This window comes from Psychrobacter sp. PSi21 (assembly GCF_054960615.1).
On record NZ_JBHNYR010000023.1, the window covers coordinates 1 to 49,697 of the forward strand.

43 protein-coding genes and 3 tRNA genes are annotated in these 49,697 nt (G+C 46.3%); 30 read left to right on the forward strand and 16 right to left on the reverse strand.

The window, feature by feature from the left end; translation table 11 throughout:
* Positions 1 to 262: 262 nt before the first annotated feature.
* From ACFI32_RS13285 to ACFI32_RS13300, 4 genes are all read right to left on the reverse strand, one after another.
* Positions 263 to 904 (reverse strand): DUF6714 family protein, encoded by a 642-nt coding sequence (locus tag ACFI32_RS13285; protein WP_462627081.1) that lies wholly within the window; start codon positions 902 to 904, stop codon positions 263 to 265.
* 525 nt (positions 905 to 1,429) lie between these two features.
* Entirely contained in the window at positions 1,430 to 1,627 is a 198-nt protein-coding gene (locus tag ACFI32_RS13290) for a hypothetical protein (protein ID WP_462627082.1), read from the reverse strand.
* A 370-nt stretch (positions 1,628 to 1,997) separates the two neighbouring features.
* The gene (locus ACFI32_RS13295; RefSeq protein WP_462627084.1) at positions 1,998 to 2,393 is read right to left on the reverse strand and encodes a hypothetical protein; all 396 of its coding nucleotides are present in this window, start codon (positions 2,391 to 2,393) and stop codon (positions 1,998 to 2,000) included.
* Between the two features lie 308 nt (positions 2,394 to 2,701).
* Positions 2,702 to 2,872: a hypothetical protein gene (locus ACFI32_RS13300; protein WP_462627086.1), complete on the reverse strand. Its 171-nt coding sequence runs from the start codon at positions 2,870 to 2,872 to the stop codon at positions 2,702 to 2,704.
* 542 nt (positions 2,873 to 3,414) lie between these two features.
* Here ACFI32_RS13300 and ACFI32_RS13305 point away from each other — a divergent pair.
* Positions 3,415 to 3,741: a hypothetical protein gene (locus ACFI32_RS13305; RefSeq protein ID WP_462627087.1), complete on the forward strand. Its 327-nt coding sequence runs from the start codon at positions 3,415 to 3,417 to the stop codon at positions 3,739 to 3,741.
* On the opposite strand, the gene ACFI32_RS13310 is transcribed toward ACFI32_RS13305, so the two are convergent.
* On the reverse strand, positions 3,730 to 4,545 hold the full coding sequence (locus tag ACFI32_RS13310; RefSeq protein ID WP_462627088.1) for an IS3 family transposase: 816 nt from the start codon (positions 4,543 to 4,545) through the stop codon (positions 3,730 to 3,732). The genes ACFI32_RS13305 and ACFI32_RS13310 overlap by 12 nt on opposite strands.
* A 46-nt stretch (positions 4,546 to 4,591) precedes the next feature.
* Positions 4,592 to 4,903 (reverse strand): transposase, encoded by a 312-nt coding sequence (locus ACFI32_RS13315; protein ID WP_462627089.1) that lies wholly within the window; start codon positions 4,901 to 4,903, stop codon positions 4,592 to 4,594.
* A 107-nt stretch (positions 4,904 to 5,010) separates the two neighbouring features.
* Between ACFI32_RS13315 and ACFI32_RS13320 the strand changes: the two genes are divergently transcribed.
* From ACFI32_RS13320 to ACFI32_RS13330, 3 genes are all read left to right on the forward strand, one after another.
* On the forward strand, positions 5,011 to 5,454 hold the full coding sequence (locus ACFI32_RS13320) for a hypothetical protein (protein ID WP_462627090.1): 444 nt from the start codon (positions 5,011 to 5,013) through the stop codon (positions 5,452 to 5,454).
* A 158-nt stretch (positions 5,455 to 5,612) separates the two neighbouring features.
* Entirely contained in the window at positions 5,613 to 6,305 is a 693-nt protein-coding gene (locus ACFI32_RS13325) for a hypothetical protein (RefSeq protein ID WP_462627091.1), read from the forward strand.
* Complete coding sequence (locus ACFI32_RS13330; protein WP_462627092.1) at positions 6,305 to 7,111, forward strand: hypothetical protein; 807 nt, start codon at positions 6,305 to 6,307, stop codon at positions 7,109 to 7,111. Before ACFI32_RS13325 ends, ACFI32_RS13330 begins: the two co-directional genes overlap by 1 nt.
* A 19-nt stretch (positions 7,112 to 7,130) precedes the next feature.
* Here the strand turns inward: ACFI32_RS13330 and ACFI32_RS13335 are convergent, their stop codons facing one another.
* From ACFI32_RS13335 to ACFI32_RS13345, 3 genes are all read right to left on the reverse strand, one after another.
* The gene (locus ACFI32_RS13335) at positions 7,131 to 7,319 is read right to left on the reverse strand and encodes a hypothetical protein (RefSeq protein WP_462627094.1); all 189 of its coding nucleotides are present in this window, start codon (positions 7,317 to 7,319) and stop codon (positions 7,131 to 7,133) included.
* Between the two features lie 914 nt (positions 7,320 to 8,233).
* Positions 8,234 to 8,310, reverse strand: a tRNA-Asp gene (locus ACFI32_RS13340).
* Between the two features lie 36 nt (positions 8,311 to 8,346).
* Positions 8,347 to 8,422 (reverse strand) — tRNA-Val (locus ACFI32_RS13345).
* Positions 8,423 to 8,864: 442 nt separating this feature from the next.
* On the opposite strand from ACFI32_RS13345, the gene ACFI32_RS13350 reads away from it, so the two are divergent.
* The 7 genes from ACFI32_RS13350 to ACFI32_RS13380 all read left to right on the forward strand — a co-directional run bounded on the left by ACFI32_RS13350 (position 8,865) and on the right by ACFI32_RS13380 (position 19,216).
* Entirely contained in the window at positions 8,865 to 10,463 is a 1,599-nt protein-coding gene (locus ACFI32_RS13350; RefSeq protein WP_462627095.1) for a cardiolipin synthase, read from the forward strand.
* A 189-nt stretch (positions 10,464 to 10,652) separates the two neighbouring features.
* Positions 10,653 to 12,113, forward strand: coding sequence for a tetratricopeptide repeat protein (locus ACFI32_RS13355; RefSeq protein ID WP_462627096.1), 1,461 nt, complete (start codon positions 10,653 to 10,655; stop codon positions 12,111 to 12,113).
* A gap of 203 nt (positions 12,114 to 12,316) precedes the next feature.
* On the forward strand, positions 12,317 to 13,819 hold the full coding sequence (locus ACFI32_RS13360) for a 3-deoxy-D-manno-octulosonic acid transferase (RefSeq protein WP_462627097.1): 1,503 nt from the start codon (positions 12,317 to 12,319) through the stop codon (positions 13,817 to 13,819).
* A 75-nt stretch (positions 13,820 to 13,894) separates the two neighbouring features.
* Positions 13,895 to 14,641: a 16S rRNA (uracil(1498)-N(3))-methyltransferase gene (locus ACFI32_RS13365; RefSeq protein ID WP_462627098.1), complete on the forward strand. Its 747-nt coding sequence runs from the start codon at positions 13,895 to 13,897 to the stop codon at positions 14,639 to 14,641.
* 174 nt (positions 14,642 to 14,815) lie between these two features.
* The gene (locus ACFI32_RS13370; protein ID WP_462627100.1) at positions 14,816 to 15,946 is read left to right on the forward strand and encodes a Fe(3+) ABC transporter substrate-binding protein; all 1,131 of its coding nucleotides are present in this window, start codon (positions 14,816 to 14,818) and stop codon (positions 15,944 to 15,946) included.
* A gap of 143 nt (positions 15,947 to 16,089) precedes the next feature.
* Positions 16,090 to 17,763 (forward strand): ABC transporter permease, encoded by a 1,674-nt coding sequence (locus tag ACFI32_RS13375; RefSeq protein ID WP_462627127.1) that lies wholly within the window; start codon positions 16,090 to 16,092, stop codon positions 17,761 to 17,763.
* Between the two features lie 301 nt (positions 17,764 to 18,064).
* Positions 18,065 to 19,216, forward strand: coding sequence for an ABC transporter ATP-binding protein (locus ACFI32_RS13380; RefSeq protein ID WP_462627128.1), 1,152 nt, complete (start codon positions 18,065 to 18,067; stop codon positions 19,214 to 19,216).
* On the opposite strand, the gene ACFI32_RS13385 is transcribed toward ACFI32_RS13380, so the two are convergent.
* From ACFI32_RS13385 to ACFI32_RS13395, 3 genes are all read right to left on the reverse strand, one after another.
* The gene (locus ACFI32_RS13385) at positions 19,190 to 20,005 is read right to left on the reverse strand and encodes a methyltransferase domain-containing protein (protein WP_462627129.1); all 816 of its coding nucleotides are present in this window, start codon (positions 20,003 to 20,005) and stop codon (positions 19,190 to 19,192) included. The genes ACFI32_RS13380 and ACFI32_RS13385 overlap by 27 nt on opposite strands.
* Before the next feature lie 159 nt (positions 20,006 to 20,164).
* The gene (locus tag ACFI32_RS13390; RefSeq protein WP_462627101.1) at positions 20,165 to 20,512 is read right to left on the reverse strand and encodes a DMT family transporter; all 348 of its coding nucleotides are present in this window, start codon (positions 20,510 to 20,512) and stop codon (positions 20,165 to 20,167) included.
* A 110-nt stretch (positions 20,513 to 20,622) separates the two neighbouring features.
* Positions 20,623 to 20,907, reverse strand: coding sequence for a hypothetical protein (locus ACFI32_RS13395; RefSeq protein WP_462627102.1), 285 nt, complete (start codon positions 20,905 to 20,907; stop codon positions 20,623 to 20,625).
* Between the two features lie 377 nt (positions 20,908 to 21,284).
* Here ACFI32_RS13395 and ACFI32_RS13400 point away from each other — a divergent pair, with 377 nt between their 5' ends.
* From ACFI32_RS13400 to ACFI32_RS13420, 5 genes are all read left to right on the forward strand, one after another.
* Entirely contained in the window at positions 21,285 to 23,021 is a 1,737-nt protein-coding gene (locus ACFI32_RS13400; protein ID WP_462627104.1) for an alpha/beta hydrolase family protein, read from the forward strand.
* 491 nt (positions 23,022 to 23,512) lie between these two features.
* The gene (gyrA, locus tag ACFI32_RS13405; protein ID WP_462627105.1) at positions 23,513 to 26,209 is read left to right on the forward strand and encodes a DNA gyrase subunit A; all 2,697 of its coding nucleotides are present in this window, start codon (positions 23,513 to 23,515) and stop codon (positions 26,207 to 26,209) included.
* Positions 26,210 to 26,600: 391 nt separating this feature from the next.
* On the forward strand, positions 26,601 to 27,269 hold the full coding sequence (locus tag ACFI32_RS13410) for a glutathione S-transferase family protein (protein WP_462627106.1): 669 nt from the start codon (positions 26,601 to 26,603) through the stop codon (positions 27,267 to 27,269).
* A 62-nt stretch (positions 27,270 to 27,331) separates the two neighbouring features.
* Positions 27,332 to 27,580, forward strand: coding sequence for a hypothetical protein (locus ACFI32_RS13415; protein ID WP_462627107.1), 249 nt, complete (start codon positions 27,332 to 27,334; stop codon positions 27,578 to 27,580).
* Positions 27,580 to 28,677 carry an MBL fold metallo-hydrolase gene (locus ACFI32_RS13420; protein WP_462627108.1) on the forward strand — a complete coding sequence of 366 codons (1,098 nt, stop codon included), beginning with the start codon at positions 27,580 to 27,582 and terminating at the stop codon, positions 28,675 to 28,677. Before ACFI32_RS13415 ends, ACFI32_RS13420 begins: the two co-directional genes overlap by 1 nt.
* A 25-nt stretch (positions 28,678 to 28,702) precedes the next feature.
* On the opposite strand, the gene ACFI32_RS13425 is transcribed toward ACFI32_RS13420, so the two are convergent.
* Positions 28,703 to 29,653, reverse strand: a complete 951-nt coding sequence (locus ACFI32_RS13425; protein ID WP_462627110.1) for an ATP-binding protein — start codon at positions 29,651 to 29,653, stop codon at positions 28,703 to 28,705.
* Between the two features lie 91 nt (positions 29,654 to 29,744).
* Between ACFI32_RS13425 and ACFI32_RS13430 the strand changes: the two genes are divergently transcribed.
* The gene (locus ACFI32_RS13430) at positions 29,745 to 30,803 is read left to right on the forward strand and encodes a serine/threonine-protein kinase (RefSeq protein ID WP_462627111.1); all 1,059 of its coding nucleotides are present in this window, start codon (positions 29,745 to 29,747) and stop codon (positions 30,801 to 30,803) included.
* 79 nt (positions 30,804 to 30,882) lie between these two features.
* On the opposite strand, the gene ACFI32_RS13435 is transcribed toward ACFI32_RS13430, so the two are convergent.
* The 3 genes from ACFI32_RS13435 to ACFI32_RS13445 form a co-directional block, all read right to left on the reverse strand.
* Positions 30,883 to 30,967 (reverse strand) — tRNA-Leu (locus ACFI32_RS13435).
* Between the two features lie 205 nt (positions 30,968 to 31,172).
* Positions 31,173 to 32,903, reverse strand: coding sequence for a sigma 54-interacting transcriptional regulator (locus ACFI32_RS13440; protein WP_462627130.1), 1,731 nt, complete (start codon positions 32,901 to 32,903; stop codon positions 31,173 to 31,175).
* 63 nt (positions 32,904 to 32,966) lie between these two features.
* Positions 32,967 to 34,262, reverse strand: coding sequence for a two-component system sensor histidine kinase NtrB (locus ACFI32_RS13445; protein WP_462627112.1), 1,296 nt, complete (start codon positions 34,260 to 34,262; stop codon positions 32,967 to 32,969).
* A gap of 271 nt (positions 34,263 to 34,533) precedes the next feature.
* On the opposite strand from ACFI32_RS13445, the gene rimO reads away from it, so the two are divergent.
* From rimO to ACFI32_RS13510, 13 genes are all read left to right on the forward strand, one after another.
* Complete coding sequence (gene rimO / locus ACFI32_RS13450) at positions 34,534 to 36,114, forward strand: 30S ribosomal protein S12 methylthiotransferase RimO (protein WP_462627113.1); 1,581 nt, start codon at positions 34,534 to 34,536, stop codon at positions 36,112 to 36,114.
* Positions 36,115 to 36,257: 143 nt separating this feature from the next.
* Positions 36,258 to 36,983: a UMP kinase gene (pyrH, locus tag ACFI32_RS13455; protein WP_462627114.1), complete on the forward strand. Its 726-nt coding sequence runs from the start codon at positions 36,258 to 36,260 to the stop codon at positions 36,981 to 36,983.
* A gap of 113 nt (positions 36,984 to 37,096) precedes the next feature.
* On the forward strand, positions 37,097 to 37,651 hold the full coding sequence (gene frr, locus ACFI32_RS13460) for a ribosome recycling factor (RefSeq protein WP_462627115.1): 555 nt from the start codon (positions 37,097 to 37,099) through the stop codon (positions 37,649 to 37,651).
* A 249-nt stretch (positions 37,652 to 37,900) separates the two neighbouring features.
* The gene (gene uppS / locus ACFI32_RS13465; RefSeq protein ID WP_462627116.1) at positions 37,901 to 38,662 is read left to right on the forward strand and encodes a polyprenyl diphosphate synthase; all 762 of its coding nucleotides are present in this window, start codon (positions 37,901 to 37,903) and stop codon (positions 38,660 to 38,662) included.
* 132 nt (positions 38,663 to 38,794) lie between these two features.
* On the forward strand, positions 38,795 to 39,607 hold the full coding sequence (locus tag ACFI32_RS13470) for a phosphatidate cytidylyltransferase (protein ID WP_462627118.1): 813 nt from the start codon (positions 38,795 to 38,797) through the stop codon (positions 39,605 to 39,607).
* A 106-nt stretch (positions 39,608 to 39,713) separates the two neighbouring features.
* On the forward strand, positions 39,714 to 40,916 hold the full coding sequence (gene ispC / locus ACFI32_RS13475; protein ID WP_462627119.1) for a 1-deoxy-D-xylulose-5-phosphate reductoisomerase: 1,203 nt from the start codon (positions 39,714 to 39,716) through the stop codon (positions 40,914 to 40,916).
* 18 nt (positions 40,917 to 40,934) lie between these two features.
* Positions 40,935 to 42,305, forward strand: coding sequence for an RIP metalloprotease RseP (gene rseP / locus ACFI32_RS13480; protein ID WP_462627120.1), 1,371 nt, complete (start codon positions 40,935 to 40,937; stop codon positions 42,303 to 42,305).
* A 264-nt stretch (positions 42,306 to 42,569) separates the two neighbouring features.
* The gene (gene bamA / locus ACFI32_RS13485; protein WP_462627122.1) at positions 42,570 to 44,993 is read left to right on the forward strand and encodes an outer membrane protein assembly factor BamA; all 2,424 of its coding nucleotides are present in this window, start codon (positions 42,570 to 42,572) and stop codon (positions 44,991 to 44,993) included.
* Between the two features lie 118 nt (positions 44,994 to 45,111).
* On the forward strand, positions 45,112 to 46,128 hold the full coding sequence (lpxD, locus tag ACFI32_RS13490; protein WP_462627123.1) for a UDP-3-O-(3-hydroxymyristoyl)glucosamine N-acyltransferase: 1,017 nt from the start codon (positions 45,112 to 45,114) through the stop codon (positions 46,126 to 46,128).
* Between the two features lie 100 nt (positions 46,129 to 46,228).
* On the forward strand, positions 46,229 to 46,753 hold the full coding sequence (fabZ, locus tag ACFI32_RS13495; protein WP_462627124.1) for a 3-hydroxyacyl-ACP dehydratase FabZ: 525 nt from the start codon (positions 46,229 to 46,231) through the stop codon (positions 46,751 to 46,753).
* Between the two features lie 215 nt (positions 46,754 to 46,968).
* A complete protein-coding gene (gene lpxA, locus ACFI32_RS13500) occupies positions 46,969 to 47,748 on the forward strand; it encodes an acyl-ACP--UDP-N-acetylglucosamine O-acyltransferase (RefSeq protein WP_462627125.1) in 780 nt (259 codons plus the stop codon).
* A 271-nt stretch (positions 47,749 to 48,019) separates the two neighbouring features.
* Positions 48,020 to 49,537: a sodium-dependent transporter gene (locus tag ACFI32_RS13505; protein WP_462627126.1), complete on the forward strand. Its 1,518-nt coding sequence runs from the start codon at positions 48,020 to 48,022 to the stop codon at positions 49,535 to 49,537.
* A gap of 29 nt (positions 49,538 to 49,566) precedes the next feature.
* On the forward strand, positions 49,567 to 49,697 hold a 131-nt coding region (locus ACFI32_RS13510), incomplete at its 3' end, for a methionine/alanine import family NSS transporter small subunit (protein ID WP_462627131.1).

Below are 49,697 nucleotides of genomic sequence, written 5' to 3' on the forward strand. Positions count from 1 at the left end.
TACCTTACCATGAGAAATAGTCCAAATATGTATGATAAGCCCATATAAAGAAGAAAATAAACTGATAAGAAAGACAGGAACTAAGAATATTTTAAATACCTCAAATTTAGAACTGAGGAAAACAATGAGTAAGTATGTAATAGGAGTTAGTAGTATTAAGTAATCCATAGGAATTAATCTTTAGTTTGATTGTATTTATTTGACTATTGTTAATAGTTACTGTCTAAAAATTAGGGTATGATCAAATAATTTATTGGGTATATCAAAGCGCTGGTAACCAATAAAAGTTATATGAAGCATTATCATCTTCATTAGTGTTTTCTAATGCATTCGTAAAGCCAGTGTTTATATCATAGTCTAAGTCCACACGACCCATATCTAAATCATAGGCTAAGAATAAAGCCGTCGCTTCCTTCTGCTGAGCACTCAAACCATCAAATGGCCAGTACGTAAAGTCTTTAATAGGAGTTTCAGGCGGCAACAGTAGGTCGAACCAGTTATCAAGGGATGCTGCGTATTTACAGTATTTGATGGTTTCAAAATTCTCATTGATAAACAGTGTCATAAATTGTGGTAAGTAGTAATAGAGCCTATCTTTAGAGATTTCTAATAAACCAGATAGGCTGTATTGCTCTATATACCATGCTGGTATTTCTTGCCATGTTCTGAAAGGCTCACGAAATGTGCCATCAATCATATTGTCTTCAATAAAGTTCAGTTTTTCATAAAATTTATCATGACTAGCAAACTTCAATCCATTTTTTAGTTTTCTCAAACTATTTTCATTCAGTGGGCAGTGTGCCCACTCTTTGAAGTCAGCTTCTAGTAGCGTTTCTGAGCTTATTGGATTTTGACAATCAAAGGCATCATTAATCAGCTCTTGTAATATGATTTTGGTTATCATTGTTTTAGTTCCTATATTATCATAGTAGTGCCATTTGAGACATTTGTCCTATCGCTCTGGTTTTTTAGTTTATGGCTGCTGCTGTGGGCATGAATAACGGTGTTTGAAGTATGGTCGATTGACGATACCTCTATAGTAGATCTCTTACAAAAGTATCAATTTACTGAACTTTATCAACGAAGCGGTAGGGGCTAGCGACGACTTATGTAATAGGTCTAATGCATATAAATCAACAAAAACTAAAATTTTTTAACTAGGGATGTTTATTAAAAGTGAGATACTGATTTCGTAGATTCTATCAAGATGAAATCTTACTAAATAGGCAAATAATAACAAGGCTCCAAATAAATGTAAAATATATCATATTTCTTATAGTGACCTGTCTTACGAAAACTAGAATGGAAAAACCAATCCAAGAAAAATTTACGAAAGGAATCACATCCTTAATATCAGGTTTTGTAAAGATGAGAGCAATGGCAACTGCTAAAAGGAATAAAGAGTATAAATAGAAACTGTATTTATTCATCATTTTGTCGCTCCACATATTTTAAATAATAGCATTTTTCGGTTAAGCTGTGATAATCCAATGGCTACACTAACACCGATTAGAAGATCAACAGTAAAAGCGCCTTTAAAAAATATTCCATAAAAAATTGGCATTGCAAATGCAAATGCAAAAGCTACGCCTGCTAATATTTCCCCATAAAGCCTGCCTCCAATCATATATACCCCAGTGCTGCTATTCGAATCAATGACGATCTTGGACCAAACCATCTTTTATAGCTCAAGGCTTTCTATTGTGTAGTGACCTCAAGGCCTGTATCCTCGCTCATCATTTAAGCTATGACTTGGATCTCTTGATAGGTTATAGGCGGCGAGCTTTTCTCTATCGTTATTTACTTCAACCTTGGTATGCAGTATTTTATCGATATACGTGACCACGCCACCTATTTTTACAGTAAGCGGCAATCCATAGCGATATTCAGGGGTTAGGTTGGTGGAGAAGGTACCATAGGGTAAGAAAGGATACTGAACGATACCTGCTTGCTTATTGAACAATAATCTTTTAGGCTTACTCTTATGTATGATCTCATTAAGAAAAATCATTCACATGAAACTGTAAAGCTAAACCTAAATCACTTATCATACATATTGTTTTTTGATCTAAGTTTAATAAGTCGTATTGGTTAAAATTTTGGTCATAAATAATCATTAAGCAAGACCATTCTTCGAAATAAGTCTTTATCTCTTTAAGGATATAAAATCTTTCGAGGTAGTGAGAAATATCATCTAAATGTTTTGATTTATTATCTTCAGAACAAGGGGGTAGGTTTATATTTAGTCTATAGCTAGAGCAAATATATCTATCTTTTATTCTTGTTTGGCGTATACTTTTAAATATTGATATAAACTCAGAGCCAAAACGTTCAACTATTATATTGAAGTTTTCACATTTTAAATAAATATTGATTTCAATAAATTTTAACATGGTTAATAAGCCTCCCATTTTTGTACAGGGTCTTTCCATCTTTCGTAGCTAGGTATATATTTTGCTCCAGGCTTATTGTAACTACCAGCTGAAGAGGTAAAAACGATAGCTTCATCTTTATATGCACATATATCAAAGTGACTGTTTGGAATCAAACCATATTTCATTAAATGATTCTAATGTATATTAAGATATGGATCCTTACACAGCAAAGGTTCTATCCAATATTTAGCCACAACGTTTAGCATATTTTAATACATTTTACGCTAACCAGTAGAGAAGTTGTTCATTTATGAGAAATTACGGATCTAGTATTTCTGAGCGGCGCGGCTAAGCATTTTTGTCGTACTGATACCATCAGCTTCTTTTTCGGGCGTATTAGGATTGTCAAACAGTTGCTCAGGGACGGACAGCCAAGCACAGCTTGACTCTTGCGCTCGGACAAGGGTCTCCCAGACCCTTGCTGTATCCTCGCTCATCATTTAAGCTATAGCTTGGCCCTCTTGAGAGGTTATATGCGGTGAGCTTTTCTCTATGACTAGTAAGTTAATAAAATAATCCACTATGCTAGAATATATTGTCCCTATATTGAAATATAATATTTTTTAAAGTATTTTCTTTATTTCTAATATAAATAAGTATTTTTTAACAATGGATGTATTTTTATTGGCTTATTGATTTGATAAAGTATATCAAAAAATATCTAATATCATTAGAGATGTGGAAATTGCTGTAGTAAATTTTACCAATTATAATTTGAATAGTATTGCAAACATATTGACTACAATCAAAAATCCAATTAACTTCTGGTAGGGTCTATGTCTGATTTCAGTTATATCTTTCTTTGCAAGCACATGAGTATAAGCAAAAAAGTTAACCAGAATGTAGCTAAAAAATAATTTAGCATTCTGTATCTCTCAACTCGCACATTTTTAATGGGTAACTGAAAAATTAAAATTTCAGTTGCATGTAATAGAGTGATAAAAATAAACTGTGTCAATCACTTGTTAAAGTACTGCAATTGGCAGGCCAGAATAAAGCTCCAAGCAATGTGCTGAGCGCACCAAGTTGCCCTATAGTTAAAATGGTTCTAGCAAGAAAATTCATTGTTAGTGCAGCCATAGAGCCTATTGCTGTAAAAGCCGCTCCAGTTGCTAAGCCTTCCAAGAAACATCTAGGCTTTATTCCATTTACCATAGCATCAATTAAACCAACAAGAAAAACCATAGTGAATGCTAAGGCTAGCAATAATATAACCATTGGTAAGACTGTTGCCGCCGCATCGACTGCTAAATATAGTAAAGCAGATGCGACCAATTGTAGTGGTCAACTAATTTTAGACACCTGATAAGAGGTTTTGATTAAAGTAGCGCTTCTCTTTTTCTACTGGCGGTAAATAATTATTAAAGCTGTGCGGTCTCACGGTTTGATAATAGCCCCAGATGTAATCACAGATATCTTGCTTAGCCTCAGTGATATTCTCGTAGCCTCCTTTGGGCATCCACTCTGTCTTAAAGCTTCTAAAGAAGCGTTCAGTGGGGGCGTTGTCCCAGCAATTGCCTTTTCGGCTCATACTTTGTTTCATTCGTGTACACTTCGCTACTGACTGGGCGAACTGCTTACTGGTGTAATGCGTGCCTTGATCAGAATGAAACAGCACCCCACTTGGTTTAAGTCTCGTCTGATACGCCATCTGTAGTGCTGAGGCAGTCAAAAAGCTATCAGGAGAGTCTGAGATGCTAAAGCCCACCACGCACCGTGCAAACAAGTCTATCACCACTGCTAGATAGCACCAGCCCCCTTTGATGCGAACATAAGTCACATCGCCCGTCCAGATTTGATTAGGAGCGGCTGGTCTAAAGCTACGGTCTAAGAGATTGTCATAGGCTTTATGTTCTTCATCAGCATGTTTGTATTTGTGACTCTTGATCTGGCAACTGACTAAGCCCATTTGGCTCATAAGCTTAGACGCTAAATAACGCGTCAGCGTTATTTCGTGCTTATTGGCTAAAATGGCAACCACAGTGCGAGCGCCAGCCGACTGCTTTGAGTCATTGAATATCTGACGTATTAAGGTTTTTAACCTAATGCGTTCTATATCAATCGGCTTAGTCTGTATGCCATAGTAGTAACTACATCGAATAAGTTGCATAGCTTACTTATGCTCAGTCGTTTATCTTGCTCTACTAGTGTTTTAATTAACGATAGACGTTCAGGTTGTCCGATGCTAGCAGAGCTGAAGCCTTTTTTAATATGTCTTTCTCCATTTTAAGCTGTCTAATTTCTCTTTCAAGCTCCTGAATCCGACGCTGTTCATCGGTCATTGCTAGGCCTTCAGTTGGGACAATGCCTTGTTTCTCTTTTTTATATTTGCGTACCCAGTTGTCTAAGGTGGAGACTCCTATGCCTAGCGACTGGGCAACCTCAGAAACTTTGCGATTATGCTCAATCACTAAACTGACGGCTTCTAATTTAAATTCTCGGGTATATTCGCGGCGTTTGGTTGTCATACTAATTGTCCTCTTTAGGGTAGTATAACCTCTTATGCGCTGTCCAATTTTATTATGCCACTACATACCATTATCATGTCATGAGGTGGCATCAGTGGAGGAACAATATGAATAGTAGTGAGGAAGTACTGTGGATGCTTTTAACCATACTTAGTCTACCAGTAGATATAGGTGTTTCTTATATATGTAAAGATGTGCCTATAAATAAACATTCAGATAATATGGAGCATTGTCTTGTTAAATTTACTAGTACTTTGAATGTTTATGAATATTCATGGGTAGACGAGTTTGATTTTTTATATGACTCAGTAAAACTTGAGTATTCGAATGTACAGTTGTCTTTTTCTGAATCCTTGAATAATTTAAGGGAAGAAGATATGAACCTTATCGGATATTATAGCGGTAAAAACTGGACATGCGTTAGAGACAGTGGTAGAAAAATTCTAAGGTTAAGTGGCTTGCCTCTTTATGAGCCCATAACTGCTATAGAATATTGCAGTCTATTGGAGTTTGTTTATGATAATGATGAAAATTTGATTGCGTTCAACTAATTTCTTTATTTTCGTAATTTTTTCTTACTTTATATAAATACTGTAATAGCATGAGACAAAAGCTTTTATTTTCTACGATATTTTATGACATAGTCAATCCACAATAAAAATAGAACAACTTACAAACCCAAGAGCAATGTACTGGACGATTTACGCAGATGGACTCATGGCAAGGTAGAGCTAGTAATCCAACTACATTGGATAAGTATCTGTATGCGAATGTTAACCCTACTTATTATACTGATCCAAGTGGGCATATGAGTTTGGGTGGTATGATGGCAGGGTTACATAGCTCATCAAACTTAACCAGTACAGTTATAAGAGTCGCTTATACTGCCGGTAAAGCTCAAACTTTTCTAGGTTGTTTTCTCGTTGGCTTAGAGCTCAGAACAGCTTTGAATCAGAACTTTTCAGGGGCAAGTAATTTTGAGAATAGACGCGCATATAGTCAATCAAGAAGTAATTTAATAGGAAACGATATCAACATTGATAGAGCTATTGAAAGCTTGATGAGTAAATCAGGGATTTTATTACATGATTCATGGGGTAAATACTTGGGCAAAAATGCTAAAAAACTTGATAGATACGTAATTTATTTGCCCAGCTCAATGGGTCCATACTTTGAATTTAAAATCAAGAAAGTTGGAAGTATAGATATAAAAGTAGTAAATGATTCTTCAGGTACTGGAAGAGTTACTGGTATAGGAGTTGGTTTTAAGAATAAAGGGAAGGCTAAGCAGATATGGAGAATGGATCATCACGAACCTCATATTGGACACAACCCTCATGGAGACTACTCCTACTTTATAGACTCCCCATTTAACTATCATGTCAGCAAGAGTCCAAGATAATGCACACTGATTTATTGCAAGTATTTTATATATTTTCTCTTTCAGAAAAAGAATTTGAAGAATACGTATCCTCTATGGATGCAGGTCTAGAAAAAATATTCTCTGAAAAAGATGGTAGAGAATATTTTTCTAGCATGGAGGCATTGTTGGCATTATTTCTACATATTTACAATAAGCTATTTTACGACTATGATCATTTAGAAGTTTTTATTGTGGATCTAATTAACGATATCTTCTATTTGATAGAAAATATTTTAGAATACAATCTATTTTTTACGAGGAGTATATTTAAAGAATCTGCAAAGATCGTTTTAAGTAGTTTAAATGCTAATCATTTCTCTTCAGAAATTAGTTTTACGGATCTACTAGATAAATATGGGTTTACTATTATCTACTCAAGTTATGTGGATAAAATGAATGATTGTAAGGATTTCTATCCTTTTGATTTATTAAAGTCGAATTACAAGATGGGTTGTAGTGCACTCATAAACCAAGAAGAAAAAAAGTATTATGGAGGGTTTTCTGAAGAAATTTCAGATATTGTAGAGCGTATATTTGATTTTTTTATTCTTTCTTTAGCCGAATGCGATGAGAGCAACTACGCGGAAAAATTAAATATATGCGAGTTTTTTAAGAAAAAAATAGACGAAATAGATAAAAATTTTGAGAAATTGAATAATTACTATTTAATATCATATAAAAGTGCTTTAGAAATCCATAGTCTTTTTTCTATTATTGCATGCACCTCTGGAATTAAAGAGAATGACTGCTTTGATCTGATTTCTGATTGGTACGATAGAATTTAATATGAGCCCATATCTAAATTTAAGATATACTTCTATACCAATGATATTTAAATAAATATTTATTAAAGTTTTTTTCTCGTTCTATATTAATCATGTAGCTACAGTCAATGCCTACCATCTCTGCCAACCTTTCTTGAAGCATTCCTTTCTTTTCACGCATTTCACAGAGAAGCTTTCCAAAGGCAATTACACGTTTATCTGTCGTCATTCCGTTAACCACTTCTAAAGATACCACAGAATATATTTGGTTTTAAACGGCAAACATGAGAACTCAACATAACAGAAACTAATAATCTTATTTTCGAGAAATTTTAGCTAAGACAAGACGATAAACGAGATACTTTTATATATACTTGCAGAAAGATAGGGCAAAATTTTGGCCTTGAACCTCGAGATATAAGTATCGTTAGTGATACTTTTCGATAGCATACATAGGATTCAGTACTCCAATCATCTTTAGACGTTTAGTTGTTTACAAGCTTGATTCGACTACCTTGTTTTATACTTCTGGACTATCTCTCTTAGGCAGCGCAAGCATATTATTTTGTAATGGATATATGTTAAAAACAGCCACAGCTTCAATATCAATACTAAGCAAGCATTTAATACCGCATATTATTAATTCTGGTTTTGATTCTTATTCACAGTGGTCTTGCACTGCTTACTCATCGTGTCACGCTCTGTGTTCAATAGGTTTGCAAAATCAACTTGGCGTAAGTAATTTTTACCACCATCAAACAACTCGACCCATATATCACTCTTATATTCTTTACTGAGCGTCCGTAACTTTGGCTCCATAGCCCCTGGCTTTCTAAGGGACAAAATAGAAATAGACCTAATAAAGTCAAGATAAATCAAATCTATAATAGCTTGCTCAAATTCAACCTTACTACTTTTTTTAGGTTGACTGTAGCTATGGAATAACGTGTTATCAGCACATCATATTGTTGATGTCAAAGAGAGGATTAAAGTAACATCCTATTTCTTAAGGGCTGTTAAAGATAGAATAATAAACCTTTACAAATGAAGGCTTAAAGAATAATTTCAAAGAAAAAAACCCCAAACAATCTAATGTTTGGGGCGAAACTTGTATAAACGTAACGTTTAAATTCGTTTTAAATATGGCGCAGCGGACGGGACTCGAACCCGCGACCCCCGGCGTGACAGGCCGGTATTCTAACCAACTGAACTACCGCTGCTTAAGTCGTCTAGCTTTTTTACCACAAGCTAATAAGTGGTGGGTGATGACGGATTCGAACCGCCGACATTCTGCGTGTAAGGCAGACGCTCTACCAACTGAGCTAATCACCCTGAGCGAGGATATAGCGAAGCACTGCTTCGTCCGAGCGCAAGAGAATTTACATTGTCGTAAATTCTAAAAACTCGATAACTATATGTATCGCGAAAATTCCTTACTTAAAGGGAATTTTCTGGAATCTTCAAAGTAGTTATACTTTTTAATTCCTAAGTTGACATCAGCTGTCACACTCGATGTTAACTTAATCAGCTGGGCTTATCTAAGTAAGTCCCCTTGCTGTGGATGTGTATTATATAGATTTGCTTACCCCTGTCAAACACTTTTTTCATGTTTTTTTAAATTAATTCAAAACAGCAGTATTATCAGTCAGATAGCGACTTTGTTAATGCTCGACAGTCAGCTATTGTATGTGTGCCAAAATTATCTATACTGAAAGCTTTCGCATAACAGACGATAAAGGGGATCATTATAGATACGTTGGCTCATGAGCAGTATATGACATCATGGTCTTGGGGTGACTTTGCGGGCTTGGGTCTGATACTGCACATTACGATGATGATCATCCTAACGCTGCGTATCGTGTCGGTACAGCGCAATATTGGTGTGGCGATTGCGTGGATTGCGGTATTGTATACGCTACCACTAGTAGGTCTGATCGCCTATGTGCTCGTTGGTGAGCCGACGATTGGTCGTCGCTATCGTCAGCGTATGGACGAAGCCAAGCTGCTGATGAATAATATGGCGGCGCGTGAGCGTTTGGTATTTGATCAAGGTGAGGAGCTGCTGACAGAAGAGTATCGCGGCGTCAGTCGTTTGGGTACGCGCTGGACGGGGTTTGGAGTGTTTCCCGATCATCAAATGCAGTTATTGACCTCAACGCAGACAATATTTGATCGTTTGACCGCCGATATTAACAACGCTAAAAGTCGGATTTTGATGGAGTTTTACATCATTTACCCTAAAGGCCGCGTGCTGGATGTGATTAAAGCGCTATTGGCAGCGCGCAAACGCGGGGTTGAGTGTCATATTCTGATCGATAGTGTGGGCGGGTTTAACTTTATAAACAGTGCTGAGCACAAACAGCTGGAACAGGTTGGGGTATTTGTGCACCAGTCGTTACCTGTGGGTTTGTTTAAGACCTTATTTAAGCGCTCAGATCTGCGCAATCATCGCAAAATCGTGGTGATTGATGAGTATATTGGCTATACCGGCAGCTTTAATCTGGTCGATCCAAAGTTTTTTAAACAAGAAAAGAACGTAGGCCAGTGGATTGATGTGATGATGCGCAGTGTCAGCCAGCAGCCGCTCAGTATTGCAACGGCGATGGCAAAAGTGGTGGTCACAGACATTGGGGCTGAGAGTAATGACAATCTAAACGCACTCAATCATCGAGTCAATAACTACACCCGTAAGCTGTATCTGTCACGCCCGACCATCAATGATATGAACAGCCGCGTACAGCTACTGGCTGATGCTATTGATCCGAGCTTGCCTACTGATAAGGCGGTCGCCCCCGTGCTTGTGCCTGTAATGCCTGCGGTCAATGATGTGGTGGCGCAGCTGATACCTTCTGCACCGCAAGTGACCGCGCATGTGATTTATAACACGTTGGTGACGATTATTCACCGTGCTAACCATCGTATTCAGATGACAACGCCGTACTTTGTGCCAGATGAGGCACTATCTGGCGCGCTGTGTACCGCTGCCAAACGTGGGGTGGAGGTGACGCTGATCGTGCCTGAAAAGGTGGATTCGTTTTTGGTACAACATGCGTCCCAAGCCTACTATCAAGAGCTGCTAGAAGCGGGAGTAAATATTGCGCTCTTTAAAGGCGGATTGCTGCATGCCAAAACGGTGGTAATTGATGATGATTATGCGTTATTTGGTACGGTTAACATTGATATGCGCAGTTTTTACTTGAATATGGAGGTGAGCTTGGCCATTTATACCCCTGAGATGGTGGCGCAGATTGCCGAATGCCAAGAGTCGTATTTGCAAAGCTGCGTCTTTTTGACGCTTGATGAATGGCAATATCGTCCAAGCTCACAGCGTTTGCTGGATAATGCGATTCGTTTGTTTAGTCCATTATTGTAGTGTCGCTTTTAGATTTTTATGAAGATGAATACACGCCCTAGGCTAAGCTCTGCCTATATAGTCTAAAAAGCCAATACAAAGGCCTGTTTATATTGGCGCGCTGAGTGATGTATGCTTGAGGTATGATAGTCAGGCGCTATCATTGTTCACAAATAACTGCTTATAAAATAAAAAGGATACGAATCCATCATGTCTGAGGTGTCTACTGCAAAAACTCCGCTAGATTATATCGCTGATGGCTACTGGCAGGATTTTGTCGCCAAGCTTCCAGTGGCAGGCGGCATTGCTTATGAGGCGCAGGTGCATGCTTGCCAGCTCGATATGTCGCTTGTCAGTTTGCAGCGTCTGGATACTTTGTTGTCGCAGGTTCGTCGTGAGCTGAGTAAAGCAGAGCAACTGGACGAGGCGCGGCTGTTGACGCAAGATCCATATCGTAACTTGCTGCTGTTTTTAGCGTTTTATGCGGGGCGAGTGTTGGCAGTACAGTGGCAACATGCGCCGCACTGGTATGGTCAGTTTGAGCTGCGCAGTCGCTATCCGCAATTGCCGCTGGTTAGCGATGATTTTTATCAGCATATGGCGGTGGTATATAAAGTGGCTGGAATCGAAACTGCTGATAATGTGTTCTTCGCGTTAGAGCCGATTGGTCTGCGATTGTTTGGCAATATTGATCGCCAGTTTGAAGCAGTGCAAGGTGGGTCAGTGGCGGGGGGACTGTATCAAGCGGTCATTGCGCGCTTGCCTGCCGAGTCCAAGATACTTGCGGCTGGCTCGGATTCAGTGGCTATTAACACGGCCAAAGTACCTCAAATGCCTGTGCCAAAAACTGATACGACAGCGGCTTCTATGCAGCCTGCGCCTCAAGCCTCGACCAGCACAACCAATACTCCGACAACACCAGCGGTCGATAATCAGGCCGCCTTATCAAATGTATCTGTTCAAAATATCCATTCAACGGCCCCAACGATGTTAACTAAGCCAGCTGAGTCAACACATTCAGCTGCGCTGTCGATGCCCTCCGCATCATCTACTGTTAAGGCCGATTCACCCACGCCTGAGCCATATACTCAGCTACTTAATGATTTGAACACTATTGAGGTTGGGCAAAGTACGGGCGTACAGGACTATCCAAAAGCGGTAAAAGTACTCGATCAATTTGAACAGCATATTGCCAAGCAAGACAAACCTCGGGCGCAAGTGGCATTTTCTGCGGCGCATCAAGCCGCGCGTAAGCAGGCACTCGTGCAACTGCAACGCGCCGCTGATGCGGGCCACACTGGTGCGATGCTGCGTTTGGCGATGTATGAGCTGCTGGCTGAGGGCTTAAGTGAGGATAAGGGTGCAGCTAGTAGTGCTGGCGTGGCACATGTGAAAACTGCTGCGGACAAGCAAGACCCACGCGCCCAGCGTTTTTTAAGCCGTTTATATTATCAAGGTCTTGGTGTCACTCAGGATGTCAATCAAGGTCGATATTGGTTGGAGCAAGCGGCAAAAAATGGTCATGCTGAAGCGGCGACGCTGGTGGCTCAGTGGCAGCAAGCGGAGTCACTGATGGCGACCAAACGGCAAGAGCAGTCGAGTGTGAAGCGTTATCAATTATTGATCGGCTTTGTGGTTGTCATGGCGCTACTGCTGCTTATTTTTGTGTGATCCGTTTTTATGGGTTCGGTTTAATTTTATCGATAGGTAGTCGTTATTATGATGACACGCCCTAGGCGCATGACTCACCTCAGTAGGGTTTTGTGCGTAATTGCGGTACACTGAGCGCGTTTTTTTGGGGCTATTTATCAAAATAGCCTATGAAATAACGTGTGTCTGTTTTTTTATCTTTCACTATTATGTTGGGCGCTGTCATGCCATCTTCTTCTATACCGCCATCACTCAAGCATCCTGTCAGTACGCCGCCTTGGTATTATCGTCTGGTTATTCGCAGCTTAAAACCGATTTATCGGCTGCAAGTGTGGCGGCGCTCTCGTGAGCGTGATAACTATCAGCAAGAGGTGGCGCAGCGCTTTGGTAAGCAGTATCCGCCAGTACCCCAGCATGACGCGCAGCACCCTATGATTTGGTGCCATGCGGTGTCTTTGGGCGAGACCAATACCGTCGCGCCGCTACTGGATCGTTTATTGGCGGCAGGATATCGCGTGTGGCTGACCAATACCACACAAACGGGCTATGCGCGCGGTTCCAGTCGTTTTGCCGATGATATTGCTGCGGGTCGTATGGGGCACAGCTATGTGCCAGTAGATGCACCTGAGGTGATCAACACCTTTTTGGATCATGTGCAGCCTGTGGCAGCGTTGTTTGTCGAGACTGAACTGTGGGCCAATAGCTTGGCAATACTGCACCAGCGGCAGATCCCTAGTATTTTGGTCAATGGGCGACTGTCGTCAGCGTCTTTTGCGCGCTATCAAAAAATCGGTGCGGTCAGTCGCAGTATGATGCAAAATCTGACGTGTATCCTTGCCCAAGATGACGACTCGGCCACCCGCTTTAAGCAGTTGGGCGCAACCAATGAGCAAGTGTGTGTCGCAGGCTCGCTTAAATGGGTGATCAATACTCCTAAAGCGGTATCTGTGGTTGATGATCAGTCCAGTCAAAATCCATTACCAACCCAAGCTGATAGTGACAAAAATAAAACCCTTGCAGACCATCGCCCGATATGGGTGGCTGCCAGCACGCATGAAGGCGAAGAAACCGCTGCACTGGCATTGCAGCAGCAGTTGTTGGCTACCCCCGAGCTGAGCAACACGCAACTGATTATCGTGCCGCGACATCCTGAGCGCTTTGATGAAGTGGCTATGCTGATACAAGATTCGGGCTTGTCTATGGCGCGGCGCAGCACAGGTGATGACTTCGATGCCCAAAATGGCGCACAGTCTCAAGTTTATCTGGCCGATACCATGGGTGAGCTGATGCACTGGTATGCCAAAGCGGATGTGGCATTGGTCGGTGGGTCTCTGGTCGATATTGGCGGGCACAATCCTGTTGAGCCTGCCAGCGTCGCCACGCCCATACTCATGGGGCACTATACTCAATCCTGCCAAAGTGTCGTGGACGCGCTGGCAGGGGTTGGCGCGTTATTTCAACCGCACAATACTTTTTATCGTGCGCAAGCTGTTGATGAAATGGACAATCACGCGTCCGTCTTGTTAGAAGATGGCAGCGATCATAGCGAAGATCATGCCTTACTCTATGTGCAGCTGCATTTTTGGCTCAGTCACCCATGTCTTGCTGCTAAGGCGGGGCAGGCAGGCGCTGACTTAACCAAGCAGCAGCAATCGGTGCTGACAGACCAGATGGCCTTAATAACAGAGATTATTGAGCATAGCGTGGGACATAAAATAACGCGCTGATGCCATGTTGATTGCTGCTGCTTTATCTGTATCACGTACTATAATTTCTATACACCCCAATTGTGACTTTACTTTATGAACTGTATTTTGCTACCTGCCGCGCATTTTTCTTCCAGACAGACAGGTACAACCGCTTATATCAATAACCCTGAACACCTAGCACACATACAAAAAATACTGCGACTACAAGTGGGCGATCAGCTAAAAATCGGCCAATTTGGTGGGCAGCTGGGTACAGGCGTGATTGAAAACATCACCCCTGAGCGTATTGAGCTTAGTGCAGTGCAACTCACAAGTGCACCGCCGCCCAAGCTTGATGTGACCGTGATTTTGGCATTGCCGCGTCCCAAGGTGCTACGCCGCTTGATTATGGATATGACCGCGCTGGGTGTGCGCGATATTATTTTGATTAATAGCTATCGCACCGAAAAGAGCTATTGGCAAAGTCCGCTACTGCGCCGTTTGGATGAGTTTGTGACCGAAGGCTTGCAGCAAGGCGTAGATACCATCGCCCCGCGCATCACCCTGCAAAAGCGCTTTAAACCGTTTATCGAAGATGAGCTGGCAAGCTGGATCAAACGTCATGCCATCGTTGCCCATCCTTATGACGCACCGTCTTTCTCTGAGTATTTGCAGCAATCAAGCGCTGACTCACTGCCCGATGTGCTGTGTATTGGCGCTGAGGGCGGCTGGATAGACTATGAGATTGCGCTGTTTGCCCAGCATGGTTGTCAAGCGGTCAGCATGGGGCAGCGTGTGCTGCGTACAGAAGCAGCTGTCAATGTCTTGCTTGGCAGGTGGTTGCTGCAGAATCCTGAATAATGACAGATGCAAAGATAACCATTTATACCAGTGGATGGTAAATCGATAAATGTATTGATAACTACTATCATTTCTATTAGTATGTGGCTTCTGGTTTTCAGCCTTGTCACGGCTGTGTAACCACCACTATCTACTGCTGTTTTATTTACGTGCCTCACTACTTTGGAGAATATCATGTCATCGAATGCGGTTGCCGCCTTTTTACCGTCTCGCACCCCAGCCAAGCTCACTTTATCGGTTGCCATTTTTGGCGCGATGCTTGGCCTTGCAGGTTGTAACGATGCATCAACGCCAGCTGAGAGCACTGATAGTGCTGCTGATACCAGCACTGAGCAAGGCGTAGCAACCACCGCCGACGGGACTGCTGCGGGTCAATCCGTGACCATTTATTCCTCACGTAATGAGCAGTTAATCAAGCCACTATTGGACAAATATACTGAAAAAACAGGCGTGAATATTGAGCTGGTCACTGATAAAAGCGGCCCTTTAATGGCACGCTTGCAAGCAGAAGGCAAAAACACGCCAGCGGATATGATCTTGACGGTCGATGCGGGCAACTTGTGGCAAGCTGGGCAGCAAGGCCTACTTCAGCCGGTCGCGTCAACCGTGCTTGAAAGCAACGTACCTGCCAAATACCGTGACCCTAAAGGCTTGTGGACGGGTCTGTCACTACGTGCGCGGACGATCTTTTATGACCCAAGCAAGGTTAATGCCGATCAGTTGTCCACTTACGCCGATTTGGCCGATCCAAAATGGAAAGGCAAACTGTGCTTACGTACGTCAAAGAAAGTCTATAACCAGTCTTTGGTTGCCAGCATGATTGAGCATTTGGGCGCTGAAAAAACCGAGGCCATCATTCGCGGCTGGGTAGACAACCTAGCGACGGATGTGTTTAGCGATGATACCAGCATGTTAGAGGCGATCGCTGCAGGTCAGTGTGAAGTGGGTATCGCCAACAGCTATTATTATGGTCGTATCCTTGATGAAAAGCCTGATTTCCCAGTGAAAATTTTCTGGGCCAACCAAGACACCACAGGCACGCACGTGAACATTTCAGGTGCAGGCGTGACAGCAAGCTCGGACAATCCAGATGGCGCGCTCAAGCTGATGGAATGGTTATCCTCCGATGAGGCACAAGGCATCTATGCCAGCTCTGACAAAGAATATCCTGTAAAAGAGGGCGTTGATGAGTCAGATATGCTCAGATCATGGGGCACGTTTAAGCCTGATGATATCAATGTACAAAAATTTGGCGCACTGCAAACCCAAGCGATTCAAATGATGGATAAAGCGGGCTACAAATAAGCTTTTGATAAAACAGATAAGATAACGTACATGGGCGGTTTTATGCATGATAAAATCGCCCAAATTTTTAATAGCCCCATTTTTGATAGCCTCATTTCTAATAGTCCCAAGCGATTTAATGCGTCTGACACGGTAATATGATTATGGAGACACTGCCAAAAGCGTCCGCTGGCGATGAGATAATATATAAGCGCGGTCAGCAACACTCGTCTACCAGTCGCGACCGTACGGTCAGTACGCGCGTTTTTTCCAAATCAGTCCTCGGGCTGATTTCGTTGTTTATGCTGATTCCAATTGTCATTGTGCTGATGTCATGGACGCAGCCTGTGGCAGACATCTGGACACACATGACCGACTATGTGCTGCCACAAGTGCTCAAAAATACGGCTATTTTGCTGATGATGGTAACGGTCATTGCTGGCAGTATTGGTACGTCGTTGGCATGGGTGACGAGTATGTACCGCTTCCCCGGTCAGCGCTTTTTTGCGTGGGCGTTGATGTTGCCGCTTGCCATACCTGCCTATGTACTGGCATTTGTGACAGTCGGTATTGTCGATTTTAGTGGGCCACTGCAGACAGGACTGCGTGAGCTGGGTATCAATGCGGCGATTCCGTCGGTGCGCAATGTATGGGGTGCGGGGCTGATTTTGTCATTTGCCTTTTATCCTTATGTGTATTTGCTGGCGCGGCAGGCATTTTTATCGCAAGGGCGGCGCACCATCGAAGCAGGCCAAATGCTGGGGTTGGGACGCGGGAAGGTGTTTTTTCGGTTGGCGCTACCACAAGCGATGCCATGGATACTGGGCGGCTTACTGCTGGCAAGTATGGAAACGTTGTCCGATTTTGGCGCGGTATCGGTGTTTAATGTCGATACCTTTACCACCGCTATTTATAAAGCATGGTTTGGCTTTTTTAGCTTAACGACAGCCGCGCAATTGGCGGCGCTGTTGATCGGTGTGGTATTTATCGTGGTGCTGTTTGAGCAGTATTGGCAAGCCAAGCGCGGCAAAGCGATGAGCCAAGGCAATAATCGCCGTTTGGAGGTCAGTACCCCTGCCAAGCTGGGCATGACGCTGTTGTGTAGTGTGGTGTTTTTACTGGCGTTTTTGATTCCTTTTTTGCAGCTGGTCTATTGGACAGCAATGAATTTTCGCCAAGATTTTGATGCGCGTTATATCGACTTTGTCATTAATAGCTTATTGATTGCCAGCATGACGACCGCATTTATTACGGTGTTGGCGATCATTATTGCGTGGATTAAGCGCCAATATCCAGACAAGTCAACCAATCTGATGGCGACGTTGGCCAATTTGGGCTATGTGGTGCCGGGTACGGTGCTGGCGGTGGGCGTGTTTATTCCCATTGCTTGGCTGGACAATCAACTGATCGCATTTGGCATTACCTCGCATCAGATGCTATCAGGCAGTGTGGTTGTGATGCTGCTGGCCTTGTCCACGCGGTTTATGACCGTTAGTTTTCAGCCAGTGGATCGTCAATTACAGCGCTTGACGGTCAATCAAGAAGCCGCCGCTCGGCTGCTGAGTGACAGCCCCTTTCAGCGCTGGCGGCACGTGGTACTGCCTGTGCTCAGCCCTGGGGTACTGACCGCGCTGCTGATGGGGTTTGTTGAGGTGATGAAAGAGATGCCGATTACCTTAATGACGCGCAGACAAGGCTGGGATACGCTGGCGGTGCGGGTGTTTGAGATGACCAGTGAGGGCATGTGGGGACGCGCGGCGTTGCCGAGTCTTTTGATCGTCTTGGTTGGCCTTATTCCTGTCTGGGTGCTGCTGCGCCAAAGTGACAAAACGGGGTAGCTTACCTGCCTTGCGCTATGCTGGCTACCACTGCGATGTGCTATTGTATGAGTGATTAACCGCTTTTTCGTCTGCTTTATTGATTGTCTATTGATATTATGTATTGGTACCGTCTATGTATACTGACCTTGTGAACGACCCAACCGACGCTTCAGATCCTGCGCACCCGACGACTACCAAAGCGCGCGGCGCAGGCCGTACAGCGATGCCTGCTGTACCATCAGCACCTAAGCATGGTCAGCCGACCACAGGGCAGCGCGGTGTCCACTCATCAGAGAACCCTGATAATGATTCGACCAAGATGCCTTATTTTCGAGTCGAAGACTTGGTGGTCGGGTATGAGCAAACAACCGTAGTCGATGGGCTATCACTGAGCTTAGCACAAGGAGAAATCGGCTGCTTTTTGGGTTATAGCGGCTGCGGTAAAACCACTGCTTTGCGTGCCATCGCGGGGTTAGAGCCGACGCGTCAGGGGCTAATTGCGTTGCAGGACAAGCGCTTGACCGAGCAGACCACGCAGCACAGTTTTGCACTGGCGCCTGCCAAACGCAGCATGGGCATGGTGTTTCAGGATTATGCGTTGTTTGGTCATCTCAGCGTGGCCAAAAATATTGCTTTTGGTCTCAATCGCTGGTCTAAAGCAGACAAAGCTGCCCGTGTGGCAGAGATGCTCAGTCTGGTTGAGCTTACCGAGCATGCAGACAAACGTCCCTCTGAGCTCTCAGGTGGTCAGCAGCAGCGGGTAGCGCTGGCACGTGCGCTGGCACCCAAGCCCAAGTTATTATTGCTAGATGAGCCCTTCTCAAACCTTGATGTGGTGCTCAGAGAGTCATTGGCGATGAGCGTTCGTGACATCTTAAAGCGCACTAATACCACCGCAATTTTGGTCACTCATGATCAAAATGAAGCGTTTGCACTGGCGGATAAGGTGGGAGTGATGCACCAAGGCCGCTTGGTACAGTGGGCAACCCCAAGTGAGCTGTATCACGAGCCAGTCAGTCCCTTTGTTGCTGAATTTGTGGGCGAGGGTGCGATGATTGATGGCATCATTAAAGAAGGCCATGTCGAGACAGCGCTTGGCGATATTTATCGGCGAAGGGAAGTACTCGATGACAACGAGCAGCCGCAGTACTGCCGTTATGACTATCCCAATGGCACACCGATCAAAGTGCTCGTGCGTCCTGATGACATCGTTCATGATGACGACAGTACGCAGACGGCTTTGGTGATTGGCCGCGTCTTTCGCGGTGCCAACTATTTATACCGCTTGCAGCTTGATGACGGACAGCTGATATTGGCACTGGTGGCCAGCCATCACAACCACCCGATCGGCTCGCGTATTGGAATTTTGCCGATGCTAGAGCATGTGGTGGTTTTTGATGAAAAAAACGTCAATGCCACCATGTGGTCAGAGTATGATCAGCGCTCAGCCACGCGCCGCCAAGATATGTAAGTAGCGCCCAAGCCATTTGTAAGGCTCTTGTCCTGAATAGCGCAGCTCCATACGGACAATGGCATCAGGGTCGTTATGACCGCCGCGCTTTAATGGCGCATAATCATGAAACACCCGCAGTCCGCTACTGCGTAGAGTGCGGTATTGATGAGCCAGCAGCCACGCCTCAACCTCTTCTTTGGCGACAGGATGATTGGGCGTTAGGCTTTTGATATTATCGGCCTTGTAGTCATTATTATCGAGTAGGCGGTCGAGCAGATTGAAGTTGCCCATAATCAAATTGCGATAATCAAAGCTTGCGGGATTATAAAAACACAAAGACAACGTGCCCTCAGCGGTCAAATGACGATCACAAAAATCCATAATCGCGGCAGGTTCTGCCAACCACTCCAGTAGCGCATGACACAGTATTAAGTCAAATCCTTGTTCGGTTGCCAACTTGTCTTCAAGATCTTGATAAGGGCACACATGCCAAGTGATGTTGGCCGCTGCCACGGGTTGATGGGTGACGCGGTCTTTGGCTTTGGCCAGCATATTGGCTGAAATATCATTAATCACCACCGTATGACCACTGGCGGCAAGCTCAGTGGCGATTTGTGCCAAGCCAGCGCCCACATCCAATATTCGCAATGGTCGCCCCAGTTGCTGCTGCCTCTGTTTAGCATAAGCGACAATATCACGGCGCAGCACCGCCAGCCGTATCTCACCTTTTAGACCACCATAGACCTTTTTTTCAAAATGATCGGCGATGTTGTCAAAGCTGCGGTCAGCGCGCGGCTCGGTTGGCATGGTGTCGGTATCATCTGGCGTGGTTTCTGGTGTGGTTATCGGTTTGTCGGCATGAGTCATAACATATCTTATCTATTGATGATGAAAAACAGTGAATAACAAAAATCAGCTGGTGTAAAACAGTGCCAAAGTGAGGCTTTGTAAGCGCTGTACAAGTTTTTAGGTGGCGTTTTCTGCCAGTTTTAGCGTCACTAATCCCAGTACAATCAGGGCTACGCCCGCAAAGCGGCCGATACTGGCGCTATCACCGAAGTAGTAAACGCCCATTAAGAAGGTGCCTACCGCGCCGATGCCCGTCCATACCGCGTATGCCGTGCCAATGGGGATGGACTTTTGCGCCCACCACAGCAAAAAACCACTGATGCCAAGGCACGTAGCAGCCATGATCCAGCCCAGTATTTTGTACTGCGGTAAGGAGGAGAGCTTAAAGCCGATAGGCCAGCCAACCTCAAACAAGCCTGCGACAATCAAGGCAATCCACGCGGTGGTCAAAGAGGTTGAGTTCATAGTCAGATGCTTTATATCAAAAAAAGGCTGATGGGATTAAGCGGGAGCAACGACACATTCAAAGGTGAGTGTCGTTTGGCCGTCTATTGGTATGTGGCGACCGCCAGCGGTTATGATTTTAGGCGTCTGTTGATCACCCATTTGAACACCAGCTTAGCCAAGGTGATGATGACAAAAACCACCACGATAAACACCCAAATACCGTTGCCTTGCAAATTGTCTTGGTAGGCCATCGCCAAATACGCTGACAATCCCATGGCAAGTAATAGCGAGCCCCAACGTACAAAGGGTAGCGCGCGCTGCGTATGATTGGGGAAGCTGATGGCATAGTCACTAGAGAAACTATATAGCACCATCGCCACTATCCATAAAAGTGCCAAAAACATATCCATCATAATCAATGCCTATTTATCCAATAAAAAAGTCATGCAGGGCTGCGCGCAGCGGTCACATACAAAGTACGCCTAGTGTAGCGATTACAGCGGCTTTGTCTACAATAACTGTGCTTTTCTTACTATGCTTCGATACGTTTTTTAGCAGGTATCGACCTATCAGATGCGGCCTATATTTGGACACTTACTGTCATTGTTGCCTGAAAGGTTCACAATGACGACTACATAACGACCGATAAACGTGACAGTCGCTTACATGTTTGTCAGTAGCTTTTCATAACAGTTTGCGGTATAAACAGTAAGGTATGAGACATAAAATAAAGTCAGCAGGCCGCCTGTCACGTCTGCGTTTACCCATAATAATTGCTAAGGATAGCATGATGACCATATTCAATAAGTCCACCAAAAGAGCGATCAGCCATCGCGCTGATAAGGCCAACTTCAGTACTCCTATCAGTACCCCAGTCACGACCCGCTGCCTGTTGTCAGTGTCGATTGCCAGTGCTTTGCTACTGACGGCTTGCGGCGATGACAATGACAATACCAGCGTACAATACTTGGTAAACGCTCAGTCGATACAGACTTTTAGCGCAGGCCAAATTGACAGCAGTATCACCCCAGTAGGCAGCGCCACACCCAATGCAAAATGCGGCGTAGCGGTTGAAAAAGTCAGTTACCCTGTCAAAGGGGCGGCGGGTGAAAATACCAACGCCACGGCGGCACTCATGCTGCCCACAGGTGACACAGCCGACTGCCAAGGTGATCGCCCAATCTTACTTTATGCTCATGGCACCACTACTGATAAGCAATATGACTTTGCTCAAGTCGGCAATGGGCAAAATGCCGCTGCCTCGGAGGCCAACTTGATTGCTGCCAACTTTGCGGCGCAAGGCTATATCGTGGTCGCGCCCAACTATGCGGGCTATGACGACTCAGAACTGGACTACCATCCTTATTTGGTTGCCGATCAGCAATCGGCAGATATGGTCGCGGCATTAGACAGCGCGCGTACCATTATCATGCGTCAGCAACGCGCCAATGCAGATAACTACGTTAACATTGACGACTCGGGAAAATTGTTTGTCAGTGGCTACTCTCAGGGTGGTCATGTAGCGATGGCAACGGCCAGATTGCTTGAGCAGCAAAACCGTCCTGTCACGGCCATCGCACCATCGTCAGGGCCGTATGCTTTGGCAGCGTTTGGTGATGCGATATTCTTCGGTAACGTTAATATCGGCGCGACTCGATTTGCACCGCTATTGGCTGAAGGTATGCAAAAAAAGTATGGCAATATCTATAGCAGCCCAACCGATGTTTTTCAGCCTGATTATGCCAGTACCCAGTTGCCAAGTTTGCTCAGTTTTGCTGAACTCGTTGCCGCGAACAAGCTACCTGAATTTGCATTATTTGAGAAAAGCCCACAAGATAATCCTGTCTTAAATGTGTTACCTGCTATTCCCGCTGACTCTTTTTTCGCGCTTGGATTCGACGACAATAACTATCTGATCAAAACAGATTTTCGCACTGCTTTTATAACTGATGCTAAGGCCAAGCCTGACAATGCATACCCAACGGTGATGAATGAGGCTATGCCTGCTGAGAATCCGCAGAACAACATGCGTAAAGCGCTTAAAGACAACGACTTGCGCGGTTATATGCCGCAAATGCCAACGCTGCTTTGCGGGGGCAATCAAGATCCCACGGTTTATTACGATTTAAACACAGGTTTAGTGGCCACTATATTGCAGCAAGCGAATATGGCAACGAATGCCAATCTAAACGTCACGGTACTTGATGTTGATGTAACAAACATGGCGGACGATAGCCGCGAAGGGAAGTCTGTATTAAGTTTGATTGGTCAAGCTTCAATGAATCAGTGGGATGCCAACATGGTCACAGGTAACATTCAAAGTAGATTTGCGCAGAGTTTGTCTTTTACCAGTGATAGTGCAATTGCTCAGGCAAAGGCAGCGGGGGTAACCGATCAAGCTGTATTAGAAAGAGCCGCAGCTGCTGAAGTGTTGAGTAAATACCACGGCGGCTTGGTCAGTAGCGCGTGTACGCAGGCCACCCGTGAATTCTTTGATCAAAATTTTGACACCACCACCACGATGTAACCGTAATGCACAAGCCAATAAGTTAGCCAGCAGCGCGGCGGTCTCTAATGGGTCGTTGCGCTGTTTTTTTATGATGTATAACAAGCCCAAGCGCAAAGTGTTTATACGGTGATGACACGTCCTAGTATCTCAAAGCAGTTTGACTGAGGTGTTAACTCACCATACCTCCAAATCAGTCGCAATTTTGCCATATCCACAACAAGGTAATAAATCGCTGTTATAGCAGCCTTGCCAACCACATTAACGGACTGATTTGCTTGAGGTTAATGACGCTCAAATGCCCCTAAATGGGCAAATTTGTGCTAAAATAGCTTCTTTTATTTACCATTAAAATTATCGTCATTTTCCAGTGGTTTGGCAGGTTTTACGATGCTTTTAGATGGCTTGTGTAAAAGCTCAAGCGGCGCGTTGGTGCCGCTGTCTTTTTGTATGAGCCTTGCTAATAGCCAAATCGGCAAATCATTGGAAATGGGGTCAATGAAGGAGTGTATATGAGCGATTCGGTCAGTCCTATTGCCATCGTCGATGAATTAAAGCAATCCTACTTGGATTATGCGATGAGCGTGATCGTCTCGCGCGCGCTGCCTGATGTACGTGATGGGTTCAAACCTGTACACCGCCGCGTGATGTTCGCGATGCACGTATTGTCGAACGACTATAACAAGCCGTACAAAAAATCGGCGCGTGTGGTCGGTGATGTCATCGGTAAATACCATCCGCATGGCGATAGCGCCGTGTATGATGCCATCGTGCGTATGGCGCAGGACTTTAGCTTGCGTTATCCGATGGTTGATGGTCAAGGTAACTTTGGCTCAATCGATGATGATCCACCGGCAGCGATGCGTTATACCGAAGTACGGATGACCAAGCTGACCCATCAGATGCTTGCTGATTTGGACAAAGATACTGTCGATTGGGAAGACAACTACGACGGTTCTGAGCGTATGCCAAGCGTCTTGCCTGCGCGCGTGCCTAACCTATTGGTAAATGGTGCCACTGGTATCGCGGTTGGTATGGCAACCAATATGGCGCCGCACAACCTGACTGAAGTCATTAATGCGTGCTTGGCGTATGCGGAAAATCCGCAAATATCGGGCGAGGAGCTGATGACGCACATCTCAGGCCCTGACTTCCCAACAGGCGGCATCATCTATGGCCGCGCAGGCATTGTCGATGCTTACCGCACGGGTAAAGGCCGCTTGCACGTACGCGGTCGTTATCATATCGAACCGATGAGTGACACGGGCGTCAACCGCGATCGTGAGCGTATTGTCTTTACCGAAATTCCTTATCAAACCAACAAAGCCAAACTGATTGAGCGCATTGCTGAGCTGGTACGCGACAAAAAAATCGAAGGCATCAGCGAGATTCGCGATGAGTCGGATAAAGATGGCATGCGTATCGCCATTGATTTGCGCCGCGGTGAGACGGCAGAGGTTATCGTTAATAACTTATTTTTGCAGACACCGCTTGAATCGAGCTTTAGCATCAATATGGTTGCGCTTGATAATGGCCAGCCAAAGCTGTTGACCTTACGTCAGTTGATCGCCGCTTTTGTGCGTCATCGTCAAGAAGTGGTGACCCGCCGTACCATTTATGAATTGAACAAAGCACGCGTCCGTGGTCATTTGCTTGAAGGGTTGACCGTGGCGCTGGCCAATATCGATGATATCATCGCAACCATCAAAGTCTCTGCCAACCGCGGTATGGCGCGTGAGAGCTTGCTGAACAACACGTGGGGCTCAGGCAGCGTGGTATCGATGCTTACTGCCGCAGGCAGCCAATCGGTGCGTCCTGAGTTTATTGAAGGCGAAGACCCCAAGCAGCCATTTGGTTTGATTGCCGAAGAAGCGCGTTATCGCTTGTCGCTCGATCAGGTCAACGCCATCTTAGAGATGCAATTGCACCGTTTGACGGGTCTTGAGCAGGACAAACTGACTGAAGAATATCAGGATTTGTTAAGCGAGATTGCCCGTCTTGAGTCGATCTTGGGCGATTTTGACAAATTGATGACCATTATCTCTAATGAGCTGATTGAGATTCGTGATAACTTTGGTGACGAGCGCCGCACGGATATCATTGACTCGCGTAACGACTTTAGCCGTGAAGACTTGATCCCTGAGCAAACCGTGGTGATGACGGTATCGCGTACTGGCTATGCCAAAACCCAGCCGATCGATGATTATGTGGCGCAAAAGCGTGGCGGCAAAGGCAAGTCAGCTACCGCGATGAAAGAAGACGATGTGATCGATCACTTGCTGGTGACCTCAACGCATGCGACCGTACTATGCTTTACTGATACGGGCCGTGTGTTTAGCTTACGCGGTTTTGAAGTGCCGATTGCCAGTCGCGGCGCGCGTGGTCGTCCACTGGTTAACTTAATTGGCCTAGATGCTGACGAGTATGTCACCACTATCTTGCCGATCCCGCAAATGTCCGAAGACGTCAGTGGCCGCTTTGTGTTCTTTGCTACCGCTAATGGTACGGTCAAGCGTGTTGAGCTTGAGCAGTTTGCCAGCATTCGCTCAAACGGCTTGATTGCCATCGGGTTAGAAGACGGTGACAAGCTGGTTAGTGCTCATATTACCAATGGTGAACAAGACGTGATGCTGTTTGCTTCAAGTGGTAAAGCCATTCGTTTTGATGAAAACGACGCGCGCTCTATGGGACGTACCGCAAAAGGCGTGCGTGGTATGCGCCTAGAAGCAGATGAGTTTATCAAGTCGCTGGTGGTGATCGAAGATGATGTTAAAGAAATCTTGATCGCTTGTGAAAATGGCTTTGGTAAACGTACGTTAATCGAAGAGTTTAACGCACAAAATCGCGGCGGCGGCGGGGTGATCGCCATCAAGACCAGTGAGCGTAACGGCGCATTGGTACGCGCGACCAAGGTTGAGCCTGCCGATGACATCATTTTGATCTCTGATAAAGGCACTTTAGTACGCACGCCAGTCGAACACGTCGCCAGTGCAGGCCGTAACACCCAAGGCGTGACTTTAATTCGTCTGTCAAAAGATGAAAAGCTGGTATCAATGGCACGCGTCGAAAATGAAGAAAATGACGAAGGTCTGGTTGAGGCGCTTAAAGAGGATGGCGTGTTTGCTGCAGATGATGAGCAAGCCTTGATTGAGACCGCTGAGCTTGTGGCATCAAGTGAAGCGGACAGTGATGATACGCCTGACGAATAATTAAGTATTCATAACCATCATTCTTGATATCGTGATTAATGACAAAGCCTCTGACAGTACTGTCAGAGGCTTTTTTATGACAAACAAAGTTACAAAATACCCGTACTCACTGGCATGTACGGCAAAATAGCGGCTCTGACTGGATAGGCATTTTTTCTGGTGGCGCTAAGCGCTGCCAAGAGTGTTAAAGCCGTGGTAATTGCGTTATCATCAAAGCCATTGCTTATTGATAGGTATTGTTTTCGCGGTTTATACCGAACGTCTTCATCGGCCAAACTATTGTTATTGCAGGTGATGTTTTTATTTTGTCAGTGCTGCTTAACGGCTATTTTAATCGCTTAATGATATCTCGATACCCGAAATATAAGACTGATAATCCCTAGGATCATTTATGTTAAATCTGCATCATCTTAACAACTCACGCTCATTTCGTATTTTATGGTTGCTCGAAGAGCTGGCGCTTGATTATAAGCTGACCAGCTACGAGCGTACCAAGGCGTATTTGGCACCAGACAGCCTAAAAAAAGTGCATCCCATTGGGCACACGCCAGTGCTAGAGGTTGATGGCCGCGCGCTGGCGGAATCTGGTTTTATCATTGAGTATTTGCTCAGACATTATGACACCGAGCAACAATTTAAACCCTCAGGTGACAATGAAGCGGCGTGGGAAGCCTATACTTTTTGGCTGCATTTTGCTGAAGCGTCAGCAATGCCGCCGCTGGTCATGCGACTGGTCTTTAGCAAAGTGGTGGAGCGCTCACCGATGCTGATCAAGCCAATCAGTAAAGGCATTCGCAAGCAAGTCGAAGATGGCATGATTAATAACAATATTGTTAATAACCTCAACCTGATGGAACGCCACCTACAGGACAACCATTGGTTTGCGGGCGAAGCCTTTAGTGCCGCCGATATCCAAATGTATATCCCTATTGCCGCGTCTAATGCACGCGCTGGTATGGACAAAGTGAGATATGCCAACTTGCACAATTGGCTCAAGCGCTGTTATGAACGCTCAGCATTCAAACGTGCGGAAGAAAAAGGCGGGACGCCAAAATTTTAGCGTCATAATGTGCTATCGTGAGCGTTTTTATTCTCCTGATAGCACATATAGAAGGTAGTACCATGACCGAGCACAACAACATGAGGCAGCCGCCGACACATGACGATAAGGACGGCCTGTCTGCCGATCAAATGCGTGCCCAGCAAGTTTCTATCAAATCATGGGCACAAAAAATATTGGTGATTTTGCTGTGCGTAGCCAGCTTTTATGCTGGCTGGAAGGCACATGAGTCCAATCTGGTGAATCACTGTTTTGCCAGTGGTGGGCAGATGGTTGAGCAGGGTGGCACCTTGATGTGTAGGATGAACTGATGTTACAACTGACTTTTTTAGGCACGTCTGCTGGTATACCGACCAAGCAGCGCAACGTCACCGCGCTGGCTATCGAGTGTCTCAACCCGTTTGAGACAAAGGCGCCGCAGTCCAGTCGTAAGCGTCGGCCATGGGTGCTTGTTGACTGCGGTGAGGGTACGCAGCAACAGCTGTTACATACCAAGCTATCCTTGCATCAATTGACCGCCATTTGCATCACCCATGTCCATGGTGACCATTGTTATGGGCTACCAGGATTACTCGCCAGTGCGGCGATGTCAGGGCGACGTGAACCACTGACCTTGATTGCGCCTAAGGCCATTGCCACCTTGCTGGATGCAGTCAGCTTAACCACAGAATTGTTTTTTCCTTTTGATGTGCATTTTATGGCGATTGAGGACGTACTGGCTCAGCAGGATGACCAAATTGAAATCGCGCTGAGCACTCAGCATCAGCTGAACATTGATATCACGCCGTTGTCGCATCGCGTGCCCTCCCATGGCTTTGGTATCACCCAAACCATCTGCCGCCATACGCTAAATACCGAAAAGTTGCTGGCAGACCATATTCCTGCGGGCCGTTTATGGGGCAAAATACAAAAAGGTGAGGATGTTACGACCGAAGCAGGGCAGGTTTTGTATGCCAAAGACTATCTTGAGACCGAGCAGCGGCGCACGCGCGTGGTGGTGGCAGGGGATAATGACTGCCCAGAGCTGCTCAGCGCGGCGGTTAAAGATGCTGATGCACTGGTACATGAAGCGACTCACACCTATGAGGTTGCCATGGCTATTAAAGCTAGAAACCCTGACTTTGATCCGATGCACAGTAGCGCGCACATCGTCGGCACATTTGCGCAGCAGGCGAACCTGAACAACCTTATCTTGACACATTTTAGCGCCCGCTATCAGAGTTTTGATAATCCAGAAAGTGAAACGCCAAATATGGCCTATATCCGTTTGGACGCGCAAAGTAACTATCAAGGCAATCTATGGCTGGCGGCAGATTTTGATCAGTATACCGTCGACGGCGGCGCTGCTTCGATGCAGGATGAAGCGGACAACCGCGTCCAGTATATTGGCTCTGCGCTCAGCAAATAGACAGGGCTTGGTAAATAGATATGGTTTATGAGTTACGATCTTCGATAGCCAGTTGTGTCTTGCCGCTCCAATAACGACTGAACTGATAAGCCACCCGTCCTGAGCGTCCGCCGCGCTCAGAAGCCCAGCGCAGTGCGTCTGCTCTGATGTCATCAGGCAAGTGCTCACCTTGTATGCCAAAATCAATACCAGCATCCGTATTAGTCGCTGCTGATATTTTTTGCTGCGCCAGTTGCAAATAATGCTGCACAATTTGTAAATAGGTTTGCTGATTCATAGGGTGGAAAGTCAACGATAAGCCAAATCGATCCGATAACGACACCGTCTCATCGATACTCTCGTAGGGATTGACCTCATCCGTCTGCCCATTATAGATATCAAGATTGTCTTTCATCAGTTGTGGTAGCAGACGGCGGCGGTTGCTGGTGGCATAGACCAGCAGTTTGTCTTGCTCGGAATCCAGCGCGCCATCAAGCACACTTTTTAGCGCGCGGTAACTCTCATCCTGCCCATTAAATGCCAAGTCATCACAGTATACGATATAGCGACAGCCACAATCTTCTGGTAGCGCATTGATGGCGGCGCGGATCTTATCCAGCACTTGCAAGTCATCACGTGCGATCTCAATAATGCGCAAGCCCTCGCTATGATACGCTTGCAATAGCGCTCGAATCAGTGAAGATTTGCCTGCACCACGCGTCCCTGTCATCAACACATGGTTGGCAGGATAGCCTTTTAAAAACTGCCGCGTGTTTTGTACCAGTTTTGCTTTTTGCCCATCAATACCTTGCAAGTCATCTAGGCTCAAGAACAGATTGACGGACAAAGGTTGCAAGTGACCTGTCCTTCCACCCACCCAGCGATAGGCAAGCTGACTGGGGTCGATCTCAACGGTGGGTGTGACTTGCTCTTGCAAGTATTGACTGAGTAACGCCAGTAGAGGTTCGGGCAGGGCGTAATGGGCTGACTGTGACATAAGGACTCTAGCGGTTAAGGTGGCAGTTGTGTAAAACGATAGTAACGATCATGGCGTGATTGAGACTTGATAATAGGATAAAAATAACCCTGTGAAAAATAGTGCCAGTAATTTACCAACTAAACAAGCCTTGCAAGCAAAGTCTAGACAACTATTACCCGCCATCACTCACGTATTATCAGAGCTGAAATATAGTGATATCACGCATCAGCGTCTCAGTCAGCAGCCTATAGACAATCAAACAGCGCACCCGCGGTATAACAGCAATACGCAAGACGTCGAAAAAAGCAGCAGACAAAGTAGCAAACTAAGCTGCTATCAAGGTCTAACGCGTGCGCACCATTTAAAGTATGGATGCGTGATGATTAAATGGGAGATGTACGCGCATCACATCGCGCTAGAGACACTTCGATATACCTCAGACTTATCTTGTGAGGTCAGCGTGTTACAAGCGTTACATAGTGCGCAAAAAACGCAAGCGACGGCAATTACACCGTCCATACTATCCCATCACGATATAAACATCCACGCATTAGGCCAGTCCCAGCAATTAACGATATTGGTGATGCCATATTATACAAACGGTAGCTTAGCCAAGATGCTGAATCACCATGTGTTATTAACGGACAAGCAAAAACATGACTTGATCATAAAGTCTGCTGAGCTTGTTCTCATTTTACACAGCGCTGGCTGGCTCCATAACGACATCAAACCCAGTAATATTTTACTTAATGATCGCCCAACAGGTCATGCTGACAGCGACTACACCGTACCTGACTTACTACTGACGGATTTTGCATTAGCCCAGAAAAGCGCGCAACCAAACACAACAAACATTGCTAGCGGCACACCAGCGTATCTGGCGCCTGAGCGTTGGCAAGGTCAAAGCGCCACCATACAAAGTGATATTTATGCGGTTGGTATCATGATGGTTGAGATATTGATAGGCGCGCGCCCATTTCATATAGATGCTAAAAGTCAGCAACCGATGACAGACTGGGCCATTCAGCACTGCCAGCAATCTATTACCAGACTACCGATAGCGTACGCTCATTATCAGAGCATTATCGATAAGGTATTGGCAAAACGAGTAGGGAAACGCTATCAGAATATGGATATGGTATTGGCAGCGTTAAAGCGTCTGTCATGAAAAGCAATAAATTATAGGCACAAAAAAACCTGCTAAAAAGCAGGTTTTGATATTTGGTCTAAGATGTACTATCCGAAAATGGTGGGGCTGGAGAGACTCGAACTCTCACACCTTGCGGCGCCAGAACCTAAATCTGGTGCGTCTACCAATTCCGCCACAGCCCCATTTTCGTTACTCTATCATCTAAAGCGTTTAAAATCAAATGCCGTTGAAGTAGTTAACTGATTCGGTAGTGCGTCTCAGTGGTTGGCTATTATATAGAGTTTGAGTTTTTGGTCAAGACCTTTTTTCAATAAAATTGCATTATTTTTACTTTTATATAATAAGTATTTGATAAAAAAGATTTTTTATTTTAAATTTTTTGAGTATTTATGAGAGGTCAATACCGTCATCTTCAAACTGTTGTAGTTTTCGGGTCAAGGTGTTGCGTCCCCAGCCCAGCAGTTTGGCAGCTGCGATCTTTTTTCCGCCGCTTTGTTTGAGCGCGGCGGCCAATAAAATGCGCTCAAACTCCGGTGTGGCCGTTTGCAAGATATCGGTTGCGCCTGTTTTGAGCGCTTGCGCTGCCCATGTGGCGAGTGGCTGCTGCCAATCGGTGCCGCTGACAGTGTTGTGCGCAGCTGGGGAGTGATTGGGTATATATTGCCCTGCATCTGCCGCGTTGGTGGTTACGGTATCTGAGGTGCTTTGTACCGCTGGATGAGTATAAGCGGCAGCATCACGGTTTGCGGCATGCTCATGCGTGGATGACAATTCGGCAGGCGCAGCACTGTACTCGGCCAGTAGTTCTGGTGGCAAGTCTTCTGGCAAGATGGTATCGCCAGTCGCCATCACGGTCAGCCATAGACAGACGTTTTCTAGCTGGCGCACGTTACCGCGCCAACTGACCGCTTGCATGATGCGTAAAGCATCAGCATGTAACTGCTTGGGCGGGGTGTTCATTTGCTTGCCTGCGCGCTGCATAAAATGATTGGTAAGTGCTGGAATGTCTTCGCGGCGGGCGCGTAGGGGCGGTAATGGTAAACGGATGACGTTGAGACGATAAAACAAATCTTCGCGGAATTTACCTTGCTTTACCAAGTGTTCTAAATTTTGGTGGGTGGCGGCGATGATACGTACGTCAACATTGACAGGCAGCTTGCCGCCAACACGATAAAACTCACCATTAGCGAGGACACGCAGTAGCCGCGTTTGGGTACTAAAAGGCATGTCGCCAATCTCGTCCAAAAACAGGGTGCCGCCATTGGCCTGTTCAAAACGCCCTTGACGCTGGGTGGTCGCGCCAGTAAACGCTCCTTTTTCATGACCAAACAGCTCAGACTCGATCAAATCATGGGGAATAGCGGCCATGTTCAGGGCAATAAACGGCAACGACTTGCGTGGAGAGTGTTCATGTAAGGCGCTGGCGACCAACTCTTTACCTGTGCCAGATTCTCCCGTAATCAGTACTGTGATCGGCGAATGTGCCAAGCGGCCAATAGCGCGAAAAACGGTCTGCATGGCTTGGGATTGACCAATAATGCCGCTTGGGTTGTCATTATCGTCATCAGTGATGGCCGAGCTTGGCAATATTGGCTCATTTGCTAAGCCGTTATCCGTTTCTTTTATAGAGGGCTTGGCTGTTTGTTCAGTGTCTAAAAGTGGCTCATTATTGGCATTTTGGTCATTAACTTGGTAATTAATGGCTTTATAAATGGTCGCAACCGCATCATCAAGATCAAACGGTTTGGGTAGGTAGTCAAAGGCGCCTGTCTGATAACTGTTGATGGCAGAGGAGAGGTCTGAGTGGGCAGTCATGATGACGATGGGTAAAGTGGGAAAGTGCTCATGTACCCAGTCGCTAAAAGATAAGCCATCCATCATTGGCATACGAATATCGGTCAAAATGGCATCAGGCAGCTGATCTGCTTCGTCGCCTTGATGCAATATGTCATTAAGGCGAGTCCATGCCGCTTGGGCTTGGGTGAAGCTGACCACATTGAGGCCAGCATCCGTAAAGGTATCGGCCAATATCAAACGCAGCGCGGCATCATCATCGATCAGCCACAGTGTGGCCAGTGGCGTTTGAGTGTGGTCGGAGGTCGGGTCGGGTACCGTCATGGTAGAGTTGGTCATACAAAAGCCTTAATGAGCGATGGAGCGGATGTTGTCGTTTAGACTGGCCTAAGCTTTAACGGTGGTAGCCTGCGGCTGAGTAAAGGGCAAATATACCGTAAAGCGTGTGCGGCCACGTACGGAGCTGACATCAATCATACCATGATGACGGCTGATAATATCTTGCACAATAGCCAAGCCAAGACCTGTCCCTGCGGCGCGGCTGGTCACCATCGGAAAAAATATCTGTCCAATCAAGTCAGGATCGATCCCTGCGCCATTGTCAGTGATGGTGATCTGCATCACTTGTTTGTGCTGCTGGCTGCCGATGGTGTGCTGAAAGGCAACGCGGGTCTGAATATGCAGCTGCGGCTGATAGGCAGTGGTGTTTTGGCGCAGTGACTCATTATCTTCTGCCTCAAGTGCTTGCTCATAATCAAGCATGGCCTCACAGGCGTTATTGGTGAGATTTAAAAATAATTGTATCAGCTGGTCTTTATCCGCAATCAGCTCAGGTAATGACAAATCATAATCACGCTGCAGTTCAATACAAGGATATTGACTCAGAGCTAAGGTCAGCACATGTTCCAACGGCTCATGCACATTGAGTGCTTGCCAGTTGGGTAGCTGGGCGGAGCCAAGCATCTGCCCGATAAGCTGGGTTAAGCGATCGGTTTCTGAGATGATGATATCTGTATAATTACGTAGCTTTTGCGACAGGGTGCGAATGGCAGGGTCGGGATGGTCTGTTGCGGCAGTAGACTCCAAAGACCACGCCTCACCGCGCGCGCTGAATTTATTAAACTGTCGCTCCAGCAGTTGCGCCGCACCGCGAATGCCCGCCAGTGGGTTTTTTACCTCATGCGCTACTGAGCGTAGCATATGACGCGCCACATGATATTGCTGCTGTTTGTGCTGCTCCTCGGAAATGCGACTTTGGCGGTCTTTGCCCCACATCTCAACGATAAAATAAGGTCGCTGTTCATACAGAACAGGCGTGACGCTGTAGTCGATAGACACGGGCGTGCTGCCGCCATACTGTATCAAATGGTCATGATCAACAAAGGGCTGCTGGTAGTGCTGCGCTTGCGCGAAACGTTCTGCAAAACAGGCTTGATCGTAGCTGGCATCATATGGAACAGTGGCGTGCGTGCTGGTATTTTTGTCTAGTGCTGCAGTGGGTGTGAGCAGCGCCAATATCGACTGATGCAATAAACGACCGCGACTGATGGCCAGCAGCTGCTCAGCTTGCGCATTGATCCACGTGATGCGCAGTGACTCATCGACCCACAGCACGGCGGTGAACAAGTGCTGCGATAAAAAGCCCAAATCGGGATTGAGTTCAGCGGTAGTCGGTTCTGTCATTATAGTGGCTGCCTATGGTTTTATGTCATTGTCTATATGATGATGCGTCTATTCGTCTGCTTATTTCTTAGTATTGGATTGGCCTGAGTGACCGCGCCGCCCCAAGGTAGGCTTGCTCTACTGCTGGGTGTGGATGTATAAGCTTGGCGGCAGGTGATCATCGTCATAAGATATTTAACCACAAATCAACACTATAGCGCGGCAAAACTGGTGATTACGGTAAAAAAAACGTACAATGCGACCAGCCAATTTATCTCTAGCAAGGTCAGCCATGCCTAAGACTTCTACCCAGTCCCCTGAAGTAACCCCATCAGCCATCAGTCCAAAACCTGACGCTACCACGCTCAAAAATACCGCCACGGTATTTGATCCTGCGCGCGTGTCGCCAGCTGCGGACAGCCCGCAAGATACCGACCAACCTTATCATCATAAGGCCAACCATAACCAAAACCGCAGCATCAGCCAAAGTGCCAGCGGTAATACTGCCGCTGCCAACCCTGTGGTCAATGACACACCAAAGATTGGTTTTGTGTCTTTGGGTTGCCCCAAAGCATTGGTCGATAGTGAGCGTATCATCACTGAGCTGAGCCGTGACGGTTATCAAGTGGCCAGCGACTACGATGGTGCGGACTTGGTTGTGGTCAACACTTGCGGCTTTATTGAATCTGCTGTGCAAGAATCGCTCGATGCTATTGGTGAGGCGATCAGCAACAACGGTAAAGTGATTGTCACAGGTTGTTTGGGCAAAGACGCGGACAAAATCCGTGAGATGCATCCAGCGGTGCTCGCGGTTACAGGTGCTCATGCCTATGATGACGTGATTACGGCAGTGGCGCATCATGTACCCAAGCCAAGCCGCAACCAAGACAAAAGTTACGATCCCAAAATTGATCTGATCAGTGATGCAGGTATCAAGCTGACCCCGAACCATTACGCTTATCTGAAAATTTCTGAAGGCTGTAATCACCGCTGTACCTTTTGTATTATTCCAAGCCTGCGCGGCGACTTGGTGTCACGCCCGATCGATGATGTGATGACCGAAGCGGTGGCGCTTAAAAAAGCAGGGGTTAAAGAGCTGCTCATCATCTCGCAAGACACCTCTGCTTACGGCCTTGATCTAAAATACAAGACCAGCTTTTGGAACGGCATGCCGCTTAAGTCCAAATTTTATGACCTGTGCCAAGCACTCAACCAGCTGGGGATTTGGGTCAGACTGCATTACGTCTACCCGTATCCGCATGTGGACAAAGTTGTCGAGCTGATGGGAGAGAAGAAACTGCTGCCGTATCTGGATATTCCGTTCCAGCATGCCAGTCATCGTATCCTAAAAGCAATGAAACGTCCTGCGCATAGCGAAAACACCTTGGCTCGTATCCACGCATGGCGCGCCATTTGCCCTGATATCGTGATTCGCTCAACCTTTGTGGTCGGTTTTCCTGGTGAGACGGAAGCAGACTTTCAGTGTTTGCTGGACTGGTTAGTAGAGGCACGTCTTGATCGCGTGGGCTGCTTTACTTACTCAGAAGTAGAAGGCGCCGTTGCCAATGATCTGCCAAATCATGTACCAGAAGCGGTTAAGCAAGCGCGTTATGAGCGCTTGATGGCCTTACAACAAGAGATATCGGCGCAGAAGCTGCAAGAGAAAGTTGGCAAAACGCTGACTGTATTGGTCGATGAAATTGATACTGAAGAGAACATCGCCATCTGCCGCAGCTATGCCGATGCGCCTGAAATTGACGGTCATGTCTATGTCGATGAGCTGACCCCTGATGTGACAGTGGGGCAGTTTTTGACAGTTACGATTGATGACGCTAGTGAATATGACTTATTTGCCAGTTATAATCAGGCATAAAACCCAGTGGACAACAGATGAAAATTGCCCAAAAGTGGGCAGTTTTTGCTACAATTGGCGCAATCTGGCTTGCTGGTCGCGCCTGATTTCGGCTTGATGCCATATATCGGTTTGATGATAACTTAACAAAAAAAGGTGCCTTTATGTCTGACAAAAACCCCCGTTTCTCTCGTATTTTGCTCAAACTGTCCGGTGAAGCCTTAGCTGGCAGCAGAGATATGGGTATTGATAGTGAGGTGCTCGACAAGATGAGCTTGTCGATTGCGCATTTGCGTGGTCTTGGCGTACAGGTTGGTATCGTCGTCGGCGGCGGTAACTTATATCGCGGCGCGCAGCTACAAAAAGAAGGGTTGGTCGGACGAGTGACAGGTGATCAAATGGGTATGCTGGCCACCGTGATGAACGGCCTTGCTATGCGTGATGCATTAGAGCGCCGCAATATCAAAACCCGTTTGATGTCCGCTTTGCCGATTGGTGAAGTGACCGAAAGCTATAGCAGCCGTAACGCCATCCGTTACCTCAAAAACGGTGAAGTGTGTATCTTTGTCGCAGGCACAGGTAACCCATTTTTTACTACCGATACCGCCGCCTGCTTGCGCGGTATTGAGATTGAAGCGGGTCTGATTTTAAAAGCCACCAAAGTTGACGGCGTGTATGACAAAGACCCAAGCCTACATGAAGATGCGACCAAATATGATGGTCTGACCTTTGATGAAGTGCTTGAGCAAAAGCTTGGCGTGATGGATTTGACCGCCATTGCCTTATGCCGTGAGCACAACGTACCTCTGCAAGTCTTTGACATGACCAAGCCTAACGCCTTGCTCAATGTGGTGATGGGTGAAAACGAAGGCACACGCGTTTATCACTAATGGCTGATATGGGTCATCATAATACCGTTATGATGACATGAGCAGCGCGATACCAAAACGCTGTACCCCCTATTGATCAATATTTTATGACGATATAGTAATAAGGACACATGATGATTAAAGAGATTAAACAAGACGGCGAATCACGTATGCAAAAGACGCTAGAAGCGCTTGATAATACGTTTGGCAAAGTACGTACTGGCCGTGCACACCCCAGTATGTTGTCAGGGGTGATGGTCAGCTATTATGGTGCAGACACGCCGCTAAACCAAGTCGCCAGCGTCAACGTTGAAGACTCACGCACGCTATTGGTACAACCGTTTGATCGTACTATGGTACAAGCGGTGGACAAAGCCATCCGTGAGGCAGATCTGGGTCTCAACCCAATGACCGCTGATGTGATCCGTGTGCCAATGCCAGCCTTGACCGAAGAGACGCGCCGCGACATGCAAAAATTGGCGCGCGGCGAAGCTGAAAACAGCCGTGTATCGATCCGTAACATCCGCCGCGATATGCTCAGCGATGTCAAAGACCTTGCCAAAGAAAAAGAAATCTCAGAAGATGAAGAGCGCCGTGCCAGCGATGACATTCAAAAAATCACGGATAAGTTCATCGACACCATCGATAAAAAGCTCGACGCTAAAGAAGCTGAATTGATGGCGGTGTAAGCCATATGGCAGAACGCCGATACACTGTGCTGGATAACGACAGGTTTTGCAGCACAGTGATATAAGCAGTTGTATAAATTGATAATGGCTTAAAGAGATAGCCAGTGGCCTAAATGTTGGCGCCGCTGTCTGTCCTTGGCATTGTATTGCTTTGTCGCACGGCACAACGGTTACGGTTGTAATGGCACTAAGCCCATTATGATACCAGCCGTTATCAACCAATTTTTCTCATCATAAGCAGTGTATCTCATGTCTACTTTTGCGCCCGCAGCACCCGCCCTGATTCCCCAGCATATCGCCATCATCATGGATGGCAATAATCGCTATGGTAAAGCTCATGCACTCGGGAAGGGACAAGGACATATTGCGGGTAAAAGCGCCTTAGATCCTATCGTAGAATATTGTGTCGAAACGGGCGTTAAGGTGCTGACTGTCTTTGCATTTTCTAGCGAAAATTGGCAGCGTCCACCAAAGGAGGTGGCGTTACTCATGCAGCTGCTATCGTTGACTATCAATGAGCAAATGCCGCGCATGGAAAAGTACCAAATCAGACTGCGTTTTATCGGGGATCGCAGTCAACTGGATACGCCGCTACAAGAGCAAATGGCAGACGCTGAAGCCAAAACGGCAAACTTTGAAGCCATGACATTGGTCATTGCCATCAGCTATGGCGGCCAGTGGGATATTGCCAATGCCGCACAGCAGTTGGCGCAGCAAGTGGCAGCAGGTACGCTAAGTGCTGATGAGGTGACCAAAGAGCGTTTGGCTGAACACGTACAACTGGCGGACACGCCTGCGGTAGACATGCTGATTAGGACGGGCGGTGAGTACCGTATCTCGAACTTTTTGCTGTGGCAATCGGCATATGCAGAGTTGTTTTTTACCGATACGCTATGGCCAGATTTTAAGCCAACTGATCTTGCGGTATTGATTGCTGAATTTGCTCAGCGTCAGCGCCGTTTTGGTAAAACCAGTGAACAAATTGACGCCCAAACGCCACCATTGGCGTAGCTGTGTGCTGATAGTAGCAGCGGCGCGTTATGCCAAAAGCCATGTGTTATGGATATGGATACTGGCTTAACGCGCGCTTGATATGATGACTGATTACCCCGATGTCTTTCATAATTATAAGGTATAACCAATATGTGGCAACGGATTAAAACGGCAGTTATCCTGATTATTATCGTTGGTATTGCATTATTTGCCAGTGCCTCTCCCATTTTATTCGCGCCGCTGTTGATGGTTGGGGCAATGATTGGTGCCCATGAGTGGAGCAAGCTGATGCCAACATGGCCGCAGCCACTGTATTTTGTGCTGCTGGTACTGGCCGTCATTGTGATCTCTTTATGGTTTGATATCACATGGGTCGCATGGTGGGCGGCATCGCTGTTGATATGGCTGATGGCACTGTCTTGGGTACTTCGCTTTCCAGAGCGTACTACCAACTGGTATGGCAATCAGCTGGCACCTATTGGGGTGGTGGTATTAACAGCATCAATCACCGCCATGTTTTATCTGTGGCAGCTGTCGCCATGGTGGTTACTGTATGTGTTTTTATTGGTGTGGTGCGCAGACAGTGGCGCTTACTTTGTCGGACGCAAGTTTGGCCGTCGCAAAATGGCACCCAATGTATCGCCGAATAAAAGCATGGAAGGGCTGGCTGGTGGTTTGGTTACGGGCACATTGGTGGTTTTATTCATCAGTATGTATAAGCTACAATTACAAGGCACGGCGCTGATGGCTTTTGTCGCGCTGTCAGCGATTACCATTTTGGCCTCTGTACTGGGCGACTTGTTTGAGTCGATGCTTAAGCGCCGTGCAAATATTAAAGACTCAGGCACTATTTTACCCGGTCATGGCGGCGTACTGGATCGTATCGATTCGCTATTGTCAGCGACGCCAATCTTTGCGCTCGGTTTTTGGGGTTTGCAGCAATTGGGTCTGTTTATCGTCTGATCGTTTAGTCCATAAGCGGTGGCTATCATCATATGGTCGCCGCATACCTCCTCTCTTTTTTATCTAAAGTTTATTCTTTCTCACTAATTTATAGGCATCCACGGTTATGACGCAACGCATCGCCTTACTTGGCGCAACAGGTTCTATTGGCGATAGTACACTCGCGATTTTGGCGATGCATACACAGGATTATGAGGTGTATGCGTTATCGGGTTATCAGCGTTTGGACAAGCTGTTTACGCTGTGCCAACAGTTTAAGCCAGCTCGCGTGGGTGTGCCCAGTGCCGATGTTGATGCGTTCGCTAAGCGTTTGCGTGCAGCGGGTCTAGCGATAGATGTGGTCGGCGGCGCAGATGGACTGGTCGATATCGCGACCGATACGGCGGTTGATACGGTGGTTGCGGCCATTGTGGGCGCGGCTGGATTGCCCTCAACGTTGGCGGCTGCGCGTGCTGGCAAGCGTATTTTGCTGGCCAATAAAGAAGCGCTGGTCATGGCAGGCCAAGTCATGATTGAAGCGGTTAGAACCAATGGTGCCACGCTGCTGCCCATCGATTCTGAGCACAATGCCATTTTTCAGTGTTTGCCATCTGCCATTCAGCAGGACAATACGCAGATTCATGAGCAAAGCCACGGCGTACGCAAGCTATGGTTAACCGCCTCAGGTGGACCATTTTTGAACCAATCGTTTGAGCAGATGCAAAAAGCAGGCGTGGCCGAGGCGGTCAAACACCCAAACTGGTCGATGGGGCAAAAAATCTCAGTCGATTCGGCAACCATGATGAATAAAGGGCTAGAGCTGATTGAAGCTTGTCACTTATTTGACTTGCCAGAGGGTAAGATAAATGTGGTGATTCACCCACAAAGTATCATTCACTCAATGGTAGAATACAATGACGGCAGCTTTTTGGCACAGCTGGGTAGCCCCGATATGAAAACGCCGATTGCTCATGCGCTCAGTTATCCAAATCGTATTGATAGCGGCGCGCAGCCTTTAGACGTGTATGCGCTGAGCAATTTGGCTTTTATTGAGCCTGACTTACAAAAATTTGCTTGTCTCAGATTGGCGCGTCAAGCCATGCAAGCAGGTACGCAGGCGACGACGGTGCTCAACGCCGCCAACGAAATCGGGGTCGCTGCCTTTTTGGCAGGACGGGTGCGCCTGACCGATATTGCTGATATTAATGAGCAGGCGCTGACACAGGTTCAAGTGCCCTTGTTAGATGCTACGGCAGACATTGCTGATATTTTAGCCATTGACGCGACCGCGCGGCGTTATACCGATGCGCTGATTGCAAAAATGGCATAACCTAGACGAGATACGGTCATGACGATTTTATTAACGATATTGGCAGCCATATTGGTACTTGGGCCTTTGGTGGCGCTGCATGAATGGGGACATTTTATCGTTGCGCGTCTGTGCGGCGTAAAGGTTTTGACCTATTCGATTGGTTTTGGGCCCAAGCTTGCAGGTTGGACCAGCAAGCGCAGCGGCATTGATTATCGTATCTCAGCGCTACCACTTGGTGGTTATGTCAAAATGCTTGATGAGCGTGAAGGGGAAGTGGCTGTAGAAGAACAGCATTTGGCCTTTAACCGTCAGCATCCGCTCAAAAAAATAGCCATCGTCGCGGCTGGCCCACTCATGAACTTTATCATCGCTATTGCGCTGTTTTGGGTGTTGTTTATGACCCCATCAGAGCAGCTGTCGACCAATATTGGCACAGTACTGCCCGACACTCCTGCGGCAATGGCGCAAATGCCCGCAGGTGGTAAAGTGGTGGCCATTGACGGTCATGAGGTGCAAACGTGGGAGGCGATCAATTACCGTTTAGCAGGGCGTATGGGTGAGACGGCCAAGGTCAGCATTACTGTCCAAGGCGATACCGCTACTGATCAGACCACCTATCAAGCACCCGTCAGCCACTTTATGCAAGGTGATGCCAAGGGCAAAGACGCTTTGACCAGCTTTGGTATATTGCCGTGGCAGCCAGATATCGCGCCTGTCGTCGGTCAGCTGTCTGAAGATGGCGCAGCGCGTCGTCAAGGTTTAGAGGTGGGCGATCGTATCACGGCGATTAACGATACACCCATCAACGACTGGATCAGTGCCACGCGTATTATCCGTGACAATCCTGAAACCCTGCTTGATTTTACCGTCCAGCGCGATGGCAAGCCTGTGGCGTTACAAATCATGCCGCAAGGTAAAAAAGACAATATGGGCAATCCCTATGGACAGATTGGCGCGATGGTGGCCAAATCTGAGATTGTCGTTCCTGATGCTTATAAAACCACCGTCGTGTACGGCCCTGGCCCTGCCTTAGCGCAATCTTTTGCAAAGACAGAATATTTGGCAGTCATGACCGTCAGCTCAATGGGGAAAATGCTTTCGGGTATGATCGGCTTAGACAACCTCTCAGGGCCGATCACCATTGCTAAAGTAGCCAAACAGAGCTTTGAGATCAGTTGGGAAACCGTGCTCTCAACAGCAGCTTTGATCAGTTTGAGCTTGGCCGTACTTAACCTACTGCCCATTCCAGTGCTGGATGGCGGGCATATGGTGTACTATTTGATTGAGCTGATTCGTGGTAAACCAGTGTCAGAGAGCGTACAGGTGATTGGCTTAAATATCGGTTTACTCTTGCTGGCAGGTTTCATGGTGTTAGCAATTGGTAATGATATCAGCCGATTGTTTTGATACGCTGGCTATAAATGTGCGCAGCAAAACGCGCCACAATAACGTCTGTAAGACGCTAACTATGTGTGATCGGCTGCAGTAGGCGATGATAGCCTCGCTATACTAATGGTAATTTTTAGTTTATTTTATGCGACGTTTTATATAGAGTATCTGCAGTTACTTTGAGTCGTCTTGCTTGTGCACAGAAACTGCGCTCAAGTAAGGACAACTGATTAATACTTTTTACCTTAACTTAAGCAAGTTTTTTATTGACGGATAGTGTTTATGCGTACGCCTTTATTTATGAGTGCGGCTGGGTTGCCGTTAGTGGTAGCGATGATGAGTGTGTCTGCACAAGCAGCAGACTTTGTGGTGACAGACATCGGCTTTACTGGTTTGCAGCGCATGACCCCAGATAGCCTCTATCCGGTGCTGCCGATTTCAGTCGGTGATACAATCACAGATGAAAACCTTGCAGCCAGTATCAAGGCATTGTATGCCACAAATAACTTCGCCAACATCCAAAGCCGCGTTGAGGGCAATCAGTTGCGCTTTGATGTGATTGAACGTCCAATCATCGCAGAAGTGAATTTTGATGGTAACAAACTTATTCCAAAAGAAGGGCTTGAGCAAGGGTTAAAAAATGCTGGCTTGTCAGTGGGTCAAGTGCTGAAACAATCGACCTTGCAGGGCGTGGCCAATGAGCTACAGCAACAATATATCAGCCAAGGCTACTACAATAGCGATATCGAAGTGGATCAAACGGTTTTAGATGGCAACCGCGTCAAGCTGGATGTGCGCTTTATCGAAGGTAAGCCTGCTAAGGTTGTTGATATTAATATCATCGGTAATCAGCACTTTAGTGACGAAGACATCAAGGATATTTTTGCCGTTAAAGAGTCATCATGGACACGTTTATTGTCCAAGTCTGACCGTTATGCCAAAGAAAAACTGGCAGCAAGTTTGGAAAACCTCAAAGCATTGTATCAAAACGATGGTTACGTGCGCTTTTCAGTGGATAACGCCGTACTCAATATCAGCGAAGACAAACGCAGCGTCTTTATCGAGATCAGCGTTAGCGAAGGGGAGCAGTACCAGTTCGGTGACATCAATTTTTTGGGCAAACCAACATTTGATACTGCTGAATTGCAAGACTTGGTGACCTTTGCACCGACTGAGCAATATTCACAAGCCAAGCTTGATGCCACTACAGCGGCGCTAAAAAATCGTTATGGCAATGAAGGCTACTATCTGGCCCAAGTGCGTCCAGTACCACGCATCAATGATGACACCAACGTTGTCGACGTGGATTATTATATTGATCCTGCACGTCCTATTTATGTGCGCCGTATCAACTTTAACGGTAACCTGCGTACGCAAGATGAGGTACTGCGCCGTGAGATGCGTCAGTTAGAAGGCTCACTGTCTTCTAACGAAAAAATCCAGCTATCACGCACCCGCTTGATGCGTACGGGTTTCTTCAAATCCGTTATTGTGGACGTAAAACCTGTTCCAAACCAACCTGACCAAGTCGATGTTAACTATACCGTAGAAGAGCAACCGTCTGGCAGCTCAACGGTCGCCGCTGGTTATTCACAAAGTGGCGGTGTTACTTTTCAGGTTGATTTGACTCAGAACAACTTTATGGGCACAGGTAACCGCGTTAAGGCGGCGTTATCACGATCAGAGACCCGTGACTCTTATAGTCTTGGTTATACCGATCCGTACTTTACCGAAAACGGTGTCTCACAAGGCGTGAGTGCTTATTACCGCGAAACCAAATATGACGACAAAAACGTCAGTAACTATGTGACTGACTCATATGGTGCAACGCTTAACTACGGCTATCCTGTGGACGAAACCAAACGTGTGAGTGCGGGTGTCAACGTCGACAAGACTTCAATTCGCGGTGGCCGTAACATGGGCGTATCCAATGCTCAGCAGATTATTGATGATGGCGGCCTTGCTGAACAATTTTTCGATGATCAAGGTCAGCTGACGGGCAACACAGGCTTTAAAAATGATTATATGACCTATAATTTGCTCTTAGGTTGGGATTACAGTACCCTTGATCGCCCAACATTCCCAACCAAAGGGATGAGCCATTCGGTTGATGCAACCATTGGCTTTGGTGATAAAAACTATCAAAAATTGATCTATCGCGGTAATGCCTACTATCCCCTTTACAAAGACTTTATTGCGCGTGGTTATGCCAAGCTTGGCTATGGTAATGATCTGCCTTTCTATGAAAACTTCTACGCTGGCGGTTATGGCTCAGTACGTGGCTACGAAGCTTCGACTTTGGGTCCAAAATCTAAAAAATATTATGATGCCGTTAATGATAATATTACCGCAACACAAGAAGAGGTCGGCGGTAATGCGCTGGTCAGCTTTGGTTCTGAGCTGATTTTGCCTATGCCTTTTAAAGGTGATTGGGCGGATCAGGTGCGTCCTGTGTTGTTTGCTGAAGGTGGACAGGTGTTTGATACCACGGATAAAGAAGATCGCACCTTTACCGACCCTGTCACAGGTGAAGATAAAGGCGTACCGCTACTGACACAGGACAACGAGCTGCGCTTTAGTGCAGGTGCAGGTGTGACTTGGTATACACCAATTGGCCCCATCTCGCTCAGCTATGCCATGCCAATCGGTGATAAAGAAGGCGATGAGACCGAAAAAGTACAGTTCCAGATCGGCAGCACCTTCTAAATTAGCGCTTTGCTGTGGTAGCATGCCATAGAGGATCTGCATAATCGATGATGAAGTCTTCGTGGGTTATCAAGCATATGCTTGATGACAGCCTTACTGATATGAATGATGTTGACTTATGATAACGATTGCACAACTGATTACCCAAATTGAGCAGCGCCAGCCTGTATTGAACAAAACTGAGCTAAGCGCGGCGCAGTTGAGTGTCACTTTGATAGGCGTGGGTAGTTTGACAGCTGCAAAAGCAGATCAATTGAGCTTTTTAGCAGACCCGCAATATATTTCGAGCTTGGCGAACAGCCACGCAGGCGCGGTATTGGTCACCGAGCAGTACCGTGACCAAGTGCCTGCGCCCACTGTCCCCTTGATTGTCGCTACCCCTTATCTTGGTTATGCCACTGCCAGTCAGGCCTTTGTGCGAGTGACTTCTGCTGTGGCCATCCACCCAACTGCTGTCATTGCTGACAGCGCGGTTATCGGTGCCGATGTCAGTATTGGCCCGTATTGTGTCATCGGTGAGGATGTGCAGATAGGCGCGCGCAGTTGCCTAAGCTCGCATGTGGTGGTTGAAGCGGCCACGCATATCGGTACTGATGCGATGATTAAGTCACAGGTGACCATCGGCAATGATTGTATCATTGGCGATCATGTGCGTTTGCATGCAGGAGCCAGTATTGGTGCAGAAGGCTTTGGGTTTGCACCAGCAGGTGATCCTAGCCGTGATGGCTGGGAGCGTATTGCTCAGCTTGGCCGTGTGATTATTGGCGATCATGTACGCATCGGCAGTCATACCTGTATTGATCGCGGTGCGATTAATGATACGGTTTTGGGTAATCATGTTATCATTGATAACCTTGTCCAAGTGGCACATAACGTGCGCATTGGTGATGGTACGGCCATCGCTGCGAAGACAGGTATTGCTGGTAGCGTGACTATTGGCAAGCGCTGCATTATTGGCGGCGCGGTGGGTATCAGCGGTCATATTGAGATTACTGATGGGGTGACTTTATCAGGCATGACCATGGTGACCAAATCGATAAAGACCGCAGGTTCTTACTCTTCAGGGACCGCCGCTATGCCTACGGCCAAATGGCGCAGAGCTGCAGTGCGTTTTCGTCAACTTGGCCAAACATAAGCAGCTCAGCCACCACTAGCTGTATTGTTATTCATTAAAAATCACGGATTGCCGCGATCACTTATTATTTTATTTATATCTACTGCAAGGAAGTTCTGTTATGAGCGCTACTGATATTGAGACCCTAACTGATGAAGACATCAATGCCTTATCCAAGCAAGGTCTGACGCTACCTTTGACGTATCATACGCTCAAGCATTATTTGCCGCATCGCTATCCTTTTATGTTGGTAGATAAGGTCACTGCTTGCAAGCCAGGCGAGTGCATCACGGGTATCAAAAACGTGACCATTAACGAAGAATTTTTTAATGGTCATTTTCCAGATGAACCCATCATGCCCGGTGTACTTATGGTCGAGTCAATGGCGCAGGTATCAGGCGTATTGGGCTTTATCAGTGCAGGTTTGACTGCAGAAGACGGCTATTTGTACTTGTTTGCAGGTGTGGATAAAGTTCGCTTTAAACGCCGCGTGATCCCCGGTGATCAGCTGATTATCCGTGCTAAAACCATCATGCAAAAGCGTGGTATCTATAAATTTGATTGTACCGTTCATGTCGAGAACGAGCTGGCCGCCAGTGCGCAAATCATGATCGCGCGCCAAGAGCAGCAGCCAGCTACCAAATAACGCTGCATAGTATTGGGTATCGTTTTTCTAATCGTATGGTGGTATGTTTCCATCATGATGTAATGAGAAGCATCAATCATCAGTCGATGATTATTGGCCGATTGATCCAAAATGCTGCGTTATTACTGTTATCACTACTGGCTGGTATGAAGCGCCTGCTTTATACCCAGCTTGATTGACCATTTATTCATATTACCTGAACAAAGGCCTACTTTATGAGTCAGATTCATCCTACAGCACTCATCTCACCTTCTGCTACGATTGATGACTCAGCAGTCATTGGGCCGTATTGTATCGTTGGTGATGAGGTAACGATTGGTGCGCATACCACGTTGCATCGGCATGTGGTCGTGACCAAAATGACGCGTATCGGTAAGCACAATCAGATTTATCAATTCGCCAGCATCGGTGAAGACTCTCAAGACTTAAAATATGATGGCGAGCCTACATGGCTTGAGATTGGGGACTATAACGATATCCGTGAGGCCTGTAGTTTGCATCGCGGTACCGCGCAAGATAAGGGCTTGACCAAGATTGGTAACCATAATTTGTTGATGGTCAATACCCATGTTGCACACGACTGCGTTATTGGCGATCACAATGTGATTGCCAATAATGTCGGTATTGCCGGTCACGTGACGATTGGTAATCATATTATCGTCGGTGGTAATTCAGGTATTCATCAGTTTTGCCGTATCGATGACTATAGTCTCGTTGGCGGTGCCAGCTTGATTTTAAAAGATGTGGCAGCCTTTACCATGGTTTCTGGTAACCCAGCACATGTTCATGGATTGAATATCGAAGGTATGCGCCGCAAGGACTGGTCATCTCAGACTATTGATCTGTTGCGCCAAGCCTACAGTACCATCTTCCGCTCAGGGTTGACCACAGCGCAAGCCCTTGTTTTGCTTCAAGATGAACTGTTGCCTATAGAGCCAAAAGTGCAGCTGCTGATTGACTCATTGCAGCAAAGTAAGCGCGGCGTGGTTCGTTAACCCATACTTATTTCTTTCATTAGGAAAGTCTGTTAGTCACGAAAAAACGGGCATAAATTTAAAAGCCATAACCAAAAGTTATGGCTTTTAATATTTTACAGCCACTTGACTTTTCTTATTGCTTAGCAGAAACTTCCTAATTATATTCCGTTAGACTCCAGTAACTTATTTTAACCAACCGCTAATTTGTAGTCTCTTTAAGTATCTGTCTTGATCTTTTGATGAGCTTGATAGCTTAAAGGGAGTTACTGCTAAATTTTAGGAGCATCGCATGGCAGAGCAAAGGGAAAATTGGTCCAGTAGAACTGGATTTATTATAGCCGCTGTCGGTTCAGCCGTTGGACTGGGTAACATATGGCGTTTTCCATATGTGGCTTATGACAATGGTGGTGGGGCATTTATGTTGCCTTACCTTATTGCGTTATTTACCGCAGGTATTCCATTATTATTTTTAGATTATGTTGTCGGACACAAATATCGTTCGGCGCCACCACGCGCTTATAAAAAGATGGTGAAATCTGCCCAGTTTATAGGGTGGTGGCAGACATTGGTCTCCTTTGTGATTGCCATTTATTATGCGGCGGTCATTGTGTGGGCAGGCAGTTATATGCTGTTCTCTTTTGGCCAGAAATGGGGAGAGGACACGACCAACTTCTTTGTCAGTGACTTTATCAAGCATACCGGAGATCTAAACGCGGTTTTCGTGCCACAGATGTTTACGGGACTGGTTATTGTTTGGGCTTTGGCGATGCTTATTATGTTTGGTGGTATCCGTAAGGGTGTTGAGATTGCCAATAAGATTTGTATTCCGCTGCTGATCGTATTGTTCGGTATTATGGTGTTCAAAGCACTGACATTGCCAGGGGCTGCTGTTGGTCTAAACGCATTTTTTGAACCCAATTGGGAGAAGATGAAAGACCCTAGCGTATGGTTGGCGGCTTACGGCCATGTGTTTTTCTCACTATCGGTAGGCTTTGGTATTATGGTGACCTATGCCTCTTACCTTAAAAAGAACACCAACCTGACAGGCGCAGGCTTAGTTGTTGGTTTTGCCAACTCCTCTTTTGAGCTGATTGCTGGTATTGGTATCTTTGCCGCGATTGGTTTTATGGCAGTATCGACAGGCCAAGATGTTGCAGAGGTGGCGAGTGGTGGTGTTGGCTTGGCATTCTTTGTATTCCCTAAAATCATCTCGACTATGGGGGCTAGCGGTGACTTCGTTGGTTTCTTATTCTTCGGATCTTTAGTCGTGGCTGGTATCAGCTCATTGGTTAGTATTCTTGAGGTGCCTATCTCTGCTTTCCAAGATAAATTCGGCTGGGCACGCAAAAAGGCCGTTGCTGTCATTGGTGGTGTGTGCGCAGCGATATCTATCGTGGCATTCTCGACTGGTAGCTCATTAGTATTGGTCGATGTTATCGATCATTTTGCGAACAACATCGGTATTGTCGCTGGTGGTCTATTATCGATTATCTGTGTGACTTGGTTTAACCGTCAAAAAATCCCAGGATTACTGGCGCATATCAATCGCATCTCTAGTGTCAAACTTGGCGGTGCTTGGGTGTTTATGCTCACGGTCATTACGCCAACGGTACTGACGATTGCTTTGGGTCTCAAGCTGATCAACTTGGTACAAGAGCCGTATGAAGGCTATTCAACGTCGATTCTATTGATGTTTGGGTGGGGCGTTGTGGTTTTCTTTGGCTTGGGTGCGTTTATACTGACTCGGATCAAAGGTCGATACGATGATGAAGATGACAAAGCACGCGCACTTGACGACGCTCGCTAATCAGATTGAAATTTTAATAGGAGCTTATTATGAGTACTTCAGCGGTTATTTTTATGATTATTTCAATGCTGTTAATATGGGGCGGGTTGATTGGGGCAATTTTGCATCTCAGAAAGCATCCTGATATCCCCATGAGTGAATTGCCAGATGATCACATTTA

Bases quoted from the DNA above. Each gene is read 5' to 3' on its own strand.
- ACFI32_RS13285 (WP_462627081.1), bottom strand. From the start codon at position 904: ATGATAACCAAAATCATATTACAAGAGCTGATTAATGATGCCTTTGAT.
- ACFI32_RS13290 (WP_462627082.1), bottom strand. From the start codon at position 1,627: ATGATTGGAGGCAGGCTTTATGGGGAAATATTAGCAGGCGTAGCTTTT.
- ACFI32_RS13295 (WP_462627084.1), bottom strand. From the start codon at position 2,393: ATGTTAAAATTTATTGAAATCAATATTTATTTAAAATGTGAAAACTTC.
- ACFI32_RS13300 (WP_462627086.1), bottom strand. From the start codon at position 2,872: ATGAGCGAGGATACAGCAAGGGTCTGGGAGACCCTTGTCCGAGCGCAA.
- ACFI32_RS13310 (WP_462627088.1), bottom strand. From the start codon at position 4,545: ATGCAACTTATTCGATGTAGTTACTACTATGGCATACAGACTAAGCCG.
- ACFI32_RS13315 (WP_462627089.1), bottom strand. From the start codon at position 4,903: ATGACAACCAAACGCCGCGAATATACCCGAGAATTTAAATTAGAAGCC.
- ACFI32_RS13320 (WP_462627090.1), top strand. From the start codon at position 5,011: ATGAATAGTAGTGAGGAAGTACTGTGGATGCTTTTAACCATACTTAGT.
- ACFI32_RS13325 (WP_462627091.1), top strand. From the start codon at position 5,613: ATGGACTCATGGCAAGGTAGAGCTAGTAATCCAACTACATTGGATAAG.
- ACFI32_RS13330 (WP_462627092.1), top strand. From the start codon at position 6,305: ATGCACACTGATTTATTGCAAGTATTTTATATATTTTCTCTTTCAGAA.
- ACFI32_RS13335 (WP_462627094.1), bottom strand. From the start codon at position 7,319: ATGACGACAGATAAACGTGTAATTGCCTTTGGAAAGCTTCTCTGTGAA.
- ACFI32_RS13350 (WP_462627095.1), top strand. From the start codon at position 8,865: ATGACATCATGGTCTTGGGGTGACTTTGCGGGCTTGGGTCTGATACTG.
- ACFI32_RS13355 (WP_462627096.1), top strand. From the start codon at position 10,653: ATGTCTGAGGTGTCTACTGCAAAAACTCCGCTAGATTATATCGCTGAT.
- ACFI32_RS13360 (WP_462627097.1), top strand. From the start codon at position 12,317: ATGCCATCTTCTTCTATACCGCCATCACTCAAGCATCCTGTCAGTACG.
- ACFI32_RS13365 (WP_462627098.1), top strand. From the start codon at position 13,895: ATGAACTGTATTTTGCTACCTGCCGCGCATTTTTCTTCCAGACAGACA.
- ACFI32_RS13370 (WP_462627100.1), top strand. From the start codon at position 14,816: ATGTCATCGAATGCGGTTGCCGCCTTTTTACCGTCTCGCACCCCAGCC.
- ACFI32_RS13375 (WP_462627127.1), top strand. From the start codon at position 16,090: ATGGAGACACTGCCAAAAGCGTCCGCTGGCGATGAGATAATATATAAG.
- ACFI32_RS13380 (WP_462627128.1), top strand. From the start codon at position 18,065: ATGCCTTATTTTCGAGTCGAAGACTTGGTGGTCGGGTATGAGCAAACA.
- ACFI32_RS13385 (WP_462627129.1), bottom strand. From the start codon at position 20,005: ATGCCAACCGAGCCGCGCGCTGACCGCAGCTTTGACAACATCGCCGAT.
- ACFI32_RS13390 (WP_462627101.1), bottom strand. From the start codon at position 20,512: ATGAACTCAACCTCTTTGACCACCGCGTGGATTGCCTTGATTGTCGCA.
- ACFI32_RS13395 (WP_462627102.1), bottom strand. From the start codon at position 20,907: ATGATGGATATGTTTTTGGCACTTTTATGGATAGTGGCGATGGTGCTA.
- ACFI32_RS13400 (WP_462627104.1), top strand. From the start codon at position 21,285: ATGACCATATTCAATAAGTCCACCAAAAGAGCGATCAGCCATCGCGCT.
- gyrA (WP_462627105.1), top strand. From the start codon at position 23,513: ATGAGCGATTCGGTCAGTCCTATTGCCATCGTCGATGAATTAAAGCAA.
- ACFI32_RS13410 (WP_462627106.1), top strand. From the start codon at position 26,601: ATGTTAAATCTGCATCATCTTAACAACTCACGCTCATTTCGTATTTTA.
- ACFI32_RS13415 (WP_462627107.1), top strand. From the start codon at position 27,332: ATGACCGAGCACAACAACATGAGGCAGCCGCCGACACATGACGATAAG.
- ACFI32_RS13420 (WP_462627108.1), top strand. From the start codon at position 27,580: ATGTTACAACTGACTTTTTTAGGCACGTCTGCTGGTATACCGACCAAG.
- ACFI32_RS13425 (WP_462627110.1), bottom strand. From the start codon at position 29,653: ATGTCACAGTCAGCCCATTACGCCCTGCCCGAACCTCTACTGGCGTTA.
- ACFI32_RS13440 (WP_462627130.1), bottom strand. From the start codon at position 32,903: ATGACGGTACCCGACCCGACCTCCGACCACACTCAAACGCCACTGGCC.
- ACFI32_RS13445 (WP_462627112.1), bottom strand. From the start codon at position 34,262: ATGACAGAACCGACTACCGCTGAACTCAATCCCGATTTGGGCTTTTTA.
- rimO (WP_462627113.1), top strand. From the start codon at position 34,534: ATGCCTAAGACTTCTACCCAGTCCCCTGAAGTAACCCCATCAGCCATC.
- pyrH (WP_462627114.1), top strand. From the start codon at position 36,258: ATGTCTGACAAAAACCCCCGTTTCTCTCGTATTTTGCTCAAACTGTCC.
- frr (WP_462627115.1), top strand. From the start codon at position 37,097: ATGATTAAAGAGATTAAACAAGACGGCGAATCACGTATGCAAAAGACG.
- uppS (WP_462627116.1), top strand. From the start codon at position 37,901: ATGTCTACTTTTGCGCCCGCAGCACCCGCCCTGATTCCCCAGCATATC.
- ACFI32_RS13470 (WP_462627118.1), top strand. From the start codon at position 38,795: ATGTGGCAACGGATTAAAACGGCAGTTATCCTGATTATTATCGTTGGT.
- ispC (WP_462627119.1), top strand. From the start codon at position 39,714: ATGACGCAACGCATCGCCTTACTTGGCGCAACAGGTTCTATTGGCGAT.
- rseP (WP_462627120.1), top strand. From the start codon at position 40,935: ATGACGATTTTATTAACGATATTGGCAGCCATATTGGTACTTGGGCCT.
- bamA (WP_462627122.1), top strand. From the start codon at position 42,570: ATGCGTACGCCTTTATTTATGAGTGCGGCTGGGTTGCCGTTAGTGGTA.
- lpxD (WP_462627123.1), top strand. From the start codon at position 45,112: ATGATAACGATTGCACAACTGATTACCCAAATTGAGCAGCGCCAGCCT.
- fabZ (WP_462627124.1), top strand. From the start codon at position 46,229: ATGAGCGCTACTGATATTGAGACCCTAACTGATGAAGACATCAATGCC.
- lpxA (WP_462627125.1), top strand. From the start codon at position 46,969: ATGAGTCAGATTCATCCTACAGCACTCATCTCACCTTCTGCTACGATT.
- ACFI32_RS13505 (WP_462627126.1), top strand. From the start codon at position 48,020: ATGGCAGAGCAAAGGGAAAATTGGTCCAGTAGAACTGGATTTATTATA.